The sequence below is a fragment of the Micromonospora sp. NPDC050187 genome (assembly GCF_044459745.1).
In the GTDB taxonomy this organism is placed as follows: Bacteria; Actinomycetota; Actinomycetes; order Mycobacteriales; family Micromonosporaceae; genus Micromonospora.
Map to the genome: position 1 here is coordinate 89556 of NZ_JBITJH010000018.1, position 57671 is coordinate 147226.

Genomic DNA, 57671 nt, shown 5'->3' on the forward strand with positions numbered 1-57671 from the left:
GACAACTGGTCGTCGCCCTCGACCGGCTCGGCGTCCGGGACTTCTACGCCGACTACTGGACCTGCTACCCGGTCGTCCTCGCCACCCGCGAACGGCTGGCCTGCGGGGTGATCCGGGACGACCTGCGCGCCGGCTGGGACCGGTATCCGGCGTACCCGGCGCGGGTGGCCGGGGCCGACCGGGTGGCGTACGTGCTGCCCACCGGCACGGCGCTGAGCCGGGCGGTGGCCGACCACCTGGCCGCCACCGGCACGGCGGTGACCCGGACGACCGTGCCCGGGTACGACATCCACCTGCCCGCCGCCCCGGTGGGCCTGCCGCTGCGCTGACGGCTAGGGTCGGCGAGCGTGAAGGTATGGATCCCGCACGAGCAGGGCCGGGCCCTGGTCGACCAGCTGCCCGGTGTCACCGTCGAGGTCGCCGAGAGCCCGGACCGGCTGCCGGGTGATCCGGCCGGGGTGCGGTTCTGGGTGCCGCCGTTCCTCTCCACCGGGCGCGTGGTCGAGCTGGCCGGCAAGCTGCCCGACCTGGAGGCGGTGCAGCTGCTCAGCGCCGGGGCGGACGCCTGGGTCGGCCGCCTGCCGGCCGGGGTGACCCTCTGCGACGCCCGGGGCGTGCACGACTCCGCCACCGCCGAGTGGGTGGTCACCGCGATCCTGTCCCGGCTGCGTGGGTTCGACACCCTCGCCCGTGCGCAGGGCCGGCGCGAGTGGGCGTACGGCGCGGTGGCCCCGACCGACGAGCTGGCCGGCAAGCGGGTGCTGATCGTCGGCGCCGGCTCGATCGGCGCGGCGGTACGGGCCCGGCTGGCTCCCTTCGAGGTGAGCTTCACCCTGGTCGCCCGGACCGCCCGCCCCGACGAGGGCGTGTACGGCGTCGACGAGCTGCCCGCGCTGCTGCCGGAGGCGGACGTCGTCGTGCTGCTGGTGCCACTGACCGGGGCGACCCGGGGCCTGGTCGACGCGGCCTTCCTCGCCGCGATGCCCGACGGGGCCCTGCTGGTGAACGCGGCCCGGGGGCCGGTGGTCCACACCCCGGCGCTGGTGGCCGAGCTGACCACCGGCCGGATCGCCGCCGCCCTGGACGTCACCGACCCGGAGCCGCTGCCGACCGACCACCCGCTCTGGGAGCTGCCCAACGTGCTGATCACCCCGCACGTCGGCGGCTCGGTACGCGGCCTGCTGCCCCGGGCCTACCGGCTGGTGGCCGACCAGTTGGGTCGACTGGTGGCGGGCCGGCCGCTGGAGAACGTCGTCACCGACGGCTACTGACGGCGGTCAGTCGTCGGCACCGTCCGGGGCGGCCGGAAGGGTCTGGCCGGTGACCGCGACGAGCCGGGGCAGGTCGGCACCGCGCACCGCCGGCAGGGCCACCCGCTCACCGTCGTCGAGCCGGGCGACCGCCCGCCCCTTCGGGTCGGCGGCCAGTTCGGCGATCCGCGCCCAGGGCAGTCGACGCTGCCCGAACAGCGCGCGGACGCGGACCTCCCGGGGGTCGGCGTCGGTGCCGGCCCGCCATGCCCAGACGGCGACCACCAGCGGGACGAGCAGCACCGGGAGGAGATACCACCGGGCGTCGGCGATAGGCAGCGCGCCGATGAAGGCGACCACCGCTGCGGCCAGGATGGCCTGGCTGTGCCGGAAACGGAGAGTGTCGGTGCGACTCACCCCCCGATGATTCCACCTCTGCGGAGGAGCCCCGGCGTCGGGCGGTCCCGCACGAGTCGGTCGGTGACCGGGGTCACGGTCGGTAGGGCGTAACCGGACGTCGGTCGGGGTCGTTGCGCGAGCAGAGAGGTGTACCGGTTTCACGTCCGGCCGCCCCGACCCGTGCACGGAGGTGCCGAACGTGTCCCTCGCACCGCCACCCCGCACTCCCGTACCGGTGCCCGAGACCGCCGTCGTCGCGGTCGTGCTGCTGTTCGTCGTCGCCGGCCTGGTCGGCCTGCTGCCCGCCCCCGCCGCGGTGGCGCTCGCCGTGGCGGTGGCCGCGACCGTCGCCACCGTCCGGCTGGTCCCGCTGGCCCGTACGGACCGGCGGATCCGGCACACCGTCACGCTGCTCGACGGCGGGGTGGCCGTGGCCGCGCTCTGCGTCGCCGGGCTGCCGCTGGTCGCCCCGGCCGACCGGGCCGCGGTCGCCACCGTCGGGCTCTCCACCGTCGCCCTGCTGCACACCCTCGGTCTGCTCCTGCTGCCGGGGCCCGCGCCACTGCCGACCGCCGTCCGGCTACGGGAGGCGACGGACGCGGTCGGCCTCGGGCTCAGCCTGGCCTTCGCCAGCTGGATGCTGCTGCCCGCCGGGGCCGCTCCGGGGCCCGTGCGGGCGGCCCTGGTGGTCGCCGCCGGGGGGATCTCGGCGGTCCTGGTCACCGCCTCGACCGACGGTCCGCCCCGGGTCGGCATGGCCGCCTGGCGGGTCGGTGCCGTGGCGAGCCAGCTCGGCCTGACCGGTCTGGTGCTGCTCCACGCCTACCAGGTCCCGGAACCGGCGACGCTGCTGGTGGCCCCCCTGACGGCAGCGGGCGTGCTGCTGACCGTGGCCGGTGCCCGCCGGCTGACCCGTCCGGCCCCGCCGCACCACGCCGGTCCGTCGCCGGTCTGGCCCCGGATCACCGCCCCGGCCGTGATCGCCACCCTGGGCGCCGGCTACCACCTCGCCCGGGTCGGGGAGTTCGACCGTACCGCGATCGCCCTCGGCCTGGTGGTGATCCCACCGCTGGTCGTCCGGGAGCTGCTGACCGCCGCCGACACCCGTCGGTACGCCGCCCGCCTCACCCGGCAGGAGGCCCGGTTCCGGGCCCTCGTCTCGGGTGGGCACGACCTGATCGTCCTGCTCGACGACGACCTGCGGGTGCGCTGGCAGTCGCCGGTCGCCACCCGTCTGTTCGGGTGGACCGACGCCGACCTGCTCGGTCGTCCCTTCGCGGACCTGCTCCACCCCGCGGACGTGCCCCGGGCCGGGGCCGTGCTGGCGGAGGTCCGGGCCGGGCGACCGCCGGGGCTGCTCGCCGTCCGGTTGCGCGACGGGCGGGGAGTCTGGCGGGAAACGGAGTCCACCGTCGGCGACCAGCGCGACGTGCCCGAGGTGGCGGCACTCGTCCTGCACGTCCGGGACGTGGGCGAACGGCGTCGGTTGGAGCGCACGGTGCACCACCTCGCCGTCACCGACCACCTCACCGGACTGGTCAACCGACGTGAGCTGCGCCGGGCGCTGACCGGCCGGCGGACCGAACCGGGGGAGCCCGCCACGCTGCTCGTGCTGGACCTGCACGGCCTGTCCGAGGTCAACGACGGCAGCGGGCAGGCCGTGGGTGACCAGGTGCTCGTCGAGGTGGCCGAACGGCTGCGCGCCACCGCCGGCCCGGACGACCTGGTCGCCCGGCTGGCCGGCGACGAGTTCGCGGTGATCGCCGAGAGCGGCTCGGTGCCCGCGTACGGGCTCGCCGTCCGGCTGCTCGGCGCGCTCACCGAGCCGTACCGGCTGCCCGGGGCGCAGGTGCGGCTGGAGGTGAGCATCGGGGTCGCCGACACCGCCGCCGGCAGTGCCGACGACGTGCTACGACAGGCCGACCTGGCCCGACGGCGGGCCAGCCAGCTCGGCCGCAACCGGATCGAGTGGTACGACGTCTTCCTCGAGGAGCAGCTGGTCCGCCGGCTGGACCTGGAGCGGGAACTGGCCGGCGCGGTGACCCGGGGTGAGCTGGACCTCGTCTACCAGCCGGTGCACCGCCTGGTCGACCGGGCACCGGTGGGCACCGAGGCGCTGCTGCGCTGGCGCAACCCCCTGCTCGGCACCGTGCTTCCCGCCGAGCTGATTCCGGTCGCGACCGACCTGGGCCTGTTGGGCGAGGTGGGGCAGTGGGTGCTGGACCGGGCCTGCCGGCAGCTCGCCGCCTGGTCGGTGACGCACCCGCTGCTCTGGATGGCGGTCAACGTGACCCCGGCCGAGCTGACCGATCCGAGCTTCGTCACCCGGGTGTCGGGCGCTCTCGCCCGGCACGGGGTGGCGGCCGACCGGCTGGTGGTCGAGGTCGGTGAGGCCGGGCTCGACGTCGACCTGCCGACCGTGGTGGCCCGGCTGGCCGGGCTGCGGTCCCTCGGCGTCCGGACCGCGCTGGACGACTTCCATGCCGGACGTGCCTCGCTGCGTCGGTTGCGGGAGCTGCCGATCGACCTGGTCAAGGTCGACCGACGGGTGGTCGGCGGCGGCGAGCCGGAGCAGCCCCTGATCGACGTGGTGCTGAACCTGGGCGGGCGGCTCGGGCTGGAGGTCGTGGTGGAGGAACTGGAGTCGTCCGGTCAGGTCGACCGGGCGTACCGGGCCGGCTGCCGGTACGGGCAGGGCTTCGCGTTGTCCCGCCCGGCGACCGCCGAGCGGGTGGAGGCGTTCCTGGAGGAACACCCGTCACCTGACGCGTTCGCCTGACCGGGGCGGCGCGGTGCTGCCGCGCGGGGTCAGGTGCGCCGTCTCGTCCTGGAACGCGCCGACCGTCTCCCCGGCGATCGCCGCCAGCAGGTTCCGGGCGGCGAGCGCGCCGTACGCGGGGATGTCCCGGCCGAGCGCGGTCAGCGGCGGGTGGACCAGCCGGCAGAGCGGAGAGTCGTCCCACGCCACGATGGAGAGGTCGCCGGGGACGGCGAGCCCCATCTCCTGGGCGACCGCGAGCCCGGCGACGGCCATCACGTCGTTGTCGTAGATGACCGCGGTGGGCCGGCCCGGGGAGCTGAGCAGCCGCCGGGTCGCCCGGGACCCCTCCTCCCCGGTGTAGTCGGAGGGGACGGTCACCGCGTCGACCAGGCCGAGTTCCCGGCACACCCGCTCGAACGCCTCGGTGCGGTTGCGGGTGTGCAGCAGGTCGGGCAGGCCACCGACCCGGGCGATCCGGCGGTGTCCGAGGGCGACCAGGTACTCCACCGCCTCGACCAGTGCGGCGGCGTCGTCACACCAGACGCTGGGGAGCGTGCCGGTGTGTCCCGGTCCGCCGATCACCACCGCGGGCAGGCGCAGTTCCTCCAGCACCGGCACCCGGCGGTCGTCCACCCGCAGGTCGCAGACGAGCACGCCGTCGACCCGTCGTTCGCCCCACCAGCGCCGGTAGACCGCGATCTCCGCGTCCTGGTCGGCGACGACCTGGAGGGTCAGCGCGTACGACCGGGCGGAGAGCTCGGCCTCGACGCCGCTGATCAGTTCCATGAAGAACGGTTCGATGCCGAGGATCCGGGCCGGACGGCAGAGGGCCAGCCCGACCGCCGCGGCGGTGGCCCCGGAGAGGGCCCGGGCGGCGCTGCTCGGGCTGAAGCCGATCTCCTCGGCGATGGCGAGGATGCGCTGTCGGGTGGCCTCGGAGACGCCGGGCTGCCCGTTGAGCGCGTACGACACCGCTCCCTTGGAGACACCGGCCCGTCGGGCGACGTCGGCGATGGTCGGCCGCTTCACCGGCGCGTCCCTCCACTTCCCGGTCACCCTCGCGGGTGGTTCCCTGCGGACCCTCGGGCTGATCATGCCCGACCGGCCCCCGGCGCACCCACGCTACTGCACACCGCACCGTCCCGGCGGGAACGAAGAAACTTGCCCGGTTAAGCAGCGCGCCTCCCGGGCATTCAATCGCTCCCGCTGCCGGGAGTGGGGCCCTAATCAGCAGCCATCCAATGCTCACTGACGGCAACTGAAGATTTCGATCATCTTCAATCGTTGACATGTCGGAAGCTGGCTCGTACGGTGGCTTGACTTATCCGGTTCAGTCGATGGCTCTCGATTGCGGGAGCGTTCCCACGCGGAGGGTGACATGGCACGGTCCTGGTCCCGATGGGCCCGGCTGGCCTCGGCGGGTGTGGTCAGCCTGGTCATGGTCGCGGCATGCAGCGGCAACAGCGGTGGTGGCGGATCCGACGCGGGAGGAACCGTCACGCTGAAGATCAATTTTTGGGGCGACTTCGGCCTCGACGAGCTGAAGTCGACGTACGAGGCGGCCAACCCGAACGTCAAGATCGTGCTGAACACCGGGGAGTACAACGCCCAGCACGAGGACCTCCAGAAGAAGCTCATCGCCGGCAGCGGCGCCCCCGACATCGCCGCCATCGACGAGGGCTTCGTCGTCCAGTTCCGGGGCCAGGCCGACAAGTTCGTCAACCTCCTGGACCGGGGCGCCGGCCAGTACGAGCAGAAGTACCTGCCCTGGAAGTGGCAGCAGACCCTCACCCCCGACGGCAGGACCCAGATCGGCCTCGGCACCGACGTCGGCGGTCTGGCGATGTGCTACCGCACCGACCTGTTCGCCGCCGCCGGCCTGCCCACCGAACGGGACCAGGTGTCCGCGCTCTGGCCCACCTGGGACACCTTCGTCGAGACCGGTCAGCGGTACACCGCCCGCAGCGGCAAGAAGTTCATCGACTCCGGCACCAACATCTTCAACCCGGTCCTCGGGCAGCAGCCGGTCGGCTTCTACGACTCCAGCGAGACGCTGAAGATGGACGGCGGGCCGAAGGTCGCCTTCGATGTCGCCGCGAAGAGCATCGCCGCCGGCCTGTCCGCCAACCTCACCGCCTTCTCGCCCGAGTGGAACAGCGGCTTCGTCAAGGGCGACTTCGCCGTGCTGGCCTGCCCGGCCTGGATGCAGGGGCACATCAGGAACACCGCGCCGCAGACCGAGGGCAAGTGGGACGTGGCCGCGATCCCCGGCGGAGGCGGCAACTGGGGCGGCTCCTTCCTGACCATTCCCAAGCAGGGTAAGAACGTCGACGAGGCGTACCGGTTCCTGGAGTGGCTGATCCAGCCGGAGCAGCAGATCGAGATCTTCAAGAAGGTCGGCAACCTGCCGTCCCAGCCGGCGCTCTACCAGGACCCGGCGATCAGGGACTTCGCCAATCCGTTCTTCAACGACGCGCCCGTCGGGCAGATCTTCTCCAGGACGGCCGAGAACCTCACCCCGCAGTACCTGGGCAGGAAGAACGGCCCGACCCGGGTCGCCGTGGAGAACGTGCTGAACCGCCTGGCCACCGGCAACCTCAAGGGCAAGCCCGACCAGGCCTGGACCGAGGCGGTCAAGGAAGCCGAGAAGGCCGCGAACTCCTGACCGTACGCGGGCGGTCGGCCGGTGGGACGTGCTCAGGGAGTGCGTTCCACCGTGCCGGCCGACCGCCGGTGGCGAACCCGGAGGTCCCCGATGTCCCCAACCCGCGCCGCCGCCACGGCGCCCCGCCACAGCCGCGACGCCCGCCCCGAGCCCGCCGGACGCGGGCCGTCCCGGTGGCGCGACCGGCTGTACCGGTTCGACGTGCGCTACCTGCCGTACCTGCTGATCGCGCCGTTCTTCCTGCTCTTCGCGGTCTTCGGGCTCTTCCCGATCGTCTTCAACGGGGTCGTGGCGCTGCGCACCTGGCGGCTCGACGATCCGACCCGGGACGGCTGGGCCGGCCTGGACAACTTCCGCCGCCTGCTCTCCGACGGCGACTTCTGGAACGCGCTCTACAACACCTTCGGGATCTTCCTGCTCTCCACCGTGCCGCAGCTCCTGCTGGCGCTGGTCGTGGCCGCACTGCTCAACCGGAAGCTGCGGGCGCAGACCTGGTGGCGGGTGGGGGTGCTGCTGCCGTACGTCACCCCGGTAACCGCCTCCACCCTGATCTTCTCGGTGGTGTTCGCCCGGGACACCGGCATCGCGAACTGGGCGTTGTCGCTGCTCGGCATCGGCGAGACCGAGCCGATCGACTGGCGCGCGTCGACGTGGGCCTCCTGGATCGCCATTGCCACCATGGTCAACTGGAAGTGGATCGGCTACAACGCCCTGCTCTACCTGGCCGCGATGCAGTCCGTCCCGCGTGACGTCTACGAGGCGGCGGCGGTCGACGGCGCCGGCCCGTGGCGGCAGCTCTGGCGGATCACCGTACCGATGATCCGGCCCGTGGTGATCTTCACGGTGGTGCTCTCCACCATCGGCGGCCTGCAACTGTTCACCGAGCCGATGCTCTTCGACAGCAACCCCGCGCTCGGCAACGGCGGTGACGACCACCAGTGGCAGACCATCGCCCAGCTCATCTACAAGGTCGGCTGGCGCGACCTCAACCTCGGCTACGCGGCGGCGATGTCCTGGGCGCTCTTCCTGGTCATCCTGGTCGTCGCGGCCGTCAACGCCCTGATCACCAACCGCCTGGGCGGAGGCAAACGATGAAGAACTCGCGGCGGGCGGCGCTGGTGGGGCGGGCCCCGCAGCACACCCCCGGCAGCGTCTGGAGCTACCTCTTCCTCAGCATCGTCATCGCCTTCTCGGCGTTCCCGCTGTACTGGATGTTCGTCATCGCGACGAACACCGACGAGGCACTGGCGAAGATCCCCCCGCAGGTGCTGCCCGGCGGGCAGCTCATGACCAACCTGCGTGAGGTCTTCTCCATGCAGGACGTCTTCTTCCTCCAGGCACTCGGCAACAGCGTCATCGTCTCGTCGGTGGTGACCGCCTCGGTGCTCTTCTTCTGCTCGCTGGCCGGCTTCGCCTTCGCCAAGCTGCGGTTCCGGGGGCGGAACGCGTTGATGGTGATGGTGATCCTCACCATGACCGTGCCGAACCAGCTCGGCGTGGTCGCCCTCTACATCCTGATGGGCCACATGCCCGGCGAGGGAGGCTGGAACGGCACGCTGCTCGCGGTGATCGCCCCCGGCCTGGTGACCGCGTTCGGGGTCTTCTACATGCGACAGTTCATTCTCGACGCGGTCCCCGACGAACTGGTCGAGGCGGGCCGGATCGACGGGGCGAGCACCATGCGGATCTTCTGGAGCGTGGTCGTGCCGGCGGTCCGTCCCGCGATGGCCGTGCTCGGCCTGCTCACCTTCGTGGCCACCTGGAACGAGTTCCAGTGGCCGCTGATCACCCTGGGCGGCACCGACTACCCGACCTCGATGGTCGCCCTCTCCGACCTGGCCAGCGGCAACTACGTCCTGTACCGGCGGGTGCTGGCCGGTGCCCTGGTCGCCACCCTGCCGCTGCTGGTGATGCTGGTCGTCGGCGGCCGGCAGATCGTCCGCGGAATCATGGAAGGTGCGGTGAAATCGTGAACGAGGTGCACGGGGGCGGCCCGGCCCGGCACGACCTGCACGACGGCTGGACCCTGCGGGCGCTGCCCAACCCGCAGACCCCCGCCGACGTCCCCGAGGCCGCCGGTGCCCCCGGGGTCCCCGAGGCCGCCCGGGTGACCGTCCCGGCGGGGATCGCCGGTCGGGTGATTCCGGCGACCGTCCCCGGCTGCGTGCACACCGACCTGCTCGCCGCGGGCCTGATCCCCGATCCCTACCTCGACGACCACGAGAAGGGGCTCGCCTGGATCGGCCGGACCGACTGGGTGTACGAGACCACCTTCGACCGCCCGCCGGGCGACGCGGACCGGACCGACCTGGTCTGCGCCGGCCTCGACACCGTCGCCACCCTCACCCTCAACGGCGTCGTGGTCGGCCGGACCGAGAACATGCACCGCGGCCACCGGTTCGACGTGCGGGCGCTGCTGCGCGACCGGGACAACCACCTCGCCGTCCGGTTCGACTCCGCCTACCGGTACGCCGAGGCGCACCGGGACCGCCTCGGTGACCGGCCGAACGCGTACCCGGAGCCGTTCCAGTTCATCCGGAAGACGGCCTGCAACTTCGGCTGGGACTGGGGGCCGACCCTGGTCACCGCCGGGATCTGGCAGGAGATCGGCCTGCACACCTGGTCCACCGCCCGGTTCACGGACGTCCGTCCCCTGGTGAGCGTCGCCGACGGCGTCGGCACCGTCGCGGTGCACGTCGCGGTCGAACGGGCCGCCGACGTCCCGCTCGTTGTCCGCGCCACCGTCGCCGGGGCTTCCGTCGAGACGGTGGTCCCGGCCGGGGAGCGCACGGCCGTGCTCGACCTCACCGTCCGCGACCCCCGACTCTGGTGGCCCCGGGGGTACGGCGACCCGCACCGGTACCCGCTGACCGTCACCCTCGGCACCCTCGACGGCACCCCGCTGGACGACTGGACCCGGCTGATCGGCTTCCGTTCGGTGCGCCTCGACGCCACCCCCGACCCGCACGGCAGCGCGTTCACCCTGGTCGTCAACGGGCTGCCGGTCTTCGTCCGGGGCGTCAACTGGATCCCCGACGACGTCTTCCCCAACCGGGTGACCCGGGACCGGCTGGCCCACCGCTTCGACCAGGCGATCGGCGCGAACGTCAACCTGCTGCGTGTCTGGGGCGGCGGCCGGTACGAGTCGACCGACTTCTACGACCTCGCCGACTCGCTCGGACTCCTCGTCCAGCAGGACTTCCTCTTCGCCTGCGCGGCGTACCCGGAGGAGGAACCGTTCCGCACCGAGGTCGAGGCCGAGGCGCGGGAGCAGGTCAGCCGGCTCGCCGTCCACCCGTCCCTGGTGCTCTGGACCGGCAACAACGAGAACATCTGGGGCTGGCACGACTGGGACTGGCAGGAGCCCCTCGCCGGACGGACCTGGGGCCGGGGCTACTACCTCGACCTGCTGCCCCGGATCGTCGCCGAACTGGACCCGACCCGCCCGTACTGGCCGGGCAGCCCGTGGTCCGGCCGCGAGGAGATCCACCCGAACGACCCGGCGCACGGCACCACCCACATCTGGGACGTCTGGAACACCGACGACTACCTGAAGTACCGCGAGTACGTGCCCCGGTTCGTGGCCGAGTTCGGCTACCAGGCCCCGCCCGCGTACGCGACGCTGCGCCGGGCGCTCTCGGACGACCCGCTCGCCCCGGACTCGCCCGGCATGGCGCACCACCAGAAGGCCATCGACGGGGACCTCAAGCTGCGGCGCGGACTGGACGCGCACCTGCCCGCCCCGGCCGACTTCGACGAGTGGCACCACCTCACCCAGGTCAACCAGGCCCGCGCCATCGCCTGCGGGGTGGAGCACTTCCGGTCGCACCGGGGCGTCTGCATGGGCACCATCGTCTGGCAGCTCAACGACTGCTGGCCGGTGACCTCCTGGTCGGCCGTGGACGGCGACGGCCGCCGCAAGCCGCTCTGGTACGCGTTGCGTCACGCGTACGCCGACCGGCTGCTCACCGTCCAGCCCCGCGACGGTGCCCCGGCCGGCGGTGGTGGGCTGGCCCTGGTGGCGGTCAACGACGGCAGCCAGCCCTGGCGGGCTGCGGCCACGGTCACTCGCCGCACCCTCACCGGCGAACTCCACGCGAAGACGTCGTACGAGCTGGACGTGCCACCCGGCTCGACGGTGACCCTGCCCCTGCCTCCGGACCTGGCCCGGCCCGAGGAGTCCACCCGGGAGCTGCTGGTCGCCGAGGCGGGGGAGAGCGCCGAGCGGGCCCTGTGGTTCTTCGCGGAGGACAAGGACATTCCCTGGCCGGCGGCGGCCCACGACGCCAGCGTCGAACCGGTCGACGGTGGGGTACGGGTACGGGTCACCGCCCGCACCGTCCTGCGTGACCTGACCCTCTACCCGGACCGCCTCGACCCGACCGCCGAGGTCGACCGGGCCCTGGTCACCCTGCTCCCCGGCGAGACGGTGACGTTCACGGTCCGCGCCGCCGGCCCGCTCGAGCCCGCCGCCCTCACCTCGCGCCCGGTGCTGCGCGCGGTGAACGGGTAGCGGGACCGCTGCGCGCGAGAGCCGGAGCGTCCCTCGCTCCGGCTCTTGACAGCGGGCAATCAATGGACAAAGGTCGATTCAGTTCCGGGTGCGGCGGCGTGCTCCCTTCCCCCTCGAAGGCCCTGGCCCGAAAGGCAGCCGTCATGTCGCTTGCGCTCGATCGTCGTCACCTGCTGCGCCTCGGTGGCGCCACCCTGGTCGTGGCCGGCTCCACCGGCATCGGCCTGCCCGCCCTGGCCGCCGACACGGTCACCACCGACCTGGTCGTCCACGGTGCCACCTCGGCCGGCATCGTCGCCGCCGTGCAGATGCGCCGGATGGGGCGCACGGCCGTGATCCTCGAACCGGGCCACCACGTCGGCGGACTCACCACCGGCGGACTCGGCTACACCGACAGCGGCATCAGCGCCTCCATTGGCGGCATCGCCGGGGAGTTCTACCGGCGGGTGCACGCGAAGTACCACGGCAACACCGTCACCCCCGACTCGCCGATGCGGCTGGTCTTCGAGCCGCACGTCGCCGGCGAGGTCTTCGACGACCTGCTCGCCGAGCACGGGGTGCCGGTCTACCTCGGCGTCCGGATCGCCCAGGTGGTTCGTGCCGGCAACCGGATCACCGCGCTCACCACCGACAACGGCCAGACCTTCGCCGGACCGATGTTCGTCGACGCCACCTACGAGGGCGACCTGATGGCGAAGGCCGGTGTGTCGTACGCCCTCGGCCGGGAGGCCAACGCGGTGTACGGCGAGACGATCAACGGGGTACAACTGCGTACCGGCCACCAGTTCACCCGGCCGGTCGACCCGTACGTGACACCCGGCAACCCGGCCAGCGGCCTGCTCCCCGGCATCTCCAGCGCGCCCGTCGCGCCGAACGGCACCGGCGACGGCCTGATCCAGGCGTACAACTTCCGGATGTGCCTGACGAAGGCGGCCGACCGGATCCCGTTCCCGAAGCCCGCCGGCTACGACCCGGCCGACTACGAACTCCTGCTCCGCTACGTGCAGGCCGGCTTCACCGGCCCGTTCTTCACCACCCAGGGCGTCGGCAACGGCAAGACCGACTCCAACAACCACGGCGCGTTCTCCACCGACTTCATCGGCGCCAACTACACCTTCCCGACCGCCAGCCACGCGACCCGGCAGAGCATCGTCGCCGACCATCGCACCTACCAGCAGGGCCTGATGTGGTTCCTGGCCAACGACCCCCGGCTCCCGGCGTCGATCCGGACCAACACCGCCGCCTGGGGCCTGGCCGCCGACGAGTTCACCACCACCGGCGGCTGGCCACCCCAGCTGTACGTCCGGGAGGCGCGCCGGATGGTCTCGGCGTACGTCATGACCGAGCGGGACTGCCGGGGCGCGGTACGGGTCGCCGACTCGGTCGGGCTGGCCAGCTACACGATGGACTCGCACAACTGCCAACGGGTCGTGGTCAATGGAATGGTGAAGAACGAGGGCGATGTGCAGGTCGGGGTGCCCGGCCCGTACCCGATCAGCTACCGCGCGATCGTGCCCGTGGAGGCGCAGTGCGCCAACCTGTTCGTGCCGGTCTGCCTCTCGGCCAGCCACATCGCGTACGGCTCGATCCGGATGGAACCGGTCTTCATGATCCTCGCCCAGTCCGCCGCCACGGCGGCGAAACTGGCCCTCGACGCCGGGGTGCCGGTGCAACAGGTGAACGTCCCCGCCCTCCAGGCCCGGCTACGCCAGGACGGCCAACACCTCCAGTGGCCGCCGGCGGTCGGCGGCGAGATCGTCGTCGACAACGCCTCGGCCTCGGTGACCCGGGCCGGCGTCTGGCTGAGCAGCAGCCACGTCGGCGGATACTGGGGCGTCGACTACGAGCACGACGGCAACACCGGCAAGGGCGTCAACCGGCTGCGCTTCACCCCGTCCCTGCCGGCCGCCGGCAGTTACGCGGTCAGCCTGCGCTGGACCGCCGACCCCAACCGGGCCAGCAACGTGCCGGTCGACGTGGTGCACGGCGGCGGCGTCACCACCCGTACCGTCGACCAGCGTGGCTCGGGTGGACAGTGGGTGTCTCTCGGAACGTACGCCTTCGCGGCGGGCACGGCCGGCAGTGTCCTGATCCGCACCGAGGGCACGGACGGCCACGTCGTCGCCGACGCCGCCCGCTTCGTCCCCGCCTGACCCCCCGTCCCCCTTCCGCCGGGCCCCGCCCGACGCTCGGATTCCTGTTTGCGGCAAGTCGGGGTGTCCGGACACCCGGACACCCCGACTTGCCGCATGTCGCCGAAGCAGGCCGGCGCAGGCCCGCCCAGGCCGTGGTGTTGCCGGTGGCCCAGCCGTTGGGCAGGTCGAGGCAGAGCAATTGCCGGCGATCGAGGCTGGACGCCCTTCCCCGTGGCGCTGCCACAGGACTCCCTGGGGGCAGTGGCCAGGGCGTCCAGGTCGGCATCAGTGAAAGCACGCTCGATACCACCGGCGGCCGGCTGACGAAACCGAGCCCGAGGGCCCCCTGCCGTGCGGCCCGGGACCCGAAGGGCTTCAACCTCCGATGGCGGATCCGTGGACTCGGCGAGTGCCCGGAGATCGGGCGACCGGGGTGGGACCGAAGCCGGCTGCGGGAATTCGGTGCTTGATCTGCTTCACGTTGATCCGCCGATTGGTTGACATTAATGCCGAATCTTATTTTATCGACAGGTCGGATGCGTCATGTTGGGTTGTATTGAGGCTTGAGAGGGATATCCCAAGCATCCACGCCGGCTGGCGCACCTTAGCCCGATTGTCTGATTTCCCTATGCCGACACGAGTGCCCGACGCCAAGGTGGCCGGCGTCCGGCTCGCCGCTGACCAGGTCATACGAAAGGTCGGGAGATCGCAAACACTCGGCAGAACATCAATATTATGGAGTGTTGTTATGTTCAAATAAAGAGAATCTTGGATTACCTTTCGGGTAACCATTCAGGGCCGGTCCCAACCGTGGCGCCTCGCCAGTCGAGAACGGCCACAGTAAGGAGGAATCGGGAAATGTCGCTCCCCCGTACGCGCCGGGGTCGAACTGCCGCTCTGGGGGTCGTCGCCGCCTCGGCGATGGTCACCGCCATGATCGGCACGCCGGCCGCCGCCGCCCCGACCACCGGCACGATTCTCAACGCCGGCAGCGCCACCGCCGTCGCCGGCAGCTACATCGTCGTCCTCAAGGACAGCGCGGTGGGTGGCACCGCCGGCCACGCCAAGGCCGCCGTCGCCAGCAAGGCCGCGACCCTGGCCGAACGCTACCGCGCCACGGTCCGCGACGTCTGGGGAGACGCCCTCAACGGCTTCTCCGTACACGCCAGCGAGAAGACCGCCAAGCGGCTCGCGGCCGACCCGGCGGTGGCCTACGTCGAGCAGGACGGCACCGTGCAGACCATGACCACCCAGTCCCCGACCCCGTCCTGGGGCCTGGACCGGATCGACCAGCACCCCCTCCCGCTGAACAACTCCTACAGCTACACCAGCACCGGCTCCGGCGTCGTCGTGTACATCATCGACACCGGCATCCGGACCACCCACACCGACTTCGGTGGACGGGCCGTCCACGGCTACGACGCGGTCGACGGCGCCCTGCCGGCCGACGACTGCAACGGCCACGGCACCCACGTCGCCGGCACCGCCGGAGGTGCCCGCTTCGGTGTGGCCAAGAACGTCCGGCTGGTTGCCGTCCGGGTCCTCAACTGCGCCGGCAGCGGCACCCTCTCCGGTGTCATTAGCGGCGTCAACTGGGTGACCAGCAACCACGTCTCCGGTCCGGCCGTGGCCAACATGAGCCTCGGCAGTGCCCTGAACACCTCGTTGAACGCCGCGGTGACCAACTCGATCGCCGACGGCGTGACCTACACGGTGGCGGCCGGCAACTCCAACGCCGACGCCTGCAACTTCTCGCCGGCCTCGACCCCCAACGCGATCACCGTCGGCGCCACCGACAGCAACGACATCCGAGCCCCCTACTCCAACTGGGGCAGCTGCGTCGACATCTACGCTCCGGGCACCAACATCACCTCGGCGTGGATCACGAGCACCACTGCCACCAACACCATCAGCGGCACCTCGATGGCCTCTCCGCACGTGGCCGGCGCCGCCGCCCGCGTCCTGCAGGTCAACCCGGCCTGGACGCCGTTGCAGGTCCGCAACTACCTGGTGACCTGGTGCACCTGCCCGTTGCCCCCCTGGCCGCCGTGTCCGTGCCCGCCCCCCGTCCTGCTCTACATGGACCCGGCGTTCTGACCTGACACACACCCGATCGGCCCCGGGGCGTCATCGCCCCGGGGCCGATGCTCTCCCATCGAGCCGGTACTCCAGGCGTAGTTGTGTGATCTTGAGTTCTGCCAGCTCATCGGCATCCGTGCCGGCGCAGGGCTTCGACCAACCGCCAGACGGCGGTCGAGGGGTTGGTCCGTCGGGCTCCCGGGCGGTGCCCGTGTGCCCCGGTCGGCGGCGCGCTGGTCAACTCGTCACTTCGTCATCCACCATCGCCGAGAACGAAGTGGCACGCGCGTCAGCGACAGTGGATAGGCTGTGTTCGGCGTGATCACCGCGACCTTCGAGCTGGGGCCAGGGCTGCGGCGTTGCGACCACCGGCATCGAGGAAGGCTCGATCGTGACGGCAGACCCGGTCAAGACCTCGGACGTCCGGATGCCGGCGGCCTTCTTCGGCCACGGCAGCCCGATGAACGCGCTGGAGGTCAACCGCTACACCGGGGCATGGAAGGCCTTCGGCGAGACGGTGCCGCGACCCCGGGCGATCCTGGTCGTCAGCGCCCACTGGTACATCAACGCCACCGCCGTGACCGCCATGCCGCGGCCGCGCACCATCCACGACTTCTACGGCTTTCCTCGGGAGCTGTTCGAGGTGCAGTACCCCGCACCGGGGTTGCCCGAGCTGGCCGCCGAGGTCAGCGACGTCGTCCATCCGACATGGGTGGGGGCGGACGTCGACAGCTGGGGCATCGACCACGGCACCTGGTCGGTGCTCGTGCACGCCTTCCCCGACGCCTCCATCCCGGTCGTCCAGCTCAGCATCAACGCCGCCAAGCCCCTGGACTACCACCTGGAGCTGGGCGCGAAGCTGGCTCCTTTGCGCGACCGGGGCGTGCTCATCGTCGCCAGTGGCAACGTGGTGCACAACCTGCGCGGGATGGACTGGAATCTCGCCGACGGCGGCTACGACTGGGCGCAGCGCTTCGACGAGGACGCCAGAAACCGTATGCTCACCGACCCGACCGAGTTCGCGACTCTCGACGCCCACCGTGACTACGACCTCGCAGTGCCCACCCCGGACCACTTCATCCCCGCGCTGTACCTCGCCGGCCTCGCTGGAGCCGCCGACGCGCCGGAGACCGAGGTCCTCGTGGACGGCTACGCCTACGGGTCGCTGTCGATGACGGCGTACGCGCTCGGCCGAACCGGTCAGGGCGTCCCCGACGGTGCCGGCTCCCCGCAACCGCCGGCCGACCTGCCTCCCGACGCGTCCAACATCTGACCGGGCCGCTGATCCCGTCGCGCTGGCGGGTCGAGCCCCTGACGGTCGACTGCATAGCGGCTCCACCGCCATCCGCGATGGCAACATTCCGAACACCGCCTCTGGCTAGCGCGGTGTCGACCGTCAGGCAAGCATGATCCAGTAACGCCGTGCGGTGCCGAGGTCGGTTTCCCGGATGTCCTCGAGGACGCCGCCGCAGCGCTCGATCGTCCTCGCGGAGGCTAGGTTGTCCACCGCGCAGATGATCAGTACCCCGCCCAGTCCGAGTCGCCGTGCCTCGTCGAGCATCCGGCCCAGCGCCCAGGTGGCCAGCCCTTGTCGGCGCGCCGCCGGCCGGATGCCGTAGCCGATGTGGCCGCGCTGCTGCACGATCTCGTTGAGCCCGTGGCGCAACGCGATCCCGCCGAGCACCCGGTCGCCGTCGACGATCCATCGGTACTCACAAAGGGCCCGGTCAGCAGACAGCGATGTCGCCCGCCCGGCTGCCTCGGTCAGCCGGGCCACCCAGGCCGCGAACCCGGCTGGCGAATCCACCTCGTCGTCCGGTCGCAACCCGAAGCCGTCCTCGTGGATGCCGGGACCCCAGTCGCCCCGTGCCTCAAGCCAGGCGGCATGTAGGCGGACGGTGGGTACGACCAGTTCGGGCATCCGGCGACGATAGCGGTTCGGCCGCGCATTCGTACGCCTGCTCGTGCCGGCACTTGAAGCGGCGGACGGCTAGGGTCGGGCACCATGACGAGTGGTGGCGATGCCGGGGTCGACGGCCTCACCGAGGCGCTGCGGCGATTCGCCGACGAACGGGACTGGGGGCAGTTCCACACGCCGAAGAACCTCGCCATGGCGCTGGCCGGCGAGGTAGGGGAGCTGCTCGCCGAGTTGCAGTGGCTGACTCCGGAGGAGTCGGCCCGGGTGATGGCCGACCCGGAGGCCGGGGGACGGGTCCGCGCCGAGATCGGCGACGTGATGATCTACCTGGTCCGGCTGGCCGACGCCCTCGGGATCGACCTGGTCGAGGCGGCCACCGACAAGCTGGCCGACTCTGCCCGCCGCTACCCGGTCGAACGTGCCCGGGGCTCCGCCGCCAAGGCTGCCGGGAAGTAGTCAGACCGGCTCCGGTTAGAGTCGTGGGCAGTAAGCGGTCCGACGGGCTTCCGCACCAGGGATATGCCCCCCATCCGCACGATCACTTCGTGCTGCCCGGGGGCACCTGTCGATGTCGGCGTACCGAACGTCCGCAAATGGCCTGCTGCGTCTGTCCACTGAGGGCAGCCTGGTGGATGTGCTGACCGAGCATTCCCGGTTCAACGGCCACGGTGCCGGCCCGGCTGAGAAGCGCTCGTGGGCGAAGAGCCTGCCGGTGCTGGCGCAGGATCTCATCGACGCCGGGCTGGGGCAGGTCGAGGTGCTGGTCGAGTACCAACTCCCGCTGACCAGCCGCCGGGTCGACGCGGTGCTGGCCGGGGTCGATCCCCGCACCGGTGACGACTCCTACCTGGTCGTCGAGCTGAAGCAGTGGTCGTACGCGACCGCGTACGAGGACTCCGACACGCTCGTCGCCGTGGAGCACGTGCCGGGGCCACGGCTGCATCCGGGTGTGCAGGTCGAGGACTACTGCCACTACCTGACCGACTTCCTCGGCATTTTCGGGCGGGGCGCGAAGCCACTACGGGGTGCGGCGTACCTGCACAACGCGGTCGACCGGGACGTCGCCGACCTGCTCGACCGTCCGGCGACCGAACAGAGCCGGATCTTCACCAAGCAGCGGCGCGGGCAGTGGCTCGACCACCTGCGGAGCCGCTTCGCTCCGGACTCCGGTGCAGGCGCGGGCGACCGCTTCCTGACCAGCACCGTCCGTCCCAGCCGGCACCTGCTGGCGTACGCGGCGGCAGAGCTGAAGGAACGCTCGCACTTCACGCTCCTCGACGAGCAGCGCGTGGCGTACGAACTCGTCATGCACGCGGTGGAACGGGCACGGACGGGCAACCACAAGCGGGCCGTGGTGGTGGCCGGTGGGCCGGGCAGCGGTAAGAGCGTCATCGCGCTGTCCGTCCTCGGTGAGCTGGCCCGGCGTAACCGGACGGTGCTGCACGCCACCGGCTCACGGTCGTTCACCCAGACCCTGCGCCGCTACGCCGGTCGCGGGTCGACCCGGCTGCAGAGCCTGTTCAAGTACTTCAACAGCTTCATGAGCGCCGAACCGAACGACGTCGAGGTGCTGATCTGCGACGAGGCGCACCGGATCCGGGAGACCTCGGTCAACCGGTTCACTCCGAAGGACCGGCGGACCGCCGCCCGGTCCCAGATCGAGGAACTGTTCGCCGCCGCCCGGGTGCCGGTCTTCCTGCTCGACGAGCACCAGGTGGTCAAGCCGGGTGAGCTGGGCAACATCGAGGTCATCTCGGCGTACGCGGAGAAGCTGGGTCTGGAGGTGGAGGTCGTCTCGCTGCACGACCAGTTCCGCTGCGGTGGCAGTGAGGCGTACGAGCAGTGGGTCCTCGACCTGCTCGGCCTCGACGGCGGGGAACCGTCGGTCTGGACCGGCGACGGCCGGTTCGACGTGCGGGTGGTCGACTCGCCGAATGAGTTGGAAACGTACCTCGCCGAGCGCCAGGGTGCCGAGGGCACCGCGCGGATGTCCGCCGGGTACTGCTGGTCCTGGAGCGACCCCCGCCCGGACGGCACGTTGGTGCCGGACGTGACCGTCGGCGGCTGGGCCCGGCCGTGGAACGTCAGGAGCGAGCGGAGCGTGGGCGACGCGCCGGGCAGCGCGTTCTGGGCCACCGACCCGAACGGCTTCGGCCAGGTGGGCTGCGTCTACACGGCCCAGGGCTTCGAGTACGACTGGTCCGGGGTCATCATCGGGCCGGACCTGGTGGCCCGGGACGGAAAGCTGGTCACCCGCCGCGGCGAGTCGAAGGACACGGCGTTCCGCAGCCGCAAGGCGGTCAGCGACGAGGAGGCGGACCGGCTGATCCGGAACACGTACAAGGTGCTGCTGACCCGGGGTCTGCGCGGCACGGTCATCTACGCGACGGACCCGGAGACCCGGGATCATCTGCGTAGGCTGGTCCGCGTCGAGCGGGCTCCGGAAACCCGGTACGAGCCGGACGGGGACCGTTAGCCACCTCGGCACGACGCTGGGTACGGTGTCCGCCGTTCAGCGCAACGACGGGCTTCCCGACGGGACATGCCCCGCACCGCACGGTTCACGTGCCTCCGGGGCGGTTGTCGATGCCGCCGTTCTACTACGTTCACGTGCCGGTTGTCCGAACACACGGCCCGCAGCGGTGGCCCCGGCACCCACCACCGAACCGATCGCGAATCTGCGACGCCGCCGAGTGATGCCCGATTGTCGGATACTCCGGCCACGGGTGGCGTCCAGCTCCGACCGATTCGCCAATTCGGCAGGTCAGGCGGGGAGGCTAGGGGACCTTCACGGGCTGGGCCGGCATTGTCGCTTGACCAATGGAATGTCGACTCTGGCCACCTTCCATAGTGGCCGGTACCGTGCACGGGATCGTGGGGCAGCCTGACATCCGGGAGTGGTGCGAATGATCGCGCGGGGGCGTACGGAGCGGTATGCGTGAGGATTCACCGCGCTGGGAGCAGATCAACCCGAGCGCGTTCCAGTACGAGCAGGAGGGCCTCCGGGAGCTGGCGTCGTACCTGCCGGACGCGGAGCCGTACCACGTCTGGGCGAACGTGGAGTTCGTCGGCACCGACGGCTCGATCAACGAGGTCGACGCGTTGGTGCTCACCCGCAGCGGCCTCTACGTCGTCGAGCTGAAGCACTGGCAGGGCGTCATCGCGGGCGACGGTCAGCAGTGGCGGCGCAAGCTGCCCAGCGGGCGCCTCCGGGTGGAGGACAGCCCGCTGATCCTGGCCAACCGCAAGGCCAAGCGGCTGCGCAGCGTCATCCAGCAGTACGCCCCACCCACCGCGAAGATCCCGTTCGTGCACGCGGCGGTCTTCCTGCACGCCCGGAACATCCGGTCCGAGCTGGACGACATCGGCCGCCAGCACGTCTACGGCCTCGACGGCAACCCCGGCCGGCTCGACAGCCTGAAGAAGATGCTGCTCGCCCCGCCGCTGGACATCCGGCACCACGTCGACGCCGTCCGGGGTCGGCAGATCGTCGAGCTGGTCCGGGGGGCGAAGATCCGCCCCTCGGTGGCCGACCGCCGGGTCAACCAGTTGCAACTGCACCAGCGTCCCTTCGCCGAGGGCAACGGCTGGCAGGACTTCCTCGCCGACCACACCGTCGACTCCACGCAGCTCCGCCGCGTCCGCTTCTACCTGACCAGCCGGGCCACCGAGGAGGACGTACCGACGATCCGGCACGCCGCCGAGCGGGAGTTCCGGCTGCTGCAGGGCATCCACCACCCGGGCATCGCCCGCGCGCTCGACCTGGTCGAGCACCCGTGGGGGCCGGCGGTCGTCTTCGACCACCACCAGGACTGGGTACGTCTCGACCAGTGGCTCGGCGAGCGGGACGGCAAGCTGCAACTGGCCCAGCGCCTGCAGCTCGTCCAGGATCTCGCCGAGATCGTCGGCCACGCCCACTCCCGCCGGCTCTCCCACCGCTCGCTCAACCCCCGGGCCGTCTACGTCTGCGACCCCGACAGCCCCCGCCCGACCCTGGTCGTCACCGACTGGCAGACCGGCGGCCGGATCCCCGGCACCCGACTCACCTCGCTCAGCGCGGCCACCGACCCTGCCTCCCTGGAACTCTTCTTCGACGACTCGGTGCGTCGCTACCAGGCCCCCGAGGCGGCCACCCTCGACAGCCTCCCCGGGCACCAGCTCGACATCTTCTCGCTCGGCGCGCTCGCGTACCGGATCTTCTCCGGGGTGGAGCCGGCGGCCTCGCCCGAGGAACTCGTCGTCGCGGTCGCCGACGGCGGCCTGCAGCTCGCCGCGGTCGCCGACGGCATGCCGCACTACCTCGTCCAGGCGATCTACGACGCGACCCGGGGCGACCCGGCCCAGCGGATGAAGCGGGTCGGCGAGTTCCTCCAGTGGCTCGACATGGTGTGGGAGGAGCTGACCGCCCCGGAGCCCGAGCCGGTGGTCGACCCGCTGCACGCGCACCGGGGCGACGTGCTCGACGGCGGACTGCACGTGCTCCGCAACCTCGGCAGCGGGGCCACCGCCATCGCCCTGCTGGTCGCCGAGGACGGCCCGGAGGGGCGGCGTGAGCTGGTGCTCAAGGTCGCCCGCGACGAGCAGTACGCCGACCGGTTCGCCGCCGAGGCGCGTACCGTCGACAAACTCCGCGACTCTCGGGTGGCCGCGCTGGCGCGCGGCCCGGTCAAGGTCGGCCGCCGGACGGCCCTGCTGCTGGAGAACGCCGGGGAACGCACCCTCGCCGAGGACCTGCGCGGCGGCCGGCTCGCCCTGGACCTGCTGGAACGCTACGGCCGGGACCTGCTGGAGATCGTCGCCTTCCTCGACGGGCAGGGTGTCTGGCACCGGGACATCAAGCCGGCGAACCTCGCCTCCCGCCCCCGCCCGAAGGACAAGCAGCCGCACCTCTGCATCTTCGACTTCTCCCTCGCCGCCGTCCCCGCCGACCAGCTCAGCGCCGGCACCACCGGCTACCTGGACCCGTTCCTCGGGCCGCCGCGCCGAATGCGCTACGACGCCGCCGCCGAACGGTTCGCCGCCGCCGTCACCCTCTACGAGATGGCCACCGGCGCGCTGCCGAGGTGGGGCGACGGGGCCAACCCGGCCACGGTCAGCGTCGAGGTAACCCTCGACCCGGCCGCCTTCGACCCGGCCGTCGCCGACCGGCTGGTCGACTTCTTCGCCAAGGCCCTCGCCCGGGACCCCGCCGCCCGCTTCGACACGCTCGACGAGATGACCGACGTCTGGCGGGCCATCTTCCGGGAGATCCCGGAGCCGGCGGCGGCCACCGACGACACCGGCACACCTGCGCCGGTCGGCCGCAGCTCGCCGCTGGAGGCCACCGAGCTGACCGCCCGCGCCCGGTCCGCCCTGGAACGGCTCGGCATCACCACCGTCGGCGAGCTGCTCGCCGCCGAACCCTCCGCACTCACCCGGGCCCGGGGCGTTCCCGACGCCACCCGGAAGGAGATCCTGGCCCGCATCCGCGAGCTGCGCGACCTGCTCGACAGCACCGACACCGCCCCCACCGGCTCGGCGGCGCCGCAGGCCCAGGGAATCGAGGCGCTCTGCGCCACCCTGCTGCCCGCCCCGACCGGCCGCACCGCCTGGCACCGCACCGGCCTGCAGGTGCTCCTCGGCCAGGCCGCCACCGCCGACGGCGACTACCTGCGCTGGCCGTCCCAGGCGGAGGCGGCACGGGCGGTCGGCAAGACCCAGCCCGAGCTGTTCCGGGCGATCCGGCGCGCGGTCGAGCGGGAGTGGCAGCCCAACCCGGCCCTGACGCTGATCCGCGACGAGGTCGTCGCACTGTTGGACGGGCGGGGCGGGGTGATGTCCGCCGAGGAGATCGCCGAGGCGCTCATCGCCGCGCGGGGCTCCTACACGCCGGAGCCGAAGCGCACCGCCCAGGCGATCGGCCTGGTCCGGGCCGCCGTCGAGACCGAACTGGCCCAGGGCGGCGACGCCCGGATCGCCCTGCAGCGGCTGCGCGGCACCGAGACCGTCCTGGTCGGCCGGGAACCGGACGACCCGACCGCCGAGGGCAGCGCCGCCGACCTCCTCGCATACGTGACGAGGTTGGGTCGGCGGGCCGGCGCGCTGGCGGCGGCGGACCCGCTGCCCAGCCGGGGACGGGCCGTCGACGAGCTGCGTGCCCTGGAGTCGCCGCCGGCCGGTATGCCCGTGCTCAGCGACGCCCGGCTCCTGCAGCTCGCCGCCGCCGGCAGCGGCGGCGACGTCGCGGTCAACGCACAGGGCCAGCTCTACCCGGCGAAGATGCCTGCCGAACGCGCGCTCCGGCTCGCCGCGGGCGCGCTCGTCGGCCAGACCCTCGACCCCGACGCGGTACGCGCCAGAGTGCGCACCCGGTTCCCCCGCGCTGAGGAACTGCCGCCCCGGCCGGCGCTGGACACCCTGCTGCGCGACATCCCGCTGGTGTGGGACGCGTTGCCTGGCCGGTACACCCCGCCGGACCGGACCTCGTCGGTCACCGGCACCCGGATGTCCAGCACGATCGGGCCGATCCTGGCACCGGACGCCGCCGCCCGGACCACCGCCCGGCTGGCCGGGGTGATCGAACGGCGCGGCTTCCTGGTGGTGCTCGCCTCGATCCGCCGCCCCGCCGCCGCCCGCCGGGCGCTGCTGGAGCGGCTCGACCTGGTCGAGGTCGACGTCACCGCGATCCTGCTGGACCGGCTACGGTCGCTCGGTTTCCCCTGGGAGGCGCTCGTCGCCGCCGACAACGGCTCACCGACCGATCCGGATTTCCGTTCCCTGGTGGAGCTGGTGCAGCACGAGGTCATGCCGACCATCGAGCAGACCCTTGCCGAGACCGACCGGCCGGTGCTGATCACCGAGGCCGCGCCGCTGGCCCGCTACCAGCAGCTCCGGCTGATCCAGGAACTGGCCGACCCCACCCGGCCCCGCCCGGCCGCCCGACTGCTCCTCGTGCCTGCCCGCCGTGCCGAGCCTGTGCTGCTCGACGGCCAGCAACTCCCGCTCACCTCGCCGGCCAGCCAGTCGCTGTGGCTGCCCGAGGAGTGGACGGACGCCACCACCCCCGCCGCTCCCGGAAGGAAAACCGCTCGATGATCGCGCTGAAGGCGCTGCAAGGCCAGGTCACCGCCCTCACCGACGACCTGCGCGGTCAGGTCTACCGGGACTCCGAGCTGGAATCCTCGCTGGAGAAGGAGCACGGCGCGGCCACGGAGGCGAAGCGCACCGCCGGCACGTTCGAGACCTGGCTGGAGGACATCCTCGACCAAGCGGCGGTGGCGTGGGTGCTGGGCTGCGTCTTCGTCCGCTTCTGCGAGGACAACAACCTGGTCGAGCCGCTCTGGATCGGCGGCCCCGAGCCGAGCGCCCCGGTCGAGCGGGCGTTGGAGAGCCGCCAGCAGCACCTGATCGAGAACCCCCGGCACAACGACCGGGAGTGGCTGCGCGAGGCGTTCGGCTACCTGCGCACCCTGAAGGCCACCGGCAAGATCTTCGACGAACACAACCCGGTGTGGCGCTTCCCGATCAGCGGCGAGGCGGCCGAGAAGCTCTCCGACTTCTTCCGGCGCGGGCCGGGGCTGGTGTCGTTGCGCAAGGACGACCTGGACACCCGCTTCCTCGGCGACCTCTACCAGGACCTGTCGACGCACGCCAAGAAGACGTACGCGCTGCTGCAGACCCCGGAGTTCGTGGAGGAGTTCATCCTTGATCGGACGTTCGAGCCGGCGGCCAGGGAGTTCGGGCTTTCGGAGACCTCGGTCATCGACCCCACCTGCGGCTCGGGCCACTTCCTGCTCGGCGCGTTCAAGCGCCTGGTGACGCTCTGGAAGAAGCGCGAACCGGCGACTGACATCCGGGTGCTGGTCGAGCGGGCGCTCGGCCAGGTGACCGGCGTGGACATCAACCCGTTCGCGGTGGCCATCGCCCGCTTTCGGCTGCTGATCGCCGCGATGAAGGAGTGCGGACTGACGTCCCTGGAGCGCACCCCCGCCTGGACGGTTCGGGTGGCGACCGGTGACTCCCTCCTGCACTGGGGCCGGACGTCCCGTCATCAGGGTGACTTGATGGCTGAGTTGGAAGGCGGGAACGCCTTCGCTTACGCCACTGAGGATGCTGACGTGCTGGGCGACTACTTGCGTGAGGGGCAGTACGCGGTAGTGGTGGGAAATCCTCCCTATATCACCGTTGCTGACCAGGCGAGAAATCGGCTCTACCGTAGCATCTATCCCGATGTTTGTCATCGCCAGTACGCGCTTACGGTTCCGTTTGCTAGGCGGCTCTTTGACCTCGCAAAGCGGTCGGACGGGCAGGGTGACGGCGCCGGTCGCGTCGGCCAAATTACCGGCAATGCATTTATGAAGCGCGAGTTCGGCAGGAAACTGATTGAGGAATACTTCGCGCATCAGGTCGAGCTGACAGAAGTAATCGATACATCTGGTGCCTACATTCCGGGTCACGGCACCCCAACAACGATATTGATTGGTCGTGCGAACGCGCGGCGACGAGGTGGATCTGTGCGGGTGGTACTTGGGGTGCGCGGCGAACCCGGGCAGCCGGTTGACGCGAAGCAGGGTTTCGTTTGGAAGGCTGTGGTGGAGCAAGTCAGTCAACCGGGATCTGAGTCTACCTGGGTTAGTGTGGCGGATCTTGCGCGAGAGCGGTTTGCTCACTTCCCCTGGAGTCTCTCGGGTGGCGGGGCTGCCGGGCTCCTCGAGATTATCGAGAGGGCGCCATCCCGGCTGGGTGCAATCATCGATTCAATTGGGCGAACAACCAAGACCGGAGCGGACGAAGCCTACTTCTTGCCCAAGGGGGCTGTGTTTCGCAACGGTGAAGCTCGCTGGGTACGCGAACTGGTTGTCGGTGACTCGGTTCGCGACTTCGCGTTCAGCGGTCTGATTCATGTTCGTTCCCCATACGCTGATGAGCAGCACACTGAGTATCTGCCAGAGTCAGAATTCTTGGTATCGCGGCGGTTGTGGCCATTTCGAACTTTACTGGCCGCCCGGATGATATTTGGCAGGTCTGTCGTTGAGGGAGGGCGTCCCTGGTTCTCGCATCTAGAGAACTATTCGAGCAAGCTGAGAATCAAGTTTGGAATTTCGTTCGCGTTTGTGGCAACGCACAATCATTTCGCGTTCGATAGGAGAAAGCGCCTTTTCAATAGCACTGCGCCCGTAATCAAGTTGCAGGAGGGGGCAACGGAGGATGACCACCTGCGGTTGCTTGGGGTGCTGAACAGTTCGACCGCCTGCTTCTGGCTGAAGCAGGTCAGTCATGACAAGGGTATTCGCGGCGAGGGTGGCGGATTTACCAGCGACGACTGGGAGCACTTTTACGAATTCACTGGGACGAAGCTTCATGAGTTTCCACTGCCAAAGGCCTACCCCTTAATGAAGGCGCGGATCCTCGATTCGCTGGCGCAGCGACTCGACCGCCTGGGCCCAGCCGCAGTCGCGGAGTCCGGCGTGCCGACCAGGGAGAGGCTCCGGGCGGCGCGGGCCGACTACGACTCGACTCGAACTTGCATGATCACGGCTCAGGAGGAGTTGGACTGGGAGGTCTACCGGCTCTATGGGCTGCGCGATGAGGATCTGACCTGCGGGGAGTCGCCGGAGATCGCGTTAGGGGAGCGGGCATTCGAGATCGTGTTGGCCCGTAAGGGCGCCGAGCCCGAGTGGTTCGCTCGGCACGGGTCGACGCCGATCACCGAGCTGCCGTCGCACTGGCCGGAGGAGTACCGGCGGCTGGTGGAGCGGCGGATCGAGGTAATCGAGTCTGATCGCAACATTGCGCTGATCGAGCGGCCGGAGTGCAAGCGGCGGTGGGCCACCGAGGGCTGGGACGCCATGCAGGCGAAGGCACTGCGGGAGTGGCTGCTCGACCGACTGGAGGCTCCCGAGCTGTGGGGTGACCGGCCCACGCCGCAGTCGGTGGCGCAGCTCGCCGACAAGGTGCGCCACGACGAGGACTTCCGCTCGGTGCTGGAGTTGTGGGTCGGGCGGGACGACTACGACCTGACCAAGACGCTGAGCAAACTCGTCGCTGACGAGCACGTGCCCTACCTGCCGGTCTACCGCTACAAGCCGTCCGGCCTTCGGAAGCGGGTGCAGTGGGAGCGCACCTGGGCGCAGCAGCGCCTGGAGGACGCGGGCGAGGACGTGGACATCAAGGTCCCGCCGAAGTACACCTCGGCTGACTTCGCCAAGGCGTCGTACTGGCGAGCCCGGGGCAAGCTCGATGTGCCGAAGGAGCGCTTCATCTCGTACCCGAAGTCGGGCCGGGATGGGGATGGCACGGAACTGCTCGGCTGGGCCGGGTGGGACCACCTCGCGCAGGCGCAGGCGCTGGCGACCGTCTACCTTGACCGGAAGCTGCAGGCGGCCTGGCCGGCGGACCGGCTCCTGCCTCTCCTCGCCGGGATCAGCGAGCTGGAGCCGTGGCTGCACCAGTGGTACACCGAGGAACGGCCTGACTTCCCCGGTTCGCCGGCACAGTTCTTCACGGACCTCGTTGACGCTGAGCTTTCCCAACTCGGCGCCGACCGGGCGGCCCTGGTGGCGCTGCGCGGACTTGACGATCGGAGTGCCGACCGTGCCTAGGAGCGGAAGCGACGAGGGGAAGCACCAAGAGCTGCGGGGCCTCTTCGACGGCTACGAGGGCTACCGCAACGCGAGGGGCGTTGACCTGGAGCGGGTGCTCCGGATAGGCATCGTCGCCCTGGACACGAACGTGCTCCTCGACCTGTACCGGTACTCGAAGAGCCCCCGGGAGCAGGTCTTCTCCGCACTGGAGGCGGTGTCCACAGCGTTGTTCATTCCCGCGCAGGTGCAGACGGAGTTCTGGCGTAACCGGGACGACGTCATGCGCGAGGTCATCGCCACGAACTCGGTGGCTGGTCTTCGGGAAGCCCGGAAGAAGGCCGCTGGCGAGCTGTCGTCCTGGGGGACACGGACGATGTCCGCAAGCGAGGCCAGGGATCTGCAGGCATCGCTGGATAACGCCTTTAAGCAGGTGATCGCTCGTGTCGAACAGGGCGGTAGCGGCCTGAACCTCCGAGAGGCGCTTCGAGACGCCAGCAAGGATCCAGTGCTGAAGCGGCTCGAAGCCCTGTCCGACGGTCGGGTGGGTCCGCCCTTCACCACCGAGCGACTCGCCGAGTTGATCGCCGTCGGTCGGGGGCGGTTTGCTCGAAGGCTTCCTCCGGGGTACATGGACGCGGACAAGCCCGACCAGCAGGAAGAAGGCACCGGGGACTACCTGGTCTGGGAGCAGTTGATCGAGCATGCCGCTGCCGAGCGGAAGGATCTGCTCTTCGTCACCCGCGACCGTAAGGAGGACTGGTGGCGGCTGGACGCCGACAAGGAGCCCATCGGGCCGCGGGTTGAGTTGATCAACGAGATGGCCGACCGTGCAGGTGTCGGCTTCTTCATGGCTCTACCCCAGGACTTCCTGGAAGTGGCCGCCGAGGCGTTCCGGGTCGAGGTCAGTGAGAGCACGCTCGACACCACCCAGCGGTTGTCCGAAGAGCTTGATCCTGAGTCCGAAGGCTCGTTGCCGTGGTCGCGGGAGATGTTCGAGACGTTGCTCTCCAGGCTTGAGGAGTGGGGCTATTCGGTACGAGCTGAGGTGCTCCGGGAGGCGGCTCAGGACCCGAAGGGCCTTGTGCCGAGACGGCGGGTCTACGAGCTTGCCGGGTATCCCGAAGGGCAGCTTCTGGTCGGGTACACGCGGCCGATCATTCGGGCGATGCGTGAGCTGGTCGCGGCGGGTGACCTGCCCGAGGGGCTGGAGCCGGCGCTCCGCGCCCACTACCTGAGGCCGGGCAAGGCGGAAGGGTTCGTGGTGCCCCAGTCCATCGTTGAGTGTGTAGGCGGCGAGGAGTGACGATGCCGAAGCGCGTGAGCGATCACCGCCCCGATCAGGAGACCTACCGTATGCCGCAACTGGTGCTGCAGTCGCGTGGCACCGAACGGGTACGCGGCCCGCAGCACTACGAACACTCGATCAGGCGGGGTATCAGGCTGGCTGACATCGCGTCAGAACTCGGATCTGACCTTGCGGTCCTGGCTCGGCTCTACCCCGACGGTGTCGCCCGGCTGTGGGGCTCGACGCCCACGCAGCAGCAGAACAACGCGAAGGTCCGAGCCCTGCGGGACCGGCGCGTCGGTGACGACGTCCTCTTCTACGCCAATAAGCACTTCTACGCGCGCACCCGAATCCTGCATCTCTTCTGGAATCCGCAGGTGGCCAAGCAGATCTGGCAGACCGATGACAAGGGGCGGACCTGGGAATACATGATGGCGCTGGGGGAGGTCGAGGAGTTCGCCAGTCCCGTGCCCGCTGTGCCGATCCTGAGCGAGCTGGGACTACCCGTCACACTCCGGAGCATCACGCTGGTCAGCACCGCTGACTACGCGCGGATCGCGACAATGCTGCCGCCCGTGCGCCAGGCCAGCCAGGCGACGGGTGCGGTCGCCGCACCGCGACGCCTCCGTCGACGGGACGTGTTCGCTGCTCTGGAGCAGTTCATCGACCTCTCTCGTCGGAATGACGATCCGGCCGAGCGGGAACTGCTCGTCTTGGCCTTGACGGCCATCGCGCGAGTCGCCAATGGCGATAGCCGCCTGGTCAACCTGTCCGAGTTCGAGGCCAGGGGTACGACCCTGCTTGGTGAGAGTGGGCGGCAGGCTCGGCGGTCGGCCGCTGGGCAGGTGCTCGGTCTACTGGACAGGCCGCTGGGCGACGCGGTCCATGTCAAGGACGTCTGGGAGGTGGAGGTGGATACCTCTGCCTTCCATGGTCACGGCCCGTCCAGCTCCGCCGACGCGAGCGCTCAGCCGGTGTCTACGGGGTTCACCTCTGCTGCAGCGGCGTTGCTCGGCAAGGTGGACGTCCGGGGCCGAGCTGTGGCGATGCTGTCGACCGCATTGGCCTCCGAGATCGACCAGGGCGCACTCCTCGCCCGACTGGGCCTTGCCGGATACGACTCGGCGTCCGGGACGCTCGACTCGCTCGACTCTGCGAACCGGGGCACAGGCGAGCGGGGGCCCGCCAGGAGAGTTACGGTCCGGACCGAGCGCATCGTCCGCAGCACTGCGGTAGCCGATCAGGTCAAACGGATGTACGGCCACCAGTGTCAGATCTGTGGAGTCCGGCTGGTCACCCGGACGGGTTACTACAGCGAGGCGGCGCACATCCGAGGGCTGGGTAGACCACACGTCGGGGATGACGACATCAGCAACGTGCTCTGTCTCTGCCCGAATCATCATGTGCAGTTCGATGCCTTCGCCATCTACGTCGACGAGGGCTTCGTCGTGCGGTGGACGTCCAGCGGGGAGCAGGTTGCCCGACTGCACAGACACAAGAACCACCCCATCAGCCAGGAGTATCTGAAGTACCACCGTCGCTTCTGCGGCAAGGCCAAGTAGCCCTGGGGATGCCGGAGCTGGTCATCGGAACGTCAGCTCCGGATAGGTCAGCGAAGGGTTTCGACCAGAAGCCAGACTGCGGTCGAGGGGTTGGCCCCAGGAGGGTCACCGAGCTTGCGAGCCCGGTCGATGGCGATGGATACACCGTCGCGGAACGCGCCGAAGTCAAGCTTGGTCTTGTCCCATCCCTTGACGTGTAAGCGCAGCAGGTCGCCGGCCTTCCCTGCGTTCTCCAGGTACCGAGAACAGGCGGCGTGGTGAAGGATCAGCCACACCTCGAAGCAGGGGTTCGACCAGAGCAGCGTGACGTCGCGCTTCCGGGCTTCGCTCGCCGGTCCAGCGACCGGGTACTGGTCGACGTCACAGACCACGTACGCCTGATCGAAGTCGTTGTCGTCCCGGCGGCGAGCAGCGCCGCGTACCGCGTCGATGGGAGAGCCCTTCTCCACCACCACGACCAAGCGGTGCCGCAGCCACGACTCCCGCCCGAGTGCCTCAAGGTAGACGCGCTCGGTGGACTCGCCATTGGTTACTGCGAGTACGGTCTTCCGTTGTTCTCTGATGCCGGGCCTGCGGCGGAGGTTGGTTTCCCGAGTAGTGCTGGCACGGCTGCGGCCGGTGCCGGGAGGGTCAACTCGTCGCTTCGTCATCCACCTGTCCCCGTGCTGCCAGCGCCTGCTCGAACAGGTACGTCGAGAGGTCCGGCACTGCGCCGTAGTTGCCGTTCAGGTACCGGCGCTGTCGGTTCTCGCCCTCCTTGCGGGGCTTGAAGTCCGTCAGCGGGTAGAGCGTGGACGCTCCGTCGGCGTCCTTCTCGGCGAACCAGATCTCATCCCGTCGAAGAATCTCCTCGGTGTCGATGGTGCCGAGGAGGGCAGCGTCGTGGCTCGTGAAGACGAGCTGGCTGTGTCGAGGGTTCGATGATTCGCCCTTGAAAAGTCCGATGAGCTTCGCGGTCAGCAACGGATGCAGGCTGGCGTCGATCTCGTCCACACACATGGTGCCGCCACCGCTCAGGACCTGGGCTGCCTCGATCGCGAGCCCGAGCAGTTGCTGGGTCCCGGTTGACTCCTCCGCCAAGTCGAACAGCACCTCGCCAGCCGGCCCCTGATGGGCGAACTTCAGGCGTCTCCGTGGTGCCCGCTCGCTGGCCTGGCGGATTCGCGAGCGCATACTGCGGCCCTCGGCTTCCAGTTCTGCCGACGGGAGTAATTCCGGTGCCTCATCCAGCGCGGTACTCGTAGTCGTCACAACATCGACGATCCCGACGTCGGCGGCACGGAGAAGTTCAATCACAGTGCGCCTGATGGCATTGTCGCGGGACCACGCTACCGAGGCGATACTGTTCCTCCGGAAGACCGGATGCTCTTGACTCTTGATGGTCTGGAACCAGCGGTAGACGTCGCGGAGCGGCTCGGGTTCAATGCCGTCCGCGTGCCGGTGATCGAAGCGAGCGATGGTGCTTAGAAAGAGGGCTGCGGACGCGGTGACCTCGGCGATCCGCTCCAGCAGCACCCGCTGGCCAGATTCCTCCCCCCAGGCGTAGGAGTCGCCGTTGCGCTCGAAGATGCGCCGTCGTCTGTTCCGTGGGTAGTGGTAGAGCCACTCCTCGACAACGCCGTCGTTGTCCAGAGCGAAACCGTAGGTGTGTCGAACGCCGCTCAGGCTCAGGTCGACAACGTAATGGGACGGCGCTTCGAGCGCTTCAGGCGTCAGTCGGTAGGGCTCGCGGGCCACGCCAAGACCCGGCTCGACCTCGCGGTCAGAGAAGATCACGAAGCGGCGCATGAATGATAGAGCGTGCAGGCAGTTGGACTTGCCGGACGCGTTGGCGCCGAAGATGCCCACCACCCGAACTGCCTGCTCGGGCTGGTCGTCGCTGCGGTAGGTCGGCGTCAGGTTGAGTTGCTGCTCGTCGCGGAACGATCGGTGGTTGGCGAAGCGGAAACTCAACAACATGGCTGTGCCCTCTGATCCCGGGCCTTCCGGCCGTTCCTTGCGAGTAAACCACGGGGGATGGCCTGAAGCACCCACCTGACAGGCATCAGAACGCGCGGACGCCCCAGCCGAGCTGAGCTGGGGCGTCCGGACGGTCGAGCAGTCAGCGGCTCGGCTTGGTGGCCTCGATGAAGGTGGCCCACGCGGCAGGGCTGAAGGTGAGGGCGGGACCGGCTTGGTCCTTGCTGTCGCGTACGGCAACGAGGCCGGGCAGGTTGTCGGCGACCTCCACACACTCGCCACCATTGCCAGCGCTTCGGCTGCTCTTGCGCCACCGGGCACCGGTCAGGTCAGCCATGATGAACCTCCCCAAGGATCTTGTTGATCACGTTCTTCGATTGTCCTTCATCGAAGGTGAGTCGACCGAGGCTTGCCCAGACCTTCTCGTAGGCACCGAACTCTGCCGGCCGGTCGAGATAGAGCCCGCCAGTCAGTGATTCGCTGTAGACGACAGCAGGCTCCGGAGTGCTTCGGTTACCGGGTGGGAACTCCAGCATCACGAACTCGCCGGCAACGTTGCCGCTGTGTGGCCCGGCTGCCAGCGGCAGGATGCGGATGGAGATGTTGGGTAGGTCGGTCACGTCCAACAGGTGACGAAGTTGTTCGGCCATGACGGCCGCGTCACCGACTGGGCGGAGGAGCACTGATTCGCAGAGGGTCACCTGAACCCTTGGAGCCCGGGGCAGCCGGCGTGTGAGCAGGGACTGTCGCTGCAACCGCAGCTCGACCGCCAGTTCCCGGTCTTCCTCACTCATCTCCGGCTGGTCGACCTGGTAGATCCCCAGGGCGTACCGCCTCGTCTGGAGTAGACCCGGCACCAGTGTGTTCTTGTAGAACCGGAGGCGGGAAGCGGCCGACTCCAAGCCGACGTACAGCTCGAACCAGTCGGGGATGGCGTCGCCGTAGGCGTGCCACCAGCCCCTGGCCTTGGTCTCGCTCGCCAGGGCGGCCAGTGCGCCGGTCAGCTCCGGGTTCGCGTCGTAGAGCTGGCACATCGCCCGTACGTCTACCGAGCGCACCGCGCCGAGGCCGCTCTCGATCCGCCAGACCTTCTGCCGGCTGCACTCCAGCGCCTCGGCCGCCGCGTCGAGGGTCACCCCCGCCTCGGTGCGCAACTGCCGTAGCGCCCGGCCGAGCTGCCGCCGCGGCACCGTCGAGCCCATGTCTTCGGCCAATGATCACGCCTCCGTCCGATTTTGCAACATCTCGAATACCTACTCAGGAATGCCTAACCGTTAGCCAGAAATAAGTCAACAATCGGGGCCGAAAAACGTTGCATCATTGCTGATCCGGCCGCAGGATGGCCGTGGTGCGGCGGTCTCCACGCCCCCCGGTTCGGCCGCCGCACCCTCATCTTCCCCGGGCTGAGCAGCGGCTTCAGCCTGTCCTCGTCACCTCGGAAAGGAGCGGGTGCTGTCGTGCGCGCATTTCTCCGTCGGACTGCGAAAGTAGGTCGACACGCAATTACTGGGAGCCGGGAATCCCATCCGGAATCCGTCCGGCCGAGCCACGGAAGGTCGGGCGGTGGAAAGCCGCGCGGGACGGCGTACCGGAGCAGCGCGGCCGGATCGCTGCGGCCCTGGCAGGTCCGCGACCGGCTCTTCACTCCGCGCGGCCGGCGCGGGGTGGACGCCGTCGAGGTGCGGCACTTCCTTGACCGGGTCGCCGACGACCTGACCGCCCTCTACGACGAGCTGGCCCGCACCCAGCAGGAGGCCGACCACATCAAGACCGCCCTGCGGGAGTGGCAGACGCAGGCCGCCCGACGTGAGCTGGCCGGTGCCCGATGAGCGAACGCTTCGTGGCGCACCTGCCGTTCACCGCCAGCGACCTGCCCGCCGCCCGCCAGTTCGCCGGCACCCTGGCCCACTCGGTGAGCTTCCTCTCCGAGGTGGACTCCGCCGAGGTCACCGTCAGCTTCGAGGACGAGCAGGGCGTACGCCACCGGGTCTTCTGCGACCTGCCGCTGCCCGACCGCCGCCGCTGCGTGCGCCGGGTCGACCACGACGGACCCTGCTCGGCGAGGCCGCCGCGATGAGCGCACCGCCCACCGTGGTCACCTGCCCGGACTGCGCCGGCACCGGCTGCCCGCGCTGCCGCTGGCGCGGTCGCCGCCGGGCGCAACTCCTGCTCACCGTCGCCAACCGCGACACCGGCGCGGTCGCCTCCCACCGGGTGACGCCCGGCGACCTCGACCCCCGTCCGGACCCGGCGGGTGGCGGGGTGGCCGACCTGACTCCCCGGGTACGCGACCTTGCCGCCACCGTCGCCGCCACGCTCGACCCCGACCCCCTACTGGTACGCCTCCCACCGGCCTGGCGGCCGGACCTGCCGGGCCCCGACCGGTGTGCCCTGGCCGCCCAAGCCCTCGCCGAGGCTGCCCGTCGGCCCTGGCGCCTGTGGCTGGGCGGGTCGACCGCACCGTCCCCGGTCGACCCGGACAGCCGGCTGGCCCGGCTCTGCGGCCTCGCCGACCTGCTCCTGCTCGACCTGGTCGTGACGGCCCGCCGACGCGGCGACCGGCTGCACTGGACCGTCCGGTACGACGTACCCGGCTCGCCTGCCGTGAGCGGACCGGTCGTCGGCAGTCCCGATCTGGCGACGGCGTTGGTCCGTACCGACGCGGCGGAGGCCCTGACCGGACTCGCCGACCGTGGCCTGACCGCCCCGGCCCGGCTGCTCGGCCCCGACCGGCCCTGCCCGGCGACGTCACCGGTCGGTCCACGCTCGCTGCCGACCGCCGGTGCCGTCGAGGAGGTCGAACGGCGGGTCGCCGCGAGCGCGGTCGATTCGGTCGACGGAAGCGACTGGCCCGGAGCCCAGGCGGTCTGGCGGGACTGCCGCTGGTGGCACACCGGCCTCCACGCGGCCGTCGATCGAATCAGCTGCGCGGTGGGTCGCCGTGCCGGCGTACCGCTGGGTCGGGTCGCCGAACCGCCCGCGCCGGCCCGGCTCGGCGACGCCGTCCCCGGTCGGCCCTGCCCGGACTGCCGCCCGGAGAGCCGACCACGTGCCTGCCGCTGTGTGACGGCTGGCCGCGCCGACCACGACTGCGCCCGCTGCGGCGGGACCGGTCGGCAACGGTCCGCCCTGCGCTGCGCCACCTGCGGCGGCACCCGCCGGCTGCACCGGGCCGTGCTGGTCACCCTCACCGACCTGCGCCACCGGGTGGTCCATCTGACCTGGCAGGCCGGCACCCCGGAGGTCACCTGCGGGGTGGCGATCACGCCCGGCGGTCGGTCGGTGGTCGTCCGGCTCCCCGAGCGCTACCGGCTCGGGGCCTGGGCCGCCGTCCTCGGCGTACGCCCGGAGGACCTGGCCGAGGCGGACGGTGGTCACGAGATCCCGCGCGACCTGCGCGACGGGTACGTCACCCTGCCCTGGCCCGGAGCCGACCCGGTGGGGGAGTACGTCCGCGAGGCCGGGCGTGGCCTGCCCGCCGCCCGCCTCCTCGTCACCGCGGTACGCCCCGACGTGCCGCCCCTCGCGGAGGTGATCCGGCTCGTCGTCGGCCTGGACCTGGCGCTGCACGTCAGCCTGCTCGACCTGCGGCAGCACACCGGCCACCCGCTCCGCGCCGACGGGCGGTACTGGTCGGTCGAGCTGCAAGCCCGGGACGCCCCGGTGCACCCCGACGACCTGCCGACCCGGCCCACCCTGGCAGGGGCGATCGAGGAGTGCCTGACGCACCTGGCCGACGACCTGGCCGGACTGGTCCCGGCCGACCCGGAGGAGCCGCTGCCGGTGCCCTGCTCACCTGCCCGTGAACCGGTCGCCGACCCGACGCATGCTCTGGTGCGGCTCGCCGCCGAGCATGCCGGCCGGGCGGTCACCGTCCGGTTCACCCGTGCCGGCCACACCGCCTTCCGGCACGACGATGACGCCGTACGCCGAGTCGAGCTGCCGTGCGTCGTTTGACGCGGCACCTGGCACGAACATATGTTCGGTCGGTGGGGTGGGGAGCCAGCAGTCGTACGACAGCCGCACCGATCTGGCCTGGTCAGCGGGGTGCCGATCCCGGCAGGGCCTCTAGGATCCGGGGCATGGATCAGGTAACGGTGGAGCGGGCTGCGCTGGTCGCGCTGCTGCGCCAGCCTGGTCTGAGCTGGTCCGACATCGCCCACGACGTGCAGGAGGTCGGCAGTGCGATCGCCGTGCTCGAGCGGGTGGCCGGTCAGACGGACACGCTCTTCGCCGACACCCGATCCGTCGAGCCTCTTCTCGCCGCCGCTGCGGTCGACCTCGCCGACTGGCAGGCGGAGGGCATCACTGTCCGTGCCTTCTATGACGACGACTACCCCGCACAGCTTCGTGATATCCGGGAGATGCCGCCACTGCTCTTCATGCGAGGCGATCTAGCACCGGAGCCCCGGGCCATCGCCGTCGTGGGTAGCCGGGACGCGAGCGACCGGGGGATCGAGATCGCCCGTTCGGTGGCCACCTCGCTGGCCCGCCGGGGCGTGACTGTGGTCAGCGGTCTGGCCAAAGGCATCGACACCGCTGCTCACCTCGCGGCCCTCGACGCCGAGGGCCGTACCGTGGCCGTCATCGGCACGGGGATCCGGCGTTGCTACCCCGCGACCAACCGGGAGTTGCAGGAGCGCATCGCCGAGACCGGTCTGGTGGTCAGCCAGTTCTGGCCCGACGCCGCTCCGACGAAGCAGAGCTTCCCGATGCGCAACGCGGTCATGAGTGGATACGCTGCGGCGACCGTCGTGGTCGAGGCGGGTGACCGCAGTGGGGCGCGGATCCAGGCGCGGCTCGCGCTCCAGCACGGGCGGCCGGTGGTGCTGACGACCCAGATGATGCGGCATGAATGGGCGCGCTCATTCGCCGAGCGGCCGGGTGTGCACGTCGCCCGCAGCACCGTCGAGCTGCTGGAAGCGGTCGACGGCATCCTCCAGCGGGTACCGACCACGGTCGATCTGGAGGGCTTCCCTGAGTTCGCCAGCCTCTGACCCCTGGACAAGGATCCGGGAGTACGTCGAGCCGCAGCGGAACTTCCTCCGCAACCCGTTGCCGGTCCTGCCCTGGATCTGCCCGATCTGTCGAGGCGTGCGCACCCCGGGCTATGCGTACTGCTATCCCTGCCAGGAGCATCAGACCGAGTCCGGCGGGTTGCTCGCGGATGTGGTGGTGCCGATCTCGTACTCGCCGCGTATCGGGCAGCATCACCACCACCTGCGTTCCTACAAGGCAACCCCACCCTCCATGCAGGCGCGATGGAATCTGCTCGCGCTGCTGCTGCTCTTCCTCCGCGACCACCTCGACTGCGTGGGCGACCGGATGGGTGGTGCGCCAACCCATGTCGTGACCGTGCCCAGCACCCGGGGCAGACCCGGACCACACGTCCTCGAAACACTGATGAGAACCCATACGCCGCTGCCCTGGCTCAGCGCGGTGCCGAATCCCCGCTATGGACCCGAGGCACGCTCCTTCCACGCTGACTGGTTCGCGGTCGGGCAGATCGATCGCTCGGCTCCGGCGCGACCCTTGATCCTTGACGACACCTGGACCACCGGCTCTCGTGCGCAGTCTCTGGCGTACGCGCTGAAGAGGGCCGGTGCCAGGTCGGTGGGGGTGGTCGTGCTGGGCCGGCACGTCCGGCCGGAGCACGAGGCGTCCCGGCCACTGCTGTCGGCGATCCAGGAACCGATCTTCGATCCGTCCGTGTGCGCCGTGCAGCGGTGACGACCTGTCGACAGGCAGTGTCAGGGATCTGACAGTTACGTGGGCCATGGTGGACTGCAACGATTCGGGTCCCCGTTGAGCTGCGTATTGCCCGTCGATGACGGAGCTGGTGACCAGCGTTTGATGCAGTCCTGTCGATAGGAGCGGCTGGCCGCTGATCGGAGCGGTACTCGCGTCCGGTTGTCCCTGGGTAGCGTGTCGGGACCCTGGGGATGCTGGAGGAACACCGGTGACGCTGCTGCGCGACCTGATCGACATCCCGACGTCGGTCGGCGAGGGCGACTTCGTCGTCAAGGCGGCCGAAGGGGCCGACCTCGACCGGTACGTGGTCACCGACCAGCTCCGGGAGAACTTCACCAGCGCGTTGCAGAAGATCGGGCACGCCGTCAACACCGGCCGATCCCAGGCGGTCTTCCTGCACGGCTCCTTCGGCTCCGGCAAGTCGCACTTCATGGCGGTGCTGCGGGAGATCCTCGCGCACAACCCGTACGCCCGGCAGATCCGTGGCATCGAGGGGCCGGTGGTCGTCGCCGACTCCTGGCTGAAGGGGCGGAGGTTTCTCTCCCTGACCCTGCACATGCTCGACGCGCGCTCCGTCGAGCAGGCCATCCTCGAGGGGTACCTTCGCCACGTCACCGCCGTCCACCCGGATGCGCCCGTGCCCGCCGTACACCGGTCGGACGCACTGCTGGAGAACGCCGCCGGCCTGCGCCGGACGCTCGGTGACGACAAGTTCTTCGCCGCGCTGCGCGACGGCGGAGCCGTGCCTGGCGCGGGCGGCGACGGCTTGGCCGCGCAGCGGGCCCGCAAGGAGGGCTGGACCCCGCAGCGGTACGCCGACGCCGCCGCGCAGCCGCCCGGCACCAAGGAGCGCGACACCCTGGTGAGCGCGCTGACCCAGACCTTCTTCAGCGGCGCGGTGCACAGCGGCGAATACCTGGACCTGGACACCGGTCTCGCGGTCATCACCCGGCACGCGAAGGCCCTCGGGTACGACGCGATCGTTCTCTTCCTCGACGAGCTGATCCTCTGGCTCTCCGGCCGGATCGCCGACCACACCTTCGTCAACACGGAGGGCGCCAAGCTCAACAAGCTGGTCGAGTCCGCCGACGCGGCCCGGCCGCTGCCGCTGGTCTCCTTCGTGGCCAGGCAGCGCAACCTGGAGGAGTTCCTCGGCCCGCAGGTTGGCGGAACCGAACGCGAGGCGCTCGCGCACGTGATGCGCAGCGTCCAGGGGCGGCTCGGCGAGATCGTCCTCGCCGACACCAACCTGCCGGAGATCACCGAGAAGCGGCTGCTCAAGCCGAACGACGACGCCGCCCGGCAAATCATCGACAATGCCTTCGCGGCGGTGAAGCACAACCGTGAGGTGTGGGACACCCTCCTGCTCGGCGCGCAGTACGGCGACGCGGGCATCGGCTCGGACGCCACCGCGTTCCGGCAGCTCTACCCCTTCTCGCCGGCCCTGGTGGCGACCCTGGTCGCGCTCTCGCAGGCGTTGCAGCGGGAGCGGACCGCGCTGAAGGTGATGACCGAGCTGCTGGTCGACCGGCGGGACGCCCTCAGGGTCAACGACCTGATCGGGGTGGCCGCCCTCTTCGATCCGCTGGTGCTGCACGGCGAACTGCCCGACCGCCCCAAGCTCCGGCAGCAGTTCGAGGCCGCCCGGGGCATCTACCTGCGCAAGCTGCGGCCGATCCTGCTCGCGCTCAACGGCATCGACGAGGAGCGGGCGGCCGGGCACACCCAGTTCCAGCTCGACGACAAGCTGGTCAAGACCATCCTGCTCGGCGCCCTGGTGCCCGAGGTGCCGGCCCTGCACAACCTCACCGCGGCCAAGCTGCACGCGCTGAACTTCGGCTCCATCGCCTCGCCGATCCCCGGCTACGAGAACACCATCGTGCTCAACCGGCTCCGCAAGATCGAGCAGGACGCCGGGGAGCTGCACCTCACCGACGACCACGACCCGGTGGTCTCGCTCAAGCTGCACACCGTCGACTTCGACAAGCTGCTCGAACTCGTGCCGAACAACGAAACCTCGGCGGGCGTCCGGCAGCAGCTCCTCCGCGAGCTGATCAGCGCCGAGATGGGCCTGGCCGGGGTCGAGGGGAGCCACGGCGAGCTGCAGCAGCCCCGCGACTGGCGGGGGCGGCGGCACATCGTCCAGGTCAAGTTCGGCAACGTCCGCGACCGGGACTCGATGCCGGTCGCCGCACTCCTCGCCCCGGGTGAGTCGTGGCGGATCGTTGTCGACTACCCGTTCGATCCCCAGGATCTGCCGCGCAGCGCCGACCGGGCCCGGATCGAGGAACTGCCCCGGGGCTCGCACACCGTCTTCTGGCTGCCGCTCTACCTGACCGACGACATGATGGGCCGGGTCGCCCAGCTCGCGAAGATCAACTACCTGCTCGGGGTCGGTGGTGCCGGCGAACGCCTCAACACCCTCGCCGCCGACTGGCCGAAGGCCGACCGCCAGCAGGGCCGGGTCTACCTGCAGCAGCGGCAGACCCAGTTGCGCGAAGGCCTGATCACCGCGCTCAAGCAGGCGTACGGGGCGGCGAACCCGCAGCCCTCCGACGTGCAGGACGACACGGTCGGCGTGCTGCACACGCTCGCCGAGGGGTTGCGCGTCGGTGACCCACGCGGCGGCACGCTCGCCGACGCGTTCCGGAACCTCACCGCCGAGCTGCTCGAGTGGTCGTACCCGGGCACCCCGGCCCTGCCAGAGGACGAGAAGCCGCTCACCCGTGCCGAGCTGGGCAAGGTGCTCGACTACGCGAAGCAGGCCGCCGCCGACCCCACCCACGGCGTCGCCGTTCCCGCCAACGACCAGCGCGTCCTCAGGCGGATCTGCAACCCGCTGCGCCTCGGCGAGTTGGTCGACCACCGCTACGTGCTCGACATCAGCACCTGTTACTGGAGTCAGCACCTGCTGCAGGAGGCGGCCCGGCGGGACTACCGGGACCACTTCCCGGTGCACGTGCTCCGGGAGATCCTCGACGTGCCGAAGCGGCGCGGCTTCGACCGTGACCTGCAGAACCTGATCATCGCCGTCTTCGCGCTCGAGCAGCAGCTCAGTTGGTACGACAGCAACGGCGGCAAGACCAGGGTCGAGGCGGTCAACGGGGTGGAGGACCGCTTCGAGCTGCGCCACCCGGAGCTGCCCACCGAGGGGGAGTGGAAGGCGGCCGTCCAGTTCGGTCAGCCCTTCTTCGGCAAGGTGCTGCCACTCTTCCGCAACCCGGCCAACCTCGGCACCATGGCCGGTGCCATGCGCCACGTCGCCACCGCGTACAAGGATGTCGCCGGAAAACTCGTAACGGCACTGGAACAGCACGCGAAGCTGCTCGGCCTCGAGACGGCGGCCGGAGACGGCCGGCTGGCGACCGCCCGGCGGGTCAGGGACCTGCTCACCCAGGTGGCCCACGAACGCGACGACGTGGTCCTGGTGCGGGTTGTGGCCGGCGGCCAAGAGCACCTGGGCGGCCTCGACGGGCAGGCCGCCAGCCAGGTCTTCAAGCAGGCCCAGACCCTGGTGAACGGCCTCGCGGCCACGCAGTGGCCCCTGCTGGATGCGATCGCCCTGCGGGCCGGGACCGACGACCGGGCGCGGGTCATCATCGCGCAGCTCAGGGCCGCCGCCCGCGACGACCACCACGGCTCCGATCTGGCCGAGGCGCTGCGCCAGGCGGTTGCCGATGCCGCCGCTTTCCTGGCCCAGGAGAAGCCACGCGACCCGGAGCCCCGGAAGGACCCGGACCCCGAGGTCCGACCGAAGCCGGTGGACGACAAGCCACAGCTCGTCCCTGGGCAGTGGAAGCCGGCTCATGACCGGGACCGGGCCACGCCCCCTGACGTCGCCACCCACCGCACGACGATCGCCACCGAGGCGGACCTGGCCGGGCTGGTGAACGAGATCCGGGCGGAGGTCGTCGCAGGGCGGACGGTCGCCGTGACCTGGCACGTCACCGCCCCGGAGCGGCAGGCGTGAGCCTCGCCCGGATTGCCGTACGGCCGGCTGCGGTCCGGCGGAAGGTCGAGGCGTGGCTGGCCGAACAGGACGGCACGGACGCCATCGTGCTGCTCGCCCGCCCGGAATGGACCGACGAGCCGGTGCTGACCGTCGCGGGTCACTCGGTACGGGTGGTGCCCTGCCCGACACCGATCGCCGCGCGGGCCGCGCTCGTGGACCGGGCAGTCGACGAGAAACTCGTGATCCTCACCGACCTGCCCGACGCCGAACTGGGGGACGGCCTGCTCGCCCACGTGAGCATGCAGGCCGGGCGCAGCGTCGACCCGTGGGAGTTGGTCCGGCAGGCGTTCGGCGGGCAGACCCGACTGGGTCTGGACTCGACGCTGGTGCGGACCGGCCGGTGGGTCGCCGACGCGCTCACCGAACTGGCCCCGGTCGACGGTTGGCCACCGCCGGCCGGAACCATCGTGACCCGGGACCACGCGCTCCGGCACCTCGCCGGGGCGGCGCTCGGGCTCGACCCCGACGAACTGGACGGCGCGGGGCTGCTGCAGTGGAGCACCGACGCCCCCACCCAGATGCGTTTCCTCGACCTGCCCGACGAGTGGACGGACGGCATCGGAACCTACCTGGTGGAGGCCGCCGGCCCGGTCGCCGTGCCGGTGGTCGCCGCCGTTCGGGCCGGACACGGGGTCGACGCGATCGCCCTCGGGCTCCTCGCCGGGGTGCTCTGGCCCCGGGGAGGTGGCAGCGCGACGGACGTGGAGACCGCGGTCGCCCGGACCCGGCTGGAGCGGTACTTCGGGGGTGCTCGGCTCACCGACGCGCAGGCCACCGCCTACCTGGAGGCGGCCGAGGCGTGGATCTACCGGGCGCTCGACGGTGACGAACACGTGCGCCACGAGGCCCACCGCATGCTCCGGCGAGCCGAGGAGATCGCCGCCGAGGTCGACATGGCCCGGCGGCTGGTCGCCTCCGACCTGCTGCCGCTCGGGTTCACCCAGCGGATGCGCGCCTTCGCCGACGCCGTACGCCTCGCGCTGCCCGCGCCCCGGTCGCACCTCGTCGACACCGGCCTGATCGAGGCGGTGCAGGAGCGGCTCACCGATGTCGAGGCACACCGCTCGGCTGACCGTAAGCGGGTCGAGACCGCCCGGATGGCCGTGCGGCTGCTGCGCTGGCTCGCCGTTCCGGACGCACCGGAACCGGCGACCATGCTGGCGGCGGTGCACCGGCAGGTCCGGGAGGACGGCTGGGTGGACCGGGCCCGGTTGGACGTGTTCGCCGGGGATCCCGACGCGGACGTCGCCCAGGCGTACCGGGCACTGCACGCCGTAGTCGACCACCGAAGGGCCCGGCACGACCGGCACTTCGCCGAACTGCTGCAGGACACCACCGGGGCCGAACGGGAACCCGGCGCGCTGCTGCGGGTGGAGGACGTCCTCGACCGGGTGGTCCGCCCGATCCTCGACAACGGTCGGCGGGTCCTCCTCCTGCTGCTGGACGGCATGGGGACGGCAGCCGGGATCGAGATCGCCGAGGCCCTGGCGCGCAATGGCGCCTGGACGGAGCTGACCCCTGGCGGCGGGGCCCGCACCGGCGTCCTGGCCGCCCTGCCGACGGTCACCATGGTCAACCGGTGCAGCCTCTTCAGCGGCCGGATCACCGTCGGTGACCGGGCGGTCGAGGTAAAGGAATTCACCGCTCGTTTCCCCGGCAGCGTCCTGCTGCACAAGGCGGACCTGCGCACCCCCGCCGGTCTGGCCGTCGACCCCGAGGTCGCCCAGGCGCTCGGCAATCCGGCCGTGCCGATGGTGGCGGCCGTCATCAACACCATCGACGACGCCCTGGACCGCAGCGACCCCGGCACCACCGAGTGGGGCCCCGACACGGTCAACGGACTGCGCGACCTGCTCGCCGTCACCCAGGATCGGGTGGTCGTTCTCCTCTCCGACCATGGGCACGTCGTCGACCGTGGGGCGGACGCCGAACTGCGTCCGTCCGACTCAAGTGAGAACCGCTGGCGTCCCGCGACGACCGCGCCGGGCGACGGCGAGCTGCTCTTTACCGGCAGCAGGGTGGCGCTGGGCCAGGGCAGGGTCGTCCTGCCCTGGCAGGAGCAACTCCGGTACGGGCCCCGCAAGGCCGGGTATCACGGCGGCGCGTCAGCCGCCGAGGTTGTCATCCCACTGCTGCTCTTCGCCGCGCACGATGAGGCGGCCGTGCCGGGTTGGGCGGGTGCGCCAGTCAGCAGTCCCGAGTGGTGGCGGGAGCCGCTGCGGCAGACGTCGCCGGAGGGCGCGACCGCCGACCGGGCGCCGGACACCGCGACCCGGACGGAGTCCGGCACTGCGGGCCGCGCGGCACGCAAGCCCCGCACCGCGGCACAGGACGAGAGCCTCTTCGACCTGCCGTCGTCGTCGCCGGTCGTCGCGCCGCCGCCCGTCCCGGCCGCAGCACCGGCCGACCCGGCGGAGGTGCTGGTCGAGGCGCTGCTCGCCAGTCCGGTCTACGCCGACCGGCGCGACACCCGTGCCCCGATCGCCGACGAGCGGGTGGCCGCCCTGGTCGCCACGCTCGTGGCGGGCAACGGTCGGGCGACCATGGACACGCTGGCCACCCGGGCGAACATCCCCGCTCACCGGATCACCGGGCTCTTCGCCGCGCTGCGCCGGCTGCTACAGGTGGAGGGCTATCCGGTGCTCAGCCTCGACCCGGACGGGCGAACCGCCAAGCTCGACATCCCGCTGCTGGTCGAGCAGTTCGGCCTGGAGGCGTGATGGCCGTCGAGGTCAGTGCCCGGCGACGCCGCGACATCATCGACGCGCTGCGTCGGGGAGCCGTACCCTCCAACGGCCTCGACGTCCTCGCGGTCGGCCTCGACCGGTTCACCGCCGCTCTCGACGAGGATCTCGACCGGGTGGCCGGTGCCGGGAGCGTCTTCAAGGCCGTCCGGGGCGAGTACGGCGCCGGTAAGACCTTCTTCACCCGATGGCTGGGGGAACGGGCCAAGCGGCGCGGGTTCGCCGTCGCCGAGGTGCAGATCTCCGAGCTGGAGACGCCGTTGCACCGGATGGAGACCGTGTACCGGCGGCTGGTCGAACAGTTGACCACCGAACAGTTCCCGCCCAGTGCGTTGCGCCCCGTCCTCGACGGGTGGATCTTCGCGTTGGAGGAGGACGTCCTGGCTGCCGGGACGGTCGACGAGCAGGACGCGGAGGGGCTCGACCGGGCGGTGGGCGACCTCCTCGAACGGCGGCTGACCGGGATCTCCCGGAACACCCCGGGGTTCGCGGCGGCTCTGCGCGGCTACCGGACGGCCGTGGCGGACGGCGACCAGATCACCGCCGACGGCCTAGCCGCCTGGCTGGGCGGCCAGCCGCACGTGGCCGCGTCGGCGCGGCGGGCGGCCGGCGTCAAGGGCGACATCGACCACTTCGCCGCGCTCAGCTTCCTGCAGGGGCTGCTGACCGTGCTGCGGGACAGCGGACACCCCGGTCTTCTGCTGGTGCTCGACGAGGTGGAGACCCTTCAACGGGTTCGGTCGGATGCCCGGGACAAGGCGCTCAACTCCCTGCGCCAACTCATCGACGACATCTACGGCGGACGCTTCCCCGGTCTGTTCCTGCTGATCACCGGCACGCCGGCCTTCTACGACGGCCAGCAGGGCGTGCAACGACTCGCCCCGCTGGCCCAGCGACTCGCCACCGACTTCGGGCCCGAGTGGCACTGGGACAACCCGCGTGCCACCCAGCTCCGGCTCCCCGGCTTCACCGAGGAGACGCTCGTCCAGCTCGGTATTCGGGTACGCGACATCTACGGCAGCGCCCGAGTCTCACAGGTATGCGACGACGCGTACCTCGGGAAACTGGCCCGGGCTGTCGCGGGCCGGCTCGGCGGGCAGGTCGGCGTCGCGCCCCGGGTTTTCCTCAAGAAGCTCGTCGCGGATGTCTTCGACCGGGTCGACCAGTTCGACGCCTGGGATCCCCGTCGGCACTACGCGTTGACAGTCCGCCCCGACGAGCTGACCGAGGTCGAGCGGAACGCCGCCTCGGCCGACGACATCCAGCTGCCGATGTGAGCGACGACCGCCCGGAGCAACGGCTCGACCCGGTCGTCCTGCACCACATCGTCAACACTCTCGGCTGGCCGGATCTGCGTCCCCTCCAGCGGGCGGCGATCGACCCGCTGCTCGAGGGCGACGACGCGCTGCTGCTCGCTCCGACCGCTGGGGGCAAGACCGAGGCAGCGGTGTTCCCGTTGCTGTCCCGGATGACCGCCGAGCGGTGGACCGGGACCTCGGTGCTCTACCTCTGCCCGCTCAAGGCCCTGCTCAACAACCTGCACCCACGGCTCGAACGGTACGTCGGCTGGGTGGGACGGACCGCTGCCCGTTGGCACGGTGACGTCGGGACGTCCGCCCGGCGAGCCGTGCTGTGGCAGCGTCCGGACATCCTGTTGACCACCCCTGAGTCGCTGGAGTCGATGCTGATCAGCGCCAACGTCGACCACCGGATTTTCTTCGCCGGACTGCGGGCCGTGGTGGTCGACGAGGTGCACGCCTTCGCCGGTGACGACCGGGGCTGGCACCTGCTCGCCGTGCTGGAACGCCTGGCCCGGTTGACTGGCCGACCGTTGCAGCGGATCGGTCTGTCCGCGACCGTGGGCAACCCGGTGGAACTGCTGAACTGGCTGCAGGGCTCGGCCGCAGGAAGCCGACCCGCCCGGGTGGTCGCTCCTCCGGAGGCAGCCGCTCCGGCCGTGGCACAGCCGCCCCCGGGGCGGATCGAACTCGATTACGTCGGCTCGCTCGTCAACGCCGCCACAGTGATCGCCGCACTGCACGCCGGTGAGAAGCGGCTGGTCTTCTGTGAGTCCCGGCAGACCGTCGAGGAACTCGGGCAGTTGCTCCGCGAGAAGGGTGTCACCACCTTCCTGTCCCACGCCTCACTGTCGGCCGAGGAAAGACGCCGCTCCGAAGAGGCGTTCGCGGAGGCCCGTGACTGTGTGATCGTCTCCACCAGCACGCTCGAGCTGGGCATCGACGTCGGCGACCTGGACCGGGTCATCCAGATCGATGCTCCCGGGACCGTCGCCTCGTTCCTCCAGCGGATCGGCCGGACCGGACGTCGAACCGGCAGTGTCCGCAACTGCCTCTTCCTGTGCCGCAGCGGTGAGGAACTGGTCCGGGCAGCGGCGTTGCTGCTGCTGTGGGGAAGGAACTGGGTGGAGCCGGTGGTCGCCCCGCCGGAGCCCCGGCACATCGTCGCCCAGCAGATCCTGGCGCTCTGCCTGCAGGAGCACCGCGTCGGCGACCGGATCTGGGCCCAGGAATGGAATGGACTGTCGCCCTTCGGGCCAGATGCGGATCCCATCCTGCGCCATCTTGTCGAGCACGGATACCTGGACGCGGACGGTGGCCTGCTTTTCATCGGGCCTGAGGCGGAGCGGCGGTTCGGTCGTCGCCACTTCATGGAGATGACCGCCGTCTTCACCGGGCCGCCCGAGTTCACCGCGCTGCACGGCCGTGCCGAGCTGGGCCGGATCGATCCCAGCCTGCTCACCGACGAGGTACCGGGCGAACGTCGCCTGCTGCTGGGCGGCCGGAGCTGGCGGGTGACGTACGTTGACTGGCGTCGTCGACGCTGCTTCGTGGAGCCGGCCGACGGTGGTGGACGGGCCCGCTGGACCTCGTCGGGGTGGGTGGGGTCGGGCTTCGCGCTGACCCGCGCCATGCGCGAGGTGCTGCTCGGCGCGGATCCTCCGGTGTCGCTGACCGCGCGGGCCAGGAGCCGGCTGACGCTTGAGCGCGACGATCGGGACATGCTGGTGCATCCCGGTGGCAGTCTGGTCGTCCGGGACCGGCGTGGCGACCTGCGATGGTGGACCTGGGCCGGCCTGCGGGCCAACGCCACCCTGGCGGCAACCATGGGCGAGGCCATCGATCCCGCCCACCGCTTCGATGACTACGCCGTTCGGCTCCGAGAGGACCTCACCACCGCCAGGTGGCGGGCAACAACCGCCGACGCCGCCACACGACTGTGTCTACCGGAGATCAGCGAACGGGCTGTGGCCGGGCTCAAGTTCGGCGCGGCACTACCGCCACGCCTCGCGGCGGCCACCCTCGCCGCACGGACGGCGGACCTGTCCGGTGCGGCGGCCGTTCTCGCCGAGCCGGTCCGCCTCTCCGTCCTGACGTCCTGAACGCACGGGCCACGTCGGCCGCCGCCTCGCTGGCTGCTCTCCGGCTGATCCAGATTGGCGGTCAGATGCCATCCCTCAGGGCGGCGAGGCGGTTGCCGAGTTGGACGAGCATGGCGCGGTGGTACTCGGTGGCCGCGGCGCCCTCCAGCCAGCGCATGTGGTTGAGCAGGTCGAGCATGACCAGCCCGTGCAGTTGCGCCCAGGCGCCGAGGAACTGGGCCAGCGCGCCCGGGGAGAGGTGCGGCGCCATGGCCTGCGCCGCCCCGGTGAGCTGCGCGGTCAGCGCCGGGTCCGCCGCCGGAACGGGCACGGCGGCGATCTGCTCGGCGGTCCAGCCGGCGAAGACCACCTCGGCGAAGACCTCCGCCACCCGGCGACCGGCCATCATGGTCGGTCCTTCCTCGGGAGCGGCGTAGCCGGGCACCGGGTTGCCGTAGAGAAGCAGGAACAGGGGCTTGTTGCGTAGCGCCCACTCCCGGTACGTCAGGCTCACTGCGACGCACCGGTCGACGTAGCCGGCGTCGTGGTGGGCGTCGGCGGTGGCCCGGAGGGCGTCGGCGAGCGCGTTCTGCCCGTGCGCGATCAGTGCGGTGAGCAGCGCGTCGCGGCTGTCGAAGTAGTGGTAGAGCGCCTGCACGGTCATGCCGACCTCGCGGGCCACCGCCCGCAGCGACAGCTCGTGGACGCCGTGCTCGGCGAGGTGCCGGAGCGCCACGCCGATGATCTCGTCGATGGTCGCGGCGCGGCGACGTTCGCGCAGGCTGGCTGACGGCTTTACGACTGACACTGCTCACCCTCCTTGACAGTGTTCAACAAATCCTCCTAGCCTGGCGTTGTTCGTTCTGCCTGACACTATCAGGCAAAGCTTCCTGGAGGACGTCATGACCACCCGTCCACTCCGTCCCGCCTCCCTGTACCACCTGCACCGACCGCTGATGGCTTTCAGTGCCGCGATGGCCGTCATGACAGTGGCCGGCGTCGTCGGCCTGGTCGTGGACGACCGCACCCTGGTTGGCGCGCCGATCTGGGCCAAGCCGTTCAAGTTCGCCCTCAGTTTCCTGCTGTACGCGCCGACGCTGGCCTGGCTCCTCTCCCTGCTCCGTCGCCACCACACCGCCGGGCGGCGCGCCGGCACGGTGGTCGCCGTCACCGCCGCTGTCGAGATGGTGATCATCGTGGGACAGGTGCTCCGGGGCCGGCAGAGCCACTACAACGTGCTCACGGCGTTCGACGCGACCCTTTGGACGATCATGGGCGTCAGCATCGGGGTGCTCTGGGCGGCCAACCTCGTGGTCGCCGTCCTCCTGCTCCGGGAGCGGATCGCCGACCGCGCCACCTCGTCGGCCATCCGCCTCGGGTTGGCCCTGGCGGTGGCCGGGATGGCGCTCGGCTTCCTGATGACCGGTCCCACCCCGGAGCAGGCCACCACCATGCGCGAGGGCGTGGCGACCGTCGTCGGCGCGCACAGCGTCGGCGTCCCGGACGGCGGGCCGGGTCTGCCGCTGATCGGCTGGAGCACCACCGGCGGCGACCTGCGCATCCCACACTTCGTCGGGATGCACGGACTCCAGGTGCTGCCCCTGGTCGGCCTGGCACTGCTCCGGCTCGGCCGCCGGCTGCCCCGGCTGCGCGACGACGGTACCCGCCGGAACCTGGTCCGCACCGTCGCCGCCGGGTACGCCGGGCTGGTCGCCCTGGTCACCTGGCAGGCGCTGCGCGGACAGCCGCTGACCGCCCCGGACGCGGCCACCCTCGGCGCGGCCGCCGTACTGCTGGTGCTGACCGTCGGGTCGGCCGCCGCCGTGCTCGCCACCGCGCGGACTCCGGTGCCCACCGCCACCCCGGCCCTCGTCGGCGGTACGCGGTGACCGGGCTGATCTTCGACCTGACCTTCCCGCTGGTCGTACCCTTCTGGGCCTTGATGATCCTGCTGCCCGGCTGGTCGTGGACCCGGCGGATCGTCGGCTCACCGCTAGTCGTGGTGCCGCCGCTGGTCGGCTACCTGGTCCTCGCCGTCGCGGAGTTCGACCGGCTCTGGCCGGTGGTGAGCAGACCCTCGCTGGCCGGGCTGACGGAGTTCCTCGGCACCCCGGCCGGCGCGGCCACGCTCTGGGCGCACGTGATCGCCTTCGACCTCTTCGTCGGCCGGTGGATCTACCTGGACGGACGGGAGCGGGGAGTGCATCCGCTGGTGACCGGGCCCATCCTGGCGCTGACCATCCTGCTCTCCCCGGTGGGTCTCCTGGTTCACCTGGCAGTGCGGGAGGTGGCCGGGCGTCCGCCGGTCGGGGCGACCCCGACCGGCGGAGCCGTCGGTCAGTCCGGGACGCGGCGGTAGGCGCCGTCGCTGGCCGACGTCGCCATCGAGGCGTACGCGCGCAGGGCGGCGGAGACCGGGCGCTCCCGGTCGACCGGCGTGTACGGGCGGTCGCGCTTCTCCTGCTCGATCCGCCGGGCCGCCAGCACCTCCTCGGGCACGTCGAGTGAGATCGACCGGTTCGGGATGTCGATGATGATCTCGTCGCCCGGCTCGACCAGGGCGATCAGCCCGCCGGAGGCGGCCTCGGGGGAGACGTGTCCGATGGACAGGCCGGAGGTGCCGCCGGAGAACCGGCCGTCGGTGAGCAGCGCGCAGGACCGACCGAGCCCACGTCCCTTGAGGAACGAGGTGGGGTAGAGCATCTCCTGCATGCCCGGCCCGCCCTTCGGGCCCTCGTACCGGATCACCACCACGTCCCCGGCGACGACCTCCTTGGCGAGGATGGCCGTCACCGCGTCGTCCTGGGACTCGTAGACCTTGGCCGGACCGCGGAAGGTGAGGCACTCCTCGGGCACCCCGGCGGTCTTCACCACGCAGCCGTCCGGGGCGAGGTTGCCGTGCAGGATGGCCAGCCCACCGTCGGCGGAGTAGGCGTGCGCGGCGTCCCGGATGCAGCCGCCGGCCGCGTCGGTGTCCAGGGTGGACCAGCGGTTGGTGGTGGAGAACGGCTCGGTGGTGCGCACCCCGCCGGGGGCGGCGTGGAACAGTTCGACCGCCTCCGGCGTCGGCGAGCCGCCCCGGACGTCCCAGTCGGCGAGCCACCCGGCCAGCGAGGGGGAGTGGACCGACGACACGTCGCGGTGCAGCAGGCCGGCGCGGTCCAGCTCGCCGAGGATGGCCGGGATGCCGCCGGCCCGGTGCACGTCCTCCATGTGGTACTGCGGCGAGTTCGGGGCGACCTTGGCCAGGCAGGGCACCCGCCGGGAAACCGCGTCGATGTCGGCGACGTCGAAGTCCAGTTCCGCCTCGCGGGCGGCGGCGAGCAGGTGCAGGATCGTGTTGGTCGAGCCGCCCATCGCCACGTCCAGCGCGACGGCGTTCTCGAAGGCGGACCGGTTCGCGATCGACCGGGGCAGCACCGAGGCGTCGTCCCCGTCGTACCAGCGCTTGGCGATCTCCACGACGGTGCGGCCGGCCTCGACGAAGAGCGACCGGCGCGCGGCGTGGGTCGCGAGGGTCGAACCGTTGCCCGGCAGCGCCAGCCCGATCGCCTCGGTCAGGCAGTTCATCGAGTTGGCGGTGAACATGCCGGAGCAGGATCCGCAGGTCGGGCAGGCGGAGCGCTCGATCTCGCCGAGCTGTTCCTCGGTGACCGCCTCGTTGGACGACGCGATCATCGCGTCGATGAGGTCGATCTTGGAGTGGACGATCCCCTCGATCGCCACCGTCTTGCCGGCCTCCATCGGGCCGCCGGAGACGAAGACGGTCGGGATGTTCAGCCGGAGCGCGGCCAGCAGCATGCCCGGCGTGATCTTGTCGCAGTTGGAGATGCAGACCAGCGCGTCCGCGCAGTGCGCGTTGACCATGTACTCGACGGCGTCGGCGATCAGCTCGCGGCTGGGCAGCGAGTAGAGCATCCCGCCGTGCCCCATGGCGATGCCGTCGTCCACGGCGATGGTGTTGAACTCCCGCCCCACCCCGCCGGCCTCGGCCACCGCGTCGGCGACCAGGCCGCCCAGGTCCTTGAGGTGGACGTGACCGGGTACGAACTGGGTGAAACTGTTGGCGATGGCGACGATCGGCTTACCGAAGTCGTCGTCGGTCATCCCGGTGGCCCGCCACAGGGCCCGGGCGCCGGCCATCGTCCGACCGTGTGTGGAGGTCCTCGACCGCAGCTCAGGCATGGGGTCAAGTGTTGCACCACCGGCGCGGACGGCCAGCGACGATCACGCCGTGTCCCAACAGATGCACACCCGGCCCCCCGCGGCTGCGCGCCGTCCGGCAGAGTTGACGCTGTGCAGTTCTCCCCGGTCATGATCGCAGTCGCGGTGCTGAGCGGGCTCGGGGCGACGGTGGCCACCGGTCTGCTGGTCGTCTCGGTCCGGCACCGGAGTGGCGGATACCGGCAGGCCCACCTGCTGCTGGCCGCAGGCGCCACGGTCGCGACACTGAGCCTGGCCACCGGGCTGGCCGCCGTCGCCGTCCAGGGGGACCACCAGGGAGAACGAACACAGTGGGCGACCGTGGTCGCGATCGGCATCGCGGTCAGCGGCTTCCTCGGGTGCGCCGGGCTGCTCCGGATGCCCGGGGTCGTCGGGTCGCCGTCCGGCGCGGTCCGGCTGCTGCTCGACGGGGTGAGCGTGGCGGCGGCGCTCTGGTTCGTCGGCTGGGTGCTGTTCTCCGAGCCCACCCGGCTGCTCGGTGAGACCACCCACCTGGCCTGCCCGCCGATCCTGCTCGCCACGGTCAGCGCGGCCCTCGCCGCCGGGCTGAACGCGGTGGTCGCCGCCCGGGCCCCCCGCCCCCGGGCCCGGCTGGCCGGCCTCTGCTGCGGCGTCACCAACATGGTCTGCGGCGGGCTGGGGGTGGCGGGCGGACTCTGCGAGGGCCTTGCGTGGCTGGCCCTGGCCGGTGGGGCCGTGCTCGCCGTCGGGCTGCTCTCCGCCGGCCTCGCCGTGCACACCACCAAACCGCCCGGCCAGGTGGACGCCGACCTGATCCGCCGGGACAGCGAGTACGCCTTCGTCCCGATGGTCGCCATGGCCGCCTCGGCGGCGTACCACCTCCTCCAGGACGGCCGCTTCGACGCCCTCGCCATCACCGCCGGCAGCATCGAGGGGTTCGCGCTGGTGACCCGGCAGTACCTCACCCTGCACGACATGCGCGGGTACGCCGCCCGGCTGGCCGAGCGGGAGGCGCACTTCCGTGAGCTGGCCCACACCGATCCGCTGACCGGGCTGGCGAACCGGCGGGGACTGCTGCGCGCGCTGGCGTCCGCCGTCGCCGGCGGCGAGCCGGTGGTGCTGCTCGGCCTCGACCTGGACGGCTTCAAGCACGTCAACGACATGCGGGGGCACGACGTCGGCGACGCGGTGCTCGCCGAGGTGGGGCGGCGACTGCGCGCCCGGCAGGGCCCCGAGGATCTCGCCGCCCGCCTCGGCGGGGACGAGTTCGCGGTGCTGACCCGTCGCGGTCCGCAGGACGCCGAGCGGCTGGCCCAGGTGCTGCTGCACGCGCTCGGCGAGGCGTACCAACAGCCGGACGGACCGGTCTTCCTCTCGGTGAGCGTCGGCGTCGCCGGACGGGGCGACCCGGACGGCGCGGCCGGGTCACACCACGTCGACGAGTCGGACGTCGAGGTGCTGCTGCGCCACGCCGACCTGGCCCTGCGCCACGCCAAGCAGCAGGGCAAGAACCGGGTCGAGCGGTACGACGCCACGTACGAGCGGATGCTGCGCCGCCGGACGACCGTGGAGCACGAGATGCGTGGGGCGATCGGGCGCGGCGAGCTGCGGCTGGTGTTCCAACCGGTGGCCTCCCTGCCGTCGGTGCGCCCGGTCGGGGCGGAGGCGCTGCTCCGCTGGCGCCACCCGGAGCTGGGCAATGTCCGGCCGGACGAGTTCATCCCGCTCGCCGAGGAGTGCGGCATGATCGCCGCGCTCGGCGCGTGGGTGCTCGACCAGGCATGCCTCCAGCTCTCCCGCTGGCTGGCCGACGGCCACGACGTCTGGGTGTCGGTGAACGTCTCGCCCCGGGAACTGCATGCCGAGGAGTACGTCGGCCAGGTCGCCGAGGCGCTGCGGGCGCACCGGGTGCCGCCGCAGCGACTGGTGCTGGAGGTGACCGAGCACACCGTGGCGACCGACGTCGACGAGCTGATCCGGCGGTTGACCGCGCTGCGTCGCACCGGGGTGCGGATCGCGTTGGACGACTTCGGCGCCGGGTACTCGTCCCTGGGACAGCTCCGCCGGCTACCGATCGACATCCTCAAGATCGACCACAGCCTGGTCGCCGAGCACGAGCCCGTCCGTCCGGTGGACCGGGACGGGCCGCCGTTCGCCCCGATGGTCGACATCGTGATGCGGCTGGGCCACCAGCTCGGGTTGGAGGTGATCGCCGAGGGGGTCACCTCGCCGACCGAGCTGGCCGCGGTGGTCGCCGCCGGCTGCCGGTTCGGGCAGGGGGCGCTCTTCGGCTGGGGCGTACCGGCGGAGAACCTGGAGGCGATGCTCGACGCCGCGACCTCGGTCGTGCCGCGACCGTCCCCGGCGGCCGACGACGAGCCGGCGCTGGTACGGGCCGGAACGGCGGACCCGGAGCCGGTGCGGAGCGAGCGGGGGAGCCAGTCCGACCTGGTTGCCGAGGATGCGGCATCGACGCAGGTCAGGCCCGGTGTCGGGCGGGACGTGCATGGTGGTGCGGCACGTCGTTGACCAACATGTGGGATCAGTTGACTCATCGCGTGAGATGCGTCAGGCTGTCCCCATGCCGTCGTTCCGCTTCCCGCGAGTACTTACCTGAGCGCACTCTCCTCCTCGTGAGAGTGCGCTGGCCCCGTGCGTCTGCACGAGGGCCGTTTTTATTGCCGTTGGACCCATCGGGGCGGGCCCCGCCCGCGTTGCACTGCTTGACGAGCCACTCACCCGAGCCGAAGGCCAGAACCACCATGACGAGACCCACGCCAGAGACCCTCGCCCACTCCGCCCGGCGAGCCCGCACGAGCACCGAGCCCGCCGCCGACCGCACCGCCGCCCCGGCGGTACCCGCCCCGGCCACCCCACTCCAGGTCTCCGGTGCCGGTTCCCTGGTGCGCTCGCTCGAGGCGCTCGGCGTCGACGTGGTCTTCGGTATCCCCGGCGGGGCGATCCTGCCGGCGTACGACCCGCTCTACGACTCCCGGGTCCGGCACATCCTGGTCCGGCACGAGCAGGGCGCGGGACACGCGGCGACCGGGTACGCGCAGGCCACCGGTCGGGTCGGGGTCTGCATCGCCACCTCCGGCCCCGGCGCGACGAACCTGGTCACCCCGATCGCCGACGCGTACATGGACTCGGTGCCGCTGGTCGCGATCACCGGGCAGGTGGCGCGGGCCTCGATCGGCACGGACGCCTTCCAGGAGGCGGACATCCAGGGCATCACGCTGCCGATCACCAAGCACAACTTCCTGGTGCAGACGCCCGAGGAGATCCCGCAGGTGCTGGCCGAGGCGTTCCACCTGGCCTCCACCGGGCGCCCCGGGCCGGTGCTGGTCGACATCCCCAAGGACGTCCTCCAGGCGCAGACCACCTTCACCTGGCCGCCCAACCTCGACCTGCCCGGCTACCGGCCCACCCTGCACCCGCACGGCAAGCAGATCCGCGAGGCGGCCCGGCTGATGACCGGCGCCCGCCGGCCGGTGCTCTACGTCGGTGGCGGCGTGCTCAAGGCCGGGGCGACCGAGGGGCTGCGCCGGCTCGCCGAGCTGACCGGTATCCCGGTGGTCACCACGCTCATGGCGCGCGGCGCGTTTCCCGACTCGCACGAGCAGCACCTGGGCATGCCCGGCATGCACGGCACGGTCGCTGCGGTGTACGCGTTGCAGAAGTCGGATCTGATCGTGGCGCTGGGGGCGCGCTTCGACGACCGGGTGACCGGCCGGCTGGACTCCTTCGCCCCCGGCGCGGCCGTGGTGCACGCCGACATCGACCCCGCCGAGATCGGCAAGAACCGGACGGCGGACGTGCCGATCGTCGGTGACGCCCGGCACGTGATCGACGAGCTGATCGGCGCGGTCACCGTCGAGCACGCCGCCGGCCGGACGGCCGATCTGGCCGACTGGTGGGCGCAGCTCGACGACCTGCGCGGGCGTTACCCGCTCGGCTACGACGAGCCCGCCGACGGCACCCTCGCCCCGCAGTACGTGATCAAGCGGCTCGGCGAGATCGTCGGCCCGGACGCGATCTACGTGGCCGGCGTCGGGCAGCACCAGATGTGGGCGGCCCAATTCATCTCGTACGAGAAGCCGTACACCTGGCTCAACTCCGGCGGTGCCGGCACGATGGGGTACGCCGTCCCGGCCGCGATGGGCGCGAAGGTCGGCCAGCCGGACACGGTGGTCTGGGCGGTGGACGGCGACGGCTGCTTCCAGATGACCAACCAGGAACTGGCCACCTGTGCCCTGGAGGGCATCCCGGTCAAGATCGCCATCATCAACAACGGCAACCTGGGCATGGTCCGGCAGTGGCAGACCCTGTTCTACGGCGAGCGGTACTCCAACACCGAGCTGGGCACCCACAAGCACCGCATCCCGGACTTCGTCAAGCTGGCCGAGGCGCTCGGCTGCGTCGGGCTGCGCTGCGAGAACGCCGCCGACGTGGACAAGACCATCGAGGCCGCGATGGCGATCGACGACGCGCCCGTGGTGATCGACTTCGTGG

The 57671-nt window shown here is 70.9% G+C and carries 38 protein-coding genes (2 of these 38 cut by a window edge); 29 read left to right on the plus strand and 9 right to left on the minus strand.

Annotated elements, in window-relative coordinates; genetic code table 11:
* Nucleotides 1–329, plus strand: partial view of a hypothetical protein gene (locus ACIBJE_RS24440; RefSeq protein WP_396752034.1) — the 3' end only. 1324 nt of this gene lie to the left of the window's left edge; the window shows 329 of its 1653 coding nt (coding positions 1325–1653); its start codon lies off the left edge, out of view; its stop codon occupies nt 327–329.
* Nucleotides 330–347: 18 nt separating this feature from the next.
* The gene (locus ACIBJE_RS24445) at nt 348–1271 is read left to right on the plus strand and encodes a 2-hydroxyacid dehydrogenase (RefSeq protein ID WP_396752036.1); all 924 of its coding nucleotides are present in this window, start codon (nt 348–350) and stop codon (nt 1269–1271) included.
* 6 nt (nt 1272–1277) lie between these two features.
* Here ACIBJE_RS24445 and ACIBJE_RS24450 read toward each other — a convergent pair whose 3' ends face one another.
* Complete coding sequence (locus ACIBJE_RS24450; RefSeq protein ID WP_396752038.1) at nt 1278–1667, minus strand: PH domain-containing protein; 390 nt, start codon at nt 1665–1667, stop codon at nt 1278–1280.
* A 181-nt stretch (nt 1668–1848) separates the two neighbouring features.
* Here ACIBJE_RS24450 and ACIBJE_RS24455 point away from each other — a divergent pair, with 181 nt between their 5' ends.
* On the plus strand, nt 1849–4428 hold the full coding sequence (locus ACIBJE_RS24455) for a putative bifunctional diguanylate cyclase/phosphodiesterase (RefSeq protein ID WP_396752040.1): 2580 nt from the start codon (nt 1849–1851) through the stop codon (nt 4426–4428).
* On the opposite strand, the gene ACIBJE_RS24460 is transcribed toward ACIBJE_RS24455, so the two are convergent.
* Nucleotides 4408–5439, minus strand: a complete 1032-nt coding sequence (locus ACIBJE_RS24460) for a LacI family DNA-binding transcriptional regulator (protein WP_396752042.1) — start codon at nt 5437–5439, stop codon at nt 4408–4410. The genes ACIBJE_RS24455 and ACIBJE_RS24460 overlap by 21 nt on opposite strands.
* A 349-nt stretch (nt 5440–5788) precedes the next feature.
* Between ACIBJE_RS24460 and ACIBJE_RS24465 the strand changes: the two genes are divergently transcribed.
* The 7 genes from ACIBJE_RS24465 (at nt 5789) to ygiD (ending at nt 17075) form a co-directional block, all read left to right on the plus strand.
* Entirely contained in the window at nt 5789–7075 is a 1287-nt protein-coding gene (locus ACIBJE_RS24465; protein WP_396752044.1) for an extracellular solute-binding protein, read from the plus strand.
* Nucleotides 7076–7165: 90 nt separating this feature from the next.
* Complete coding sequence (locus tag ACIBJE_RS24470) at nt 7166–8170, plus strand: carbohydrate ABC transporter permease (protein ID WP_396752047.1); 1005 nt, start codon at nt 7166–7168, stop codon at nt 8168–8170.
* Nucleotides 8167–9048 carry a carbohydrate ABC transporter permease gene (locus ACIBJE_RS24475; protein ID WP_396752050.1) on the plus strand — a complete coding sequence of 294 codons (882 nt, stop codon included), beginning with the start codon at nt 8167–8169 and terminating at the stop codon, nt 9046–9048. The genes ACIBJE_RS24470 and ACIBJE_RS24475 overlap by 4 nt, the downstream gene beginning before the upstream one ends.
* Nucleotides 9045–11588: a glycoside hydrolase family 2 protein gene (locus ACIBJE_RS24480; protein WP_396752052.1), complete on the plus strand. Its 2544-nt coding sequence runs from the start codon at nt 9045–9047 to the stop codon at nt 11586–11588. The genes ACIBJE_RS24475 and ACIBJE_RS24480 overlap by 4 nt, the downstream gene beginning before the upstream one ends.
* A 143-nt stretch (nt 11589–11731) precedes the next feature.
* Nucleotides 11732–13741, plus strand: coding sequence for an FAD-dependent oxidoreductase (locus ACIBJE_RS24485; protein ID WP_396752054.1), 2010 nt, complete (start codon nt 11732–11734; stop codon nt 13739–13741).
* A gap of 840 nt (nt 13742–14581) precedes the next feature.
* Entirely contained in the window at nt 14582–15820 is a 1239-nt protein-coding gene (locus tag ACIBJE_RS24490) for a S8 family peptidase (RefSeq protein WP_396752056.1), read from the plus strand.
* Nucleotides 15821–16193: 373 nt separating this feature from the next.
* A complete protein-coding gene (ygiD, locus tag ACIBJE_RS24495; protein WP_396752058.1) occupies nt 16194–17075 on the plus strand; it encodes a 4,5-DOPA dioxygenase extradiol in 882 nt (293 codons plus the stop codon).
* Between the two features lie 123 nt (nt 17076–17198).
* On the opposite strand, the gene ACIBJE_RS24500 is transcribed toward ygiD, so the two are convergent.
* Entirely contained in the window at nt 17199–17723 is a 525-nt protein-coding gene (locus tag ACIBJE_RS24500) for a GNAT family N-acetyltransferase (protein ID WP_396752060.1), read from the minus strand.
* 84 nt (nt 17724–17807) lie between these two features.
* Here ACIBJE_RS24500 and ACIBJE_RS24505 point away from each other — a divergent pair, with 84 nt between their 5' ends.
* The 6 genes from ACIBJE_RS24505 (at nt 17808) to ACIBJE_RS24530 (ending at nt 31129) form a co-directional block, all read left to right on the plus strand.
* Nucleotides 17808–18176 (plus strand): nucleotide pyrophosphohydrolase, encoded by a 369-nt coding sequence (locus ACIBJE_RS24505; protein ID WP_396752062.1) that lies wholly within the window; start codon nt 17808–17810, stop codon nt 18174–18176.
* Between the two features lie 178 nt (nt 18177–18354).
* Nucleotides 18355–20196 (plus strand): DNA/RNA helicase domain-containing protein, encoded by a 1842-nt coding sequence (locus tag ACIBJE_RS24510; protein WP_396752065.1) that lies wholly within the window; start codon nt 18355–18357, stop codon nt 20194–20196.
* Nucleotides 20197–20654: 458 nt separating this feature from the next.
* A complete protein-coding gene (pglW, locus tag ACIBJE_RS24515; protein ID WP_396752067.1) occupies nt 20655–24794 on the plus strand; it encodes a BREX system serine/threonine kinase PglW in 4140 nt (1379 codons plus the stop codon).
* The gene (gene pglX / locus ACIBJE_RS24520) at nt 24791–28300 is read left to right on the plus strand and encodes a BREX-2 system adenine-specific DNA-methyltransferase PglX (RefSeq protein ID WP_396752069.1); all 3510 of its coding nucleotides are present in this window, start codon (nt 24791–24793) and stop codon (nt 28298–28300) included. The genes pglW and pglX overlap by 4 nt, the downstream gene beginning before the upstream one ends.
* Nucleotides 28272–29585, plus strand: coding sequence for a PIN domain-containing protein (locus ACIBJE_RS24525; RefSeq protein ID WP_396752071.1), 1314 nt, complete (start codon nt 28272–28274; stop codon nt 29583–29585). Before pglX ends, ACIBJE_RS24525 begins: the two co-directional genes overlap by 29 nt.
* 2 nt (nt 29586–29587) lie before the next feature.
* A complete protein-coding gene (locus ACIBJE_RS24530; RefSeq protein WP_396752074.1) occupies nt 29588–31129 on the plus strand; it encodes an HNH endonuclease in 1542 nt (513 codons plus the stop codon).
* Nucleotides 31130–31176: 47 nt separating this feature from the next.
* Here the strand turns inward: ACIBJE_RS24530 and ACIBJE_RS24535 are convergent, their stop codons facing one another.
* The 4 genes from ACIBJE_RS24535 to ACIBJE_RS24550 all read right to left on the minus strand — a co-directional run bounded on the left by ACIBJE_RS24535 (nt 31177) and on the right by ACIBJE_RS24550 (nt 34302).
* Nucleotides 31177–31779, minus strand: coding sequence for an RloB family protein (locus tag ACIBJE_RS24535; RefSeq protein WP_396752076.1), 603 nt, complete (start codon nt 31777–31779; stop codon nt 31177–31179).
* Entirely contained in the window at nt 31760–33088 is a 1329-nt protein-coding gene (locus tag ACIBJE_RS24540) for an ATP/GTP-binding protein (protein WP_396752078.1), read from the minus strand. Before ACIBJE_RS24540 ends, ACIBJE_RS24535 begins: the two co-directional genes overlap by 20 nt.
* A gap of 142 nt (nt 33089–33230) precedes the next feature.
* Nucleotides 33231–33425 (minus strand): DUF397 domain-containing protein, encoded by a 195-nt coding sequence (locus ACIBJE_RS24545; protein ID WP_396752080.1) that lies wholly within the window; start codon nt 33423–33425, stop codon nt 33231–33233.
* Entirely contained in the window at nt 33418–34302 is an 885-nt protein-coding gene (locus tag ACIBJE_RS24550; protein WP_396752082.1) for a helix-turn-helix domain-containing protein, read from the minus strand. Before ACIBJE_RS24550 ends, ACIBJE_RS24545 begins: the two co-directional genes overlap by 8 nt.
* A gap of 243 nt (nt 34303–34545) precedes the next feature.
* Between ACIBJE_RS24550 and ACIBJE_RS24555 the strand changes: the two genes are divergently transcribed.
* From ACIBJE_RS24555 to ACIBJE_RS24595, 9 genes are all read left to right on the plus strand, one after another.
* On the plus strand, nt 34546–34917 hold the full coding sequence (locus ACIBJE_RS24555) for a DivIVA domain-containing protein (protein ID WP_396752084.1): 372 nt from the start codon (nt 34546–34548) through the stop codon (nt 34915–34917).
* Complete coding sequence (locus tag ACIBJE_RS24560) at nt 34914–35165, plus strand: hypothetical protein (RefSeq protein ID WP_396752086.1); 252 nt, start codon at nt 34914–34916, stop codon at nt 35163–35165. Before ACIBJE_RS24555 ends, ACIBJE_RS24560 begins: the two co-directional genes overlap by 4 nt.
* Nucleotides 35162–37045 carry a hypothetical protein gene (locus tag ACIBJE_RS24565; RefSeq protein ID WP_396752088.1) on the plus strand — a complete coding sequence of 628 codons (1884 nt, stop codon included), beginning with the start codon at nt 35162–35164 and terminating at the stop codon, nt 37043–37045. The genes ACIBJE_RS24560 and ACIBJE_RS24565 overlap by 4 nt, the downstream gene beginning before the upstream one ends.
* A 125-nt stretch (nt 37046–37170) precedes the next feature.
* The gene (locus tag ACIBJE_RS24570; protein ID WP_396752091.1) at nt 37171–38085 is read left to right on the plus strand and encodes a DNA-processing protein DprA; all 915 of its coding nucleotides are present in this window, start codon (nt 37171–37173) and stop codon (nt 38083–38085) included.
* 97 nt (nt 38086–38182) lie between these two features.
* Nucleotides 38183–38818 carry a hypothetical protein gene (locus ACIBJE_RS24575; protein ID WP_396752093.1) on the plus strand — a complete coding sequence of 212 codons (636 nt, stop codon included), beginning with the start codon at nt 38183–38185 and terminating at the stop codon, nt 38816–38818.
* Nucleotides 38819–39047: 229 nt separating this feature from the next.
* Nucleotides 39048–42809: a phage resistance protein gene (locus tag ACIBJE_RS24580; protein WP_396752095.1), complete on the plus strand. Its 3762-nt coding sequence runs from the start codon at nt 39048–39050 to the stop codon at nt 42807–42809.
* Complete coding sequence (gene pglZ, locus ACIBJE_RS24585; protein WP_396752097.1) at nt 42806–45571, plus strand: BREX-2 system phosphatase PglZ; 2766 nt, start codon at nt 42806–42808, stop codon at nt 45569–45571. Before ACIBJE_RS24580 ends, pglZ begins: the two co-directional genes overlap by 4 nt.
* A complete protein-coding gene (gene brxD / locus ACIBJE_RS24590; protein ID WP_396752099.1) occupies nt 45571–46872 on the plus strand; it encodes a BREX system ATP-binding protein BrxD in 1302 nt (433 codons plus the stop codon). Before pglZ ends, brxD begins: the two co-directional genes overlap by 1 nt.
* A complete protein-coding gene (locus tag ACIBJE_RS24595) occupies nt 46869–48995 on the plus strand; it encodes a DEAD/DEAH box helicase (RefSeq protein ID WP_396752101.1) in 2127 nt (708 codons plus the stop codon). The genes brxD and ACIBJE_RS24595 overlap by 4 nt, the downstream gene beginning before the upstream one ends.
* Nucleotides 48996–49056: 61 nt before the next feature.
* On the opposite strand, the gene ACIBJE_RS24600 is transcribed toward ACIBJE_RS24595, so the two are convergent.
* Nucleotides 49057–49782: a TetR/AcrR family transcriptional regulator gene (locus tag ACIBJE_RS24600; protein ID WP_396752103.1), complete on the minus strand. Its 726-nt coding sequence runs from the start codon at nt 49780–49782 to the stop codon at nt 49057–49059.
* Nucleotides 49783–49876: 94 nt separating this feature from the next.
* Between ACIBJE_RS24600 and ACIBJE_RS24605 the strand changes: the two genes are divergently transcribed.
* Together ACIBJE_RS24605 and ACIBJE_RS24610 are read left to right on the plus strand one after the other, a co-directional pair.
* A complete protein-coding gene (locus tag ACIBJE_RS24605) occupies nt 49877–50863 on the plus strand; it encodes a hypothetical protein (protein ID WP_396752105.1) in 987 nt (328 codons plus the stop codon).
* The gene (locus tag ACIBJE_RS24610; RefSeq protein ID WP_396752107.1) at nt 50860–51333 is read left to right on the plus strand and encodes an ABA4-like family protein; all 474 of its coding nucleotides are present in this window, start codon (nt 50860–50862) and stop codon (nt 51331–51333) included. The genes ACIBJE_RS24605 and ACIBJE_RS24610 overlap by 4 nt, the downstream gene beginning before the upstream one ends.
* Here ACIBJE_RS24610 and ilvD read toward each other — a convergent pair.
* On the minus strand, nt 51312–53159 hold the full coding sequence (gene ilvD / locus ACIBJE_RS24615; RefSeq protein WP_396752109.1) for a dihydroxy-acid dehydratase: 1848 nt from the start codon (nt 53157–53159) through the stop codon (nt 51312–51314). The genes ACIBJE_RS24610 and ilvD overlap by 22 nt on opposite strands.
* 129 nt (nt 53160–53288) lie before the next feature.
* On the opposite strand from ilvD, the gene ACIBJE_RS24620 reads away from it, so the two are divergent.
* Both ACIBJE_RS24620 and ACIBJE_RS24625 read left to right on the plus strand, forming a co-directional pair.
* On the plus strand, nt 53289–55688 hold the full coding sequence (locus ACIBJE_RS24620) for a putative bifunctional diguanylate cyclase/phosphodiesterase (protein WP_396752123.1): 2400 nt from the start codon (nt 53289–53291) through the stop codon (nt 55686–55688).
* A gap of 233 nt (nt 55689–55921) precedes the next feature.
* Nucleotides 55922–57671: the 5' portion of an acetolactate synthase large subunit gene (locus ACIBJE_RS24625; protein ID WP_396752110.1), read on the plus strand. 107 nt of this gene lie beyond the right edge of the window; 1750 of the gene's 1857 nt are visible here — the first part of the coding sequence; its start codon is at nt 55922–55924; its stop codon lies off the right edge, out of view.

What these genes read in the sequence shown, in the direction of transcription:
- ACIBJE_RS24465 (WP_396752044.1), top strand. Translation starts at nt 5,789, where the DNA reads ATGGCACGGTCCTGGTCCCGATGGGCCCGGCTGGCCTCGGCGGGTGTG.
- ACIBJE_RS24470 (WP_396752047.1), top strand. Translation starts at nt 7,166, where the DNA reads ATGTCCCCAACCCGCGCCGCCGCCACGGCGCCCCGCCACAGCCGCGAC.
- ACIBJE_RS24475 (WP_396752050.1), top strand. Translation starts at nt 8,167, where the DNA reads ATGAAGAACTCGCGGCGGGCGGCGCTGGTGGGGCGGGCCCCGCAGCAC.
- ACIBJE_RS24485 (WP_396752054.1), top strand. Translation starts at nt 11,732, where the DNA reads ATGTCGCTTGCGCTCGATCGTCGTCACCTGCTGCGCCTCGGTGGCGCC.
- ACIBJE_RS24490 (WP_396752056.1), top strand. Translation starts at nt 14,582, where the DNA reads ATGTCGCTCCCCCGTACGCGCCGGGGTCGAACTGCCGCTCTGGGGGTC.
- ACIBJE_RS24500 (WP_396752060.1), bottom strand. Translation starts at nt 17,723, where the DNA reads ATGCCCGAACTGGTCGTACCCACCGTCCGCCTACATGCCGCCTGGCTT.
- ACIBJE_RS24505 (WP_396752062.1), top strand. Translation starts at nt 17,808, where the DNA reads ATGACGAGTGGTGGCGATGCCGGGGTCGACGGCCTCACCGAGGCGCTG.
- pglW (WP_396752067.1), top strand. Translation starts at nt 20,655, where the DNA reads ATGCGTGAGGATTCACCGCGCTGGGAGCAGATCAACCCGAGCGCGTTC.
- pglX (WP_396752069.1), top strand. Translation starts at nt 24,791, where the DNA reads ATGATCGCGCTGAAGGCGCTGCAAGGCCAGGTCACCGCCCTCACCGAC.
- ACIBJE_RS24530 (WP_396752074.1), top strand. Translation starts at nt 29,588, where the DNA reads ATGCCGAAGCGCGTGAGCGATCACCGCCCCGATCAGGAGACCTACCGT.
- ACIBJE_RS24535 (WP_396752076.1), bottom strand. Translation starts at nt 31,779, where the DNA reads ATGACGAAGCGACGAGTTGACCCTCCCGGCACCGGCCGCAGCCGTGCC.
- ACIBJE_RS24540 (WP_396752078.1), bottom strand. Translation starts at nt 33,088, where the DNA reads ATGTTGTTGAGTTTCCGCTTCGCCAACCACCGATCGTTCCGCGACGAG.
- ACIBJE_RS24545 (WP_396752080.1), bottom strand. Translation starts at nt 33,425, where the DNA reads ATGGCTGACCTGACCGGTGCCCGGTGGCGCAAGAGCAGCCGAAGCGCT.
- ACIBJE_RS24560 (WP_396752086.1), top strand. Translation starts at nt 34,914, where the DNA reads ATGAGCGAACGCTTCGTGGCGCACCTGCCGTTCACCGCCAGCGACCTG.
- ACIBJE_RS24565 (WP_396752088.1), top strand. Translation starts at nt 35,162, where the DNA reads ATGAGCGCACCGCCCACCGTGGTCACCTGCCCGGACTGCGCCGGCACC.
- ACIBJE_RS24570 (WP_396752091.1), top strand. Translation starts at nt 37,171, where the DNA reads ATGGATCAGGTAACGGTGGAGCGGGCTGCGCTGGTCGCGCTGCTGCGC.
- brxD (WP_396752099.1), top strand. Translation starts at nt 45,571, where the DNA reads ATGGCCGTCGAGGTCAGTGCCCGGCGACGCCGCGACATCATCGACGCG.
- ACIBJE_RS24605 (WP_396752105.1), top strand. Translation starts at nt 49,877, where the DNA reads ATGACCACCCGTCCACTCCGTCCCGCCTCCCTGTACCACCTGCACCGA.
- ilvD (WP_396752109.1), bottom strand. Translation starts at nt 53,159, where the DNA reads ATGCCTGAGCTGCGGTCGAGGACCTCCACACACGGTCGGACGATGGCC.
- ACIBJE_RS24620 (WP_396752123.1), top strand. Translation starts at nt 53,289, where the DNA reads ATGATCGCAGTCGCGGTGCTGAGCGGGCTCGGGGCGACGGTGGCCACC.